Genomic DNA, 56,343 nt, shown 5'->3' with positions numbered 1-56,343 from the left:
GCCGGTGATCCAGGCGGCGTCGGAGGAGGCCAGGAAGGCGACGGCCGCGGCGATGTCCTCGGGGGTGCCCACGCGGCCGAGGGGGTAGGCGCGGGTGCCCAGGGCCGCGAGTTCCCTCTCCCTGCCCGACCAGGAGGGGGTGGCGACGGTTCCGGGGTTGATCTGGTTGACGCGGACGCCGAGGGGGGCCGCTTCGGCGGCCAGGGTGCGGGTGTAGGAGGCCAGGGCGGCCTTGGCCGCGCTGTAGGCGTGGTCGCCGAAGGAGGCTTCCGCGTTCACCGAGCCGATGGTGACGATCGCGCCCTCGGTCGTGGTGAGGCGCGGGAGGGCGGCCCGCGCGCAGTGGACCGCGCCCAGGAGGGTGCCGTGGAGCTGTCGCCGCCAGTTCTCGTCGGGGTCGTCGACGAAGGGGACGAAGGCGTTGTTGACGAGGACGTGGAGGGCGGGGAGCCCGCCGATCAGCCGGTCGATCGCCGCGCGGTCGGTGATGTCGAGGTGGTGCGGGGTCGCGTGCGGGAGGCCGGCCGCCACCGTGCGGGCGGCCTCCTCGTCGAGGTCCGTGACCAGGACCCGCGCGCCTTCCGCGGCCAGGCGGCGGGCCGTGGCCGCGCCGATGCCGCTGCCCGCGCCGGTGATCAGGGCCGTCTGTCCTTCGAAGCGGTTCATGTGCCCCATCAGAGCAGGGACTTGACCGCCCTCACCAGGGCCTGGGCGCGCGGGTCCGAGGTGACCGTCTTGCGCATGCCGTTGGTGACGTAGGCGAAGGCGGTGCCCGACTCGGGGTCGGCGAAGGCGAGGGAGCCGCCCCGGCCGGGGTGGCCGAAGGAGGTGGGGCCGAGGAGGGGGGAGCCCGGGCCGTGGAGCATGTGGCCGAGGCCGAAGCGGGTGCCCACCAGGAGGACCCGGTCCGGGCCGGCCGATTCCTCGGTGCGGGCCAGGGCGAGGGTCGCGGGGGCGAAGAGGCGGGGGGTGCCGTCGGCGAGGGGGCCGAGGGTGGCGGCGTAGAAGCGGGAGAGGGAGCGGGCGGTGGCGACTCCGGCCGAGCCGGGGAGTTCGGCGGCGCGGTAGGCCGGGTCGTTCTCGTCGGGCCTGGGGGTGATGACCTCGAAGGCGCGGCGGGTGAGCGAGGCGGGGTCCGCCCAGGCCTCCGTGACCGTGCGCTTGGCGCGGAGGCGGAGGGCGCCGGTGTCCTCGGGGGCCTCCACCGGGGCCAGGCGGCCGACGCGGTGCGCTTCCGCGGCCGGGAGGCCTATCCAGAGGTCCAGGCCGAGCGGGGCCGCCAGTTCCTCCGCCACCCAGCGGCCGATCGTGCGGCCGGTGACGCGGTGGACCAGGCCGGAGAGGAGCCAGCTGAAGGTGTGGGCGTGGTAGCCGTGGGCGGTGCCGGGCTCCCAGGCGGGGGCCTGGGCGGCGATCGCGGCGGTGGAGGCCTCCAGGTCCGTGGCCTCGGCGAGGGTGAGCGGACGGTCGAGGACGGGGACGCCCGCCTGGTGGGCGAGGAGCCGGCGGACCGTCACGCGGTCCTTGCCGGCGGCCTTGAACTCGGGCCAGTACGTGGCCACCGGGGCGTCCAGGTCGATCCGGCCGCGCTGGTGGAGGAGGAGCGGGACGGCGGCGGCGACGCCCTTCGTCACCGAGCGGACGATCTGGGCCGTGGACTCGGTCCAGGGATCGGAGCCGTCGGCGTCCCGCGTGCCCGCCCAGAGGTCGACGACCTTCGCTCCGTCGTGGTGGACGGCGACCGCCGCGCCCTTCTCGCCGCGCTGCTCGAAGTTGCGCAGGAACGCGTCCCTGACCGGTTCCCAGCCCGGCGCCACCGTGCCCTGGACGTCCACCTGACCCACTCATCCTTTCGTATGAACGGCACCCATGGTCTCAGGCGACGGAGCCCGGAACGAAACCGAAGGGAAGTTCGAGCCGGTGGCGGGCCATGAGCTCCTCGTCGGAGAGGATCTCCCGGGTCGGACCGTCCGCCGCGATCACGCCCTCGCTGAGGACGAGCGACCGCGGACAGAGCTCCAGGGCGTACGGCAGGTCGTGGGTGACCATGAGGACGGTGACGTCGAGCGCGCGCAGCACGTCGGCGAGCTCGCGGCGGGAGGCCGGGTCCAGGTTGGACGACGGCTCGTCGAGGACGAGGATCTCGGGCTCGGTGGCGAGCACGGTCGCGACGGCGACCCTGCGCCGCTGGCCGAAGGAGAGGTGGTGCGGGGGCCGGTCGGCGTACTCCGCCATCCCGACCCGCGTCAGCGCCCGCTCCACGACCGCGTCGAGCGCGGCGCCGCGCAGCCCGGCGGCGGCGGGGCCGAAGGCGACGTCCTCGCGGACGGTCGGCATGAAGAGCTGGTCGTCGGGGTCCTGGAAGACGATGCCGACCTTCCGCCGGATCTCCGCCATGTGCTTCTTGCCGACGGGCAGCCCGGCGACCGTCACGCTGCCCGCGCCGGCGGCGAGGATGCCGTTGAGGTGGAGGACGAGCGTGGTCTTGCCGGCGCCGTTGGGGCCGAGGAGGGCCACCCGCTCGCCCCGCCCGATGGTCAGGTTCACGCCGAAGAGCGCCTGGTGGCCGTCGGGGTAGGCGTAGGCGAGGCCGCGCACGTCGAGGGAGGGGGCGGTGGTCATGGTGGTCATCCCAGGAGGGCGAGGAGGCAGATCGGGAGGGCGGCGAGCGGCAGCGCGAGGGCGGCCGCCCACTGGGCGCGGGCGGCGGGCCGCTCGTCGAGGACCGGCATGGTGCCGGTGTAGCCGCGGCTGACCATGGCGAGGTGGACGCGTTCGCCGCGCTCGTACGAGCGGATGAAGAGCGCGCCCGCGGACTTCGCGAGGACGCCCCAGTGGCGTACGCCGGACGCCTCGAAGCCCCGGGAGCGGCGGGCGATGGACATCCGGCGCATCTCGTCGGCGATGACGTCCCCGTACCGGATCATGAAGGAGGCGATCTGGACGAGCAGCGACGGCAGACCGAGCCGCTGGAGGCCGAGGACGAGGGAGCGCAGCTCGGTGGTGGCGGCGAGGAGCACGGAGGCGGCGACGCCCAGGGTGCCCTTGGCGAGGATGTTCCAGGCGCCCCACAGGCCGGGGACGCTCAGGGAGATGCCGAGGACCTCCGTCTGCTCGCCCGGGACCACGAAGGGCATGAGCAGGGCGAAGGCGACGAAGGGGATCTCGATCGCGAGCCTGCGGAGGAGAAAGCCGGCCGGTACGCGGGCGAGCGCGGCGACCGCGCCGAGCAGGGCCGCGTAGACGGCGAAGGCCCAGACGGCCTCGCGGGGGGTGGTGACGACCACCAGGACGAAGCCGAGGACGGCGACGAGTTTGGTGTGCGGGGGCAGGCCGTGGACCGGCGAGTCCCCCCGCCGGTACAGCTTGTGCGCGTGCCCCGCTCCCATGTCAGACCCGGGCCCCGGTGTCGGCGGGCTGCCTGCGGCGGCGGGCGGCCCAGAAGAGGCCGGTGCCCGCGGCGAGGGTGACGCCGACGCCGATCACGCCGGCGAGGCCGCCGGAGAGGCGGGCGGACTCGACGCCCTCGACGCCGTAGTCGGCGAGCGGGGAGCCGGCGGCGGCGTGGTCCTCGGCCTTGGCGTCGATGCCCTTGTCGGCGGCGACCTTCTCCAGGCCGTCGGGGCTGGCGGAGGCGTAGAAGGAGACGACGCCGGCGAGGACGAGGGCGGTGACGACCCCGCCGATCCACACCTTCCTCGGCGAGCCGGAGGCGGCGGCGACGGGCTCCTCGGCCTCGGCCGGCGCCGCGTCGACCAGCTCGCCGTCGACCCGGAGCTTCAGCGGGGCGGTGAGGCCGCGGGCGCCGTGGACGAGGTCGGGGCGGACGGCGAGGACGGCGCCGACGGTGAGGGCGGTGATGACGGCCTCGCCGATGCCGATGAGGACGTGGACGCCGAGCATCGCGGTGAGGACCTTGCCGATCGGCACGTCCGTGGTGCCGCCGACGGCGTAGATCAGGGTGAAGGCGGCGGCCGAGGCCGGTACGGAGACGAGCGCGGCGACGAAGGCCGCGGCGGTGACGCCGCCCCGGGTGCGGGGCAGCACGAGCCGCAGGCCGCGGAAGAGGGCGTACGCGACGACGACGGTCACCACGCCCATGACGGTGATGTTGACGCCGAGGGCGGTGAGGCCGCCGTCGGCGAAGAGCACGCCCTGCATGAGCAGGACGACGGCGATGCACAGGACGCCTGTCCACGGTCCGACGAGGATCGCGGCGAGCGCACCGCCGAGGAGGTGGCCGCTGGTTCCCGCGGCGACCGGGAAGTTGAGCATCTGGACGGCGAAGACGAAGGCCGCGACCAGGCCCGCGAGGGGGGCGACCTTCTCGTCGAGTTCCTTGCGCGCGCCGCGCAGGGACACGGCGACCGCGGCGGCGGCGACGACGCCGGCGGCGGCCGACACGGGGGCGTTGATGAATCCGTCAGGTACGTGCACGTACCGAATGATGAGCGCAGCTGCAAAAGACTTGCAAGAGCGCCCGGATCACAAGACGGCGGATGTGAGGCCGGACACGTCAGGAGTGACGGGAGCGCCGCCGGGGAAAGAAACCGACATTACGCAGCAAATGACGCCCTCCCCCGCCCCGCACGCGACCACGACCTGAGGAGCCACCCGATGCGCGCCGTCGAGGACCACGCACGAGGCCGCCTGATCAGCGACGCACCCGTCGCCCGGGCCGTCCCCGTCGCCCTCCGCTACGACCCCGGCTTCTCCCCCGCGACCGTCCGCTTCGTCCTCCCCGGCGGGATCGAGTGGTCCTTCCCCCGCGCCCTCCTGGAGGACGGGCTGCGGGAGCCCGCGCACCGCGGCGACATCGCGGTCTGGCCGTGCGGCCGGGTGCAGACGGTGGTCGAGTTCCACGGCGAGGACGAGGTCGCGGTGGTCCAGTTCGACAACGCCGCGCTGAGGCGGTTCCTGGAGCACACGTACGCCGCCGGCGCGTCGTCTCTCACGACACGCTGACGGCGTACGGCCGCGTCGGCTCCCCGTCCCCACAGGTCCCGGCGCGGTCCGGGGCGCGCCCCCCGCTCAGGGGCGGCCCCGGGGTTCTCGGGGTGTCACGCCTTCACGAGGTCCGGCCTCGGGGCTCCGCCCTCGGCGTCCCGCCCGGCCAGGCCCTCGCCCTCCACGTCCACGTTGGGCAGCGCCCGGTCCAGCCACCTCGGCAGCCACCAGGCCTTGTGGCCGAGGAGCGCGAGGACGGCCGGGACGATGGCCATGCGGACGACGAAGGCGTCGAAGAGGACGGCGACGGCGAGGCCGAAGCCGATCATCTTGATCATCTGGTCGCTCATGCCGATGAAACCGGAGAAGACCGCGATCATGATCACCGCGGCGGCGGTGACCACCCGGGCGCTGTGCCGGAAGCCGGTCACGATCGCCTCGCCGGGCCGCTCGCCGTGGACGTACGCCTCGCGCATCCGGGTCACGAGGAAGACCTCGTAGTCCATCGCCAGGCCGAAGACGACGCCCACCATGAAGATCGGCATCATCGACATGATCGGGCCGGTCTGCTCGACGCCGAACAGGCTGCCCAGCCAGCCCCACTGGAAGACCGCGACGACGGCGCCGAGGGCGGCGACGACCGAGAGCAGGAAGCCGAGGGCGGCCTTGAGCGGCACCAGGATCGAGCGGAAGACCACGGTCAGCAGGAGGAAGGCGAGGCCGACGACGAGTGCCAGGTAGGGCACGAGGGCGTCGTTCATCTTCTGCGAGAAGTCGATGTTCATCGCGGTGGCGCCGGTGACGAGGACGTCGTCGCCGGTGGCGTCGCGGATGTCGTGGACGAGGGTCTCGGTGGCGCCGGAGGACGGGCGGTCCTTCGGGATCACCGTGATCATGGCGGCGTCGCCGGCCTTGTTGGGGGTGGCGGGGGTGACGGCGGCGATGCCGTCGAGGCGCTCGATGGTGTCGACCGTCTTGTCGGCGGTGGCCTTGTCGCCGTCGACGACGACGAGCAGCGGGCCGTTGAAGCCGGGGCCGAAGCCGTCGGAGAGCAGGTCGTAGGCGCGGCGCTCGGTCGCGGAGACCGGCTTCACGCCGTCGTCGGGCAGGCCCATCTCCAGGGAGGCGGCCGGGATCGCGATGGCGCCGAGGCCGAGGACGCCGGCCAGCAGGACGAAGAGCGGGCGGCGGATGACGAAGCGGGCCCAGCGGGTGCCGGCGTTCGGCTTGGCGGCCTTCTCCGGGGACTCGGCGGCGCCCTTGCGCTGCTTGCGGCCGATCACCTTGTCGCCGGCGAAGCCGAGCAGCGCCGGGATCAGGGTGAGGGCGATCAGGACGGCGATGACGACGGTGCCCGCGGCGGCGAAGCCCATCTTCGTCAGCATCGGGATGTTGACGACGGCGAGGCCGACGAGGGCGATGACGACGGTGAGTCCGGCGAAGACGACCGCCGATCCGGCGGTGCCGGTGGCGCGGCCGGCGGCCTCCTCCTTGCTCCGCCCGTCGGCCAGTTCGGCGCGGTAGCGGGAGACGATGAAGAGGGCGTAGTCGATGCCGACGGCGAGGCCGATCATCATCGCGAGGGTGGAGGTGGTGGAGCCGAGGTCCAGGACGTTGGCGAGCGCGGTGATCGTGGAGACGCCGATGCCGACGCCGATGATCGCGGTGAGCAGCGGCAGTCCGGCCGCGACGAGCGAGCCGAAGGTGATGACGAGGACGATGCCGGCGATGACCACGCCGACGATCTCGCCCGCGCCGGTCTCGGGCATGGTCTGGAGGGCGTCGCCGCCGAGCTCGACCGTCAGGCCCTTGCCCTGGGCCGCGTGACCGGCCTGCTGGAGGGCTTCACGGGTCTCGTCGGTCAGCTCCATCCCGTTGACCTTGTAGGCGACGGAGACGTAGGCGGTGGAGCCGTCCCGGGAGACGGCCTGCGCCGTGTACGGGTCGGTCACGGAGACGATCTGGTCCGAGCCGGACTTCAGCGCGGCGACGGTCTCCTCGACGACGGCCTTGGGGGCCGCGTCGGTCATCTTGCCGCCGTCGGGGGCCTTGAAGACGACCCGGGCGGTGGCGCCGTCGGCGCCGGCTCCGGGGAAGCGCTCTTCGAGCAGGTCGAAGGCGCGCTGGGCCTCGGTGCCGGGGATGGAGAAGGAGCTGGAGGTCGCGGCGGGCGCGGTGGCGGCGCCGACTCCGGCGAGCGCGAGGAGCGCCACCCAGAGGAGGGCGACGAGCCGTCGGCGCCGGAAGGCGGTGCGGCCCAGCTTGTACAGGAAGGTGGCCACGGGTGCGTACTCCCATTGTGGGGCGGGACAGGGCATGGGGAGCCGGCCCGACGGCGTGAGCGGTGCGCAGTCAGGTGGAGCAGGGACGAACGGTGGTGCGGGTCAGACGCCGAGTGAGGGGAGCACGACGGCGTCGACGTAGGCGAGCAGGAAGGCGCGGTCGACCGGCTGGTCGTCGACCAGCGGGCGGGCGACGAACGCCCCGATCAGCATGTGGGGGACGAGCTTGAGCGCCGGGTTGTCCGGATCGATCTCGCCGCGCCGGACCGCTCGGGCGAGGACCTCGTCGAAGCCGTTCAGCTCGGGTTCGATGAGCAGCTCGCGCAGGGCCCGGTGCAGGTCCGGGTTGTCGTGGACGGCATGGGCCAGACCCCGCATCAGCGCGGTGTCCTTCTCCATCTGGCAGTCGTCGGTCAGTTCCATGAGGGCCTGGAAGTCGCCGCGCAGCGAGCCGGTGTCGATCTCGGTGAGACTGACCGGCTTGTTGTGGCGCAGGGCCCGGGCGACCAGCTCCGGCTTGCTCCCCCACTGGCGGTAGAGGGTGGCCTTGCTGGAGTGGGTGCGGGCGGCGACGGCGTCCATGGTGAGGGCGTCGTAGCCGACGTCGCGGAGGAGGTCGAGGACGGCCGCGTACAGCTCGGACTCCCGCTCGGGCGTGAGTCTGCTGCGGGCCATGCCGTACCTCCGGACCGAACGAAACGGTTTCGTACTCTTCGTACGGTACGAAGGTACCCCGCCACCCAGCGAAACGAAACCGTTTCGTACGTGTCCTGGGACACACGCCTCCGGCCACGGGTCCCGCCGTACGGGTTGCCGCACCCCCTCCGCGCGGAAAGCATGAACGGGTGAGTGACGACGTGGCCTACCTCCGCTTCCCGCACCTCCACGACGACCTGCTGTGCTTCACGGCCGAGGACGACCTCTGGATCGCCCCGCTCGTGCCCGAGGGGCGGAGACCCGGCCGCGCCTGGCGGCTCACGGTCGACCGCACCCGGGCCGGACACCCCCGCTTCTCCCCCGACGGGCGCCACATCGCCTACACGAACTGGCGCAGCCTCGACCCCGAGATCCACCTCGTGCCCGTCGACGGCGGCCACGCCCGCCAGCTGACCCACTGGGGCTCCACCGACACCCGCGTCTGCGGCTGGTCGCCCCCGGACAAGGACGGGCGCTCCGACATCCTCGCCGTCTCCTCGCACGGCCAGCCCTTCTCGTACTTCTCCTGGGCCTACACGGTCGCCACCGACGGCACGCCCGGCAGCAAGCTGCCCTGGGGCCCCGTCTCCGACATCGCCGTCCGGGACGTCGACGGCGAGCGCCGCACCCTCCTCCTCACCGGCACCCCGCCGCACGCGCCGGCCGCCTGGAAGCGGTACCGGGGCGGCGCCACCGGCCGCCTCTGGCTCCACGGCGAACGGCTCCTGCCCGACATCGGCGGCCACCTCGCCGACCCGATGTTCGTCGCCGCGCCGCCCGGCGAGGAGGGGTACCGGGTCGCCTTCCTCTCCGACCACGAGGGCATCGGCAACCTCTACTCCTGCCGCCCCGACGGCACGGACCTGCGCCGCCACACCGACCACGCCGACTTCTACGCCCGGCACGCCTCCTCCGACGGCCGCCGGGTCGTCTACCAGTGCGCCGGAGAACTGTGGATCGCCGACGACCTGAGCGCCGGCGCCGAACCGCGCCGCCTGGAGATCCGGCTCGGCGGGCAGCGGGCCGGCCGCCGCCCCTACCAGCTGCCCGCCTCCCAGCACGTCGACGCGCTCTCCGTCGACGAGACCGGCCGGGCCAGCGCCGTCGGCGTACGCGGCAGCCTGTACTGGCTCACCCACCGGGACGGGCCCGCCCGCGCCATCACCGACACCCCCGGCGTCCGCGTCCGGCTCCCCGAGATGCTCGGCAGCGGCGGCCAGATCGCCTATGTCACCGACGCCGAGGGCGAGGACGCCGTCGAGATCGCCTACCTCCCCCGGACCACCGGCGACCGGCCCGCGCGCCGACTCGCCGCCGGGGAGCTCGGCCGGGTCGAGGAACTCGTCGCCGACCCCGACGGCGAACGGCTCGCCATCGCCTCCCACGACGGCCGGCTGCTCCTCGTCGACGCCACCGAGGACTCCAACGGCGAGGTCACCGAGCTCATCCGCTCCGTCAACGGCCCCGTCCGCGACCTCGCCTTCTCCCCCGACGGCGCCTGGCTCACCTGGTCCCACCCCGGCATCGGCCGCTCCCTGCGCTCCATCAAGCTGGTCCGCATCTCCGGCCCGGGCCCGCGCACGGTCATCGACGTCACCAACGGCCGCTTCGAGGACGAGAACCCGGTCTTCACCAGCGACGGCCGCTACCTCGCCTTCCTCTCCTGGCGCGGCTTCGACCCGGTGTACGACGTCCACACCGGCGACCTGTCGTTCCCGCTCGGCTGCCGCCCCTACCTGGTCCCGCTCTCCTCCGCGACCCCCTCGCCCTTCGCGCTGCTGCCCGACGGCCGCCCGGCGGCCGGCGGCCTCGACCCGGCCGACGACGGCGCCGACAGCGGCGACGGCACGGTCACCGTGGAGATCGAGGGCCTGCCCGACCGGGTCACCCCCTTCCCCGTCGCCGCCTCCAAGTACTCGGCGCTCGCCCCGGTCTCCGGCGGCGGGCTCGTCTGGCTGCGCTGGCCCATCTCCGGCGCCCTCGGCGAGACCTTCGCCAACCCCGCCGACACCTCGGGCCGCCCCACCCTGGAGCACTTCTCCGTCGTCAAGGCCCGCCGCAGCGAACTCGCCCGCGACCTCGACTGGTTCGCCGTCAGCGGCGACGGCTCCCGGCTCGTCGTCTTCGACGAGGGCGAGCTGCGGGCCGTCCCCGCCACCGAACCCGGCGACGGCGACTCCACGGTCTACCTCGACCTGCGCCGCATCCTCCACGACGTCGACCCCGGCGCCGAGTGGCGCCAGTCCTACGAGGAGGCCGGGCGGATCGTCCGCGCCTACTTCTGGGAGCCGGGGATGGGCGGCGTCGACTGGCCGGCGATCCTCGACCAGTACCGGCCCCTCCTCGAACGGGTCGCCTCCCCCGACGAGTTCGCCGACCTGCTCCGCGAGGTCATGGGCGAACTCGGCACCTCCCACGCCTACGTCACCCCCGCCCGGCGCAACGAGGGCCCGCCGCACTACCAGCGCCCCCAGGGGCTCCTCGGCGCCAACCTCGTGCCCCGCGACGGCGGCTGGGTGGTGAAGCGGATCCTGCCCGGCGAGTCCTCCGACTCCAAGGCGCGCTCCCCGCTCGCCGGCACCGGCATCCGCGAGGGCGCCGCCCTCACCCACGTCGACGGCCGGCCCGTCGACCCCGTCACCGGCCCCTACCCGCTGCTCGCCGGCACCGGCGGCACCACCGTCGAGCTCACCTTCACCCCGGCCGGCGGCGAGGGCCGCTCCCGACGGGTCGCCGTCGTCCCGCTGATCGACGAACGCCCGCTCCGCTACCAGGACTGGGTCGCCAAGCGCCGGGCCGTGGTCCGCGAGCTGAGCGGCGGCCGCTGCGGCTACCTCCACATCCCCGACATGGGCGGCTCCGGCTGGGCCCAGTTCAACCGCGACCTGCGGATGGAGGTCTCCCGCCCGGCCCTCATCGTCGACGTGCGGGGCAACGCCGGCGGCCACATCAGCGAACTGGTCGTGGAGACCCTCACCCGGAAGATCATCGGCTGGGACCTCACCCGCAACGCCCAGCCCGTCAGTTACGCCTCCAACGCCCCGCGCGGCCCGGTCGTCGCCCTCGCCGACGAGGCCACCTCCTCCGACGGCGACATGATCACCGCCGCCTTCAAGCTCCTCGGCCTCGGCCCCGTCGTCGGCCAGCGCACCTGGGGCGGGGTCGTCGGCATGACCGGCCGCCACAAGCTCGGCGACGGCACCCAGATCACCGTCCCCATGAACGCGGCCTGGTTCACCGAGTGGGGCTGGTCCGTGGAGAACCACGGCGTCGAACCCGACCTGGCCGTCCTGCGCACCCCGCTCGACTGGGCCGAGGGCCGACACGCCCAGCTCGACGACGCCGTCCACCGGGCCCTCGCCCTGCTCGAATCGGAGCCCGCCGCGAGCCCGCCCGGCTACGAGTCCGTGCCGGACCGCTCCCGCCCGAAACTGCCGCCGAGATCCAGCTCGTAGGCGATCCCGGACTCCCCACTGTCCATGGCCACGCTCCCCACCGCACCGAAACCGACCCGGGCGAGCACCGCCCGGGACGCGAGGTTGTCCGGCGACGCCCCGGCGTACAGCCGGCGCAGCCCGTACTCCTCCACGGCGAGCCGGCACACCTCCAGGACGCCCCGGGTGGCGAGCCCCCGCCCGGTGGCCGACTCCGCGATCCGGTAGCCGAGCTCGGCCGCGCCGTCGGCCACGTCGACCAGGTTGACCCGGCCGACGATCGCGCCGCCCTCGGCGACCAGGACGTGGAAGTGGACGGTCCCCTCCTCCTGCTCGTCGAGCAGCGCCCGGTGCCGGGTGTCGAACTCCGTGAAGTACGCGTCCCCCCGGTCGGCGACGGTGGCGGCGAAGTAGGCCCTGTTCTCCCGCTCGAAGACGAGCAGGGCGGGCGCGTGGTCGGGGCGCAGGCGTTCGAGTGCGACGGACATGAGGGGAGCGTACGAAGATCCGCGCGCGGGCGCGCGGGAGTTACGCGCGGAAGTGGCCCGCGCACGCGGAAGGCGCACCCGGCGTCCCGGGTGCGCCTTCCGTCACAGGACGGGCGTCAGGCTCCGTGGTCCTCGCGCATACCGCGCTCGCGCGCTTCGCGCTGTTCGCGCTCCTTCGCCTCCTGCGAGCCCTCGCGCCCCTTCTTGGCGCGCTCCGAGGCCTCGTCCTTGGCGTTGCCCATGGCCTGCTTGGCGCGGTCCTGGAGCTCCTGCGCCTTGTCCTGGAACTGGTCCTTGATGCCCATGAAGTTCACTCCTAGTAAGGGTGTGAGGGGACGGGGCGGCTTGCCCCTGGGCCTCGACCAGCCTTGCACGAGCGAACACTCCACGCATTTCGATCAGTTACGGTCCGTACGGGCGGGGCTCACGCCCGCTCCGTGCGGGCCTGTTCGTCGGCCACGCCACCCGCGCCCACCAGGCCCTTCGACACCGAGGACAGCCGGGGCTCGAACCGCTTCATCTCGCGCTGTCCGACTCCGGCGATCACGCCGGGCAGGTAGCCGCGGACGGACTGCATCCCGCGCAGCCACCACTGCGCGTACACGTGGGCGGAGCGGCGCTCGATGCCGGCGACGATCCGGTCGACGGCCGGGCCGAGGGGGTACGTGCGGTTCGACGGCCACGGCAGCCGCTGCCGCAGCTCCTTCATGACGTCGTCCTGGTCGGCGCCGCGCACCATGTCGGTGTCGGTCCAGGAGAGGTAGCCGACACCGACCCGCACGCCCTTGTGGGCGACCTCGGCGCGCAGGCTGTGCGCGAAGGCCTCGACGCCGGACTTGGAGGCGCAGTAGGCGGTCATCATCGGGGCCGGGGTCATCGCGGCGAGCGAGGCGATCTGGAGGAAGTACCCCCGGGACTCCATGAGGACCGGGAGGAAGGCGCGGCCGGTGACCGCCCCGCCGATGAGGTTGACCTCGATGACCCGCCGCCAGGCGACCGGGTCGGAGTCGACGAACGGACCGCCCGCCGCGACACCGGCGTTGGCGACGACGATGTCGACCTTCCCGAAGCGCTCCTTGACCTCGGCGGCGACCCGGGCCATGGCCTCGTGGTCGGTGACGTCCGCCTCCCACCAGTCGGCCTCGGTGTGCAGCCGCCCGGCGACCTCCTTGAGGAGCTCGGGCTCCAGGCCGACGAGGGCGATCTTCGCGCCGCGCGCGGAGAGCTTGCGGGCGAGCAGCTCGCCCACGCCGCGGGCGCCGCCGGTGACGACCGCGACCTGCCCTTCCAGACTGACCCTGCTCATACCCCTGCCTCCTTGCTGGTCGGACGCGCTCCGAGATAGGTGAGCGTCAGTTCGCGGATCTGCGCGGTGACGGCCTCCGGGGCCTCGACCGGCGTCATGTGGCCCATGCCGGCCAGTTCGGTGAGTCCGGTGCAGTGCGGCAGCGCCTCGGCCATGGCCCGGGAGTGGACCGGCGGCGTGAGCCGGTCGGCGGTGCCGACGAGGACGGCGGCCGGTACGCGCAGGTCGCGCAGGCCCGCCTCCAGGTCGAGGTGGGCGAGCACCTGCGACCAGCCGTGGCGGGACGGGCGCGGGCAGGCGTGCACGATCCGGGCACAGGCGTCGACCCTCCCGGGTGACGAGCCGGGTCCCATGGTCGCGTACCTGAGGACCTTCTTCGAGATCCCGGTGACCGGTCCGAGCGGCGCCTTCGAGCCGAGGACGGCGCCGGTGAGCCGGGTCCGCAGCCCGCCGGGCCCGAGGGGCACGACCGTGGACTCGGCGGTGAGCCGGGACGGGCCGGTCGAGCAGAGCAGGACGGCGGCGGCGTGCTGGACGAAACCGGGGCGGCCGGCCGCGGCCATGATCGTCATTCCGCCCATGGAGTGGCCGGCGACGACGGCCCGCTCGCCGGGCCCGAGGGTGGCGGCGAGCACCGCCTCCAGGTCGTCGGCGAGCGCGGTGGTCGAGTAGCCGCCGGCGGCGGGGACGGGTGAGCGCCCGTGGCCGCGCTGGTCGTAGGCGACGACCCGGTGGTCGACGGCGAGGTCCCGGATCTGCTCGGCCCAGAAGGCCGTCGAGCAGGTCCAGCCGTGGGCGAGGACGACGACGGGCGCGCCCTCGGGGCCGTGCACCTCGGTGTGCAACTCGGCGCCGTCGGCGGAGCGGACGGTCAGGGTGCGGGGGTTCACGAGGCGGCCTCCTTCTTGCGGTCGGCGCGGCGGGCGGTGGGCTCGGCGCCCTTGACGGCGGCCTTCACCGGCTTGGGGGCGCGGACGACCTCGTACTCGGAGAGGTCGACCCGGCGGGTCTCGCGGCGGAACTCCCCGGTGGTGCCCGGCCAGAGGGTGGTGTTGCGGCCGTTGGCGTCGAGGTACCAGCTCTCGCAGCCGCCGGCCTTCCAGACGGTCCGCTCCATGCGGTTCTGGACCTTGCGGTTCCAGGCGTTGACGGCGGAGGGGCGGGCGGCGAGGGCGGCCCGGCCGCCCAGGACGTTCAGCTGGCGGAGGTAGTCGGCCATGTAGTTCAGCTGGGACTCGATCATGAGGATCATGGAGGAGTTCCCGAGGCCGGTGTTGGGCCCGATGATCGTCATCCAGTTGGGGAAGCCGGCGGCGGTGGCGCCGCGCAGCGACTCCATGCCGTCCTTCCAGGCCTCGGCGAGCGAGCGGCCGTCGGCGCCGATGACGCGCGGGGCGATCGGCATGTCGGTGACGTGGAAACCGGTGCCGAAGACGATCGCGTCGACCTCGGTCTCGGTGCCGTCGGAGCCGACGACGACATTGCCGCGGACCTCCTTCAGGCCGCCGGCGACGACGTCGACGTTGGGCTGGGCGAGGGCCGGGTAGTAGGCGTTGGAGAGCAGGATCCGCTTGCAGCCGATGCGGTACGAGGGCGTGAGCCTGGCCCGCAGCGCCGGGTCCTTGACGGCCCTGGCGATGTTCGCCTTCGCCAGCTTCTCGACCAGGCCCAGTTCGCCGGGGTGCCTGGTGAAGGCGCCGACCTGGAGTTCGCGGATGCCCCACAGGATGCCGCGGCGCAGGGTGGCGGTGGCGGGCAGCTTGCGGTGCAGCCAGCGCTCGGGGCCGCTGATGGGGCGGTCCAGGCGGGGCATGACCCACGGGGGCGTGCGCTGGAAGAGGGTCAGCCGGGCGACCTCGGGCTGGATGGAGGGCACGATCTGGATGGCGGAGGCGCCGGTGCCGACCATGGCGACCCGCTTGCCCCGGAGGTCGTAGTCGTGGTCCCAGCGGGCCGAGTGGAAGACCTTGCCGGTGAAGCCGTCGAGCCCCGGGATGTCCGGGATCTTCGGGTCGGAGAGCGGCCCGGTGGCGGAGACGACGACGTCGGCGCTGAAGGAGCCGGCACTGGTCTCGATCCGCCACCGCAGCTCGTCGGCGTCCCACTCCATGCGCAGCACCTCGTGGTTCAGGCGCAGGTGCGGGCGGAGCCCGAAGGTGTCGGCGACGTGCTCCAGGTAGGCCCGGATGTGGCGCTGCCCGGAGAAGGTCCGGGGCCAGTCGGGGTTGGGCGCGAAGGAGAACGAGTAGAGGTGGGAGGGCACGTCGCAGGCGCACCCGGGGTAGCTGTTGTCCCGCCAGGTCCCGCCCACGGAGTCGGCCCGCTCCAGGATGACGAAGTCGGTGATTCCCTCGCGGCGCAGCCGGACGGCGGCTCCGAGTCCGCCGAACCCCGATCCGATCACCGCCACCCGAACGTGCTCGTGCTTCGCCATGCCGCCTCCCGTGCGCCCGGCCAAGATTCCGCCAGCAATCACTGGCACAGTCGGGACTGTAGAGCAGCTCCATACCGAGCGGTAGGGGTCGGACGAGGGAAAGTTACCGGCGGTACAACATAGGCTGGCGGGTGTGGCAGAACGATCAGGGAACCCACCCCACGAGTACCGGATGACGGATCTGGCCGAGGCGGCCGGCATCACCGTCCGCACGCTCCGCTTCTACCGCGAGCGCGGCCTGATCCCGCCGCCGCGCCGCGAGGGCCGGATCGCCTGGTACGACGAGCGCCACCTGGCCCGCCTCCGCACCATCGCCGCCCTGCTCGAACGCGGCCACACCCTCACCGGCATCGCCGACCTCACCACGGCCTTCGAATCGGGCCGGGACGTCGGCGAGGTCCTCGAACTCGGCACCCCCACCGAGGAGGAGCCGGTCCGGCTCACCCCCGGGGAGCTCGCCGACCACTTCGACGGCGAGGTCACCCCGGAGAACCTGGCGGCCGCCCTGGACCTCGGCTACCTGGCGACGGACGGCGAGGAGATCGTCCACGTCAGCCGCCGCCTCCTCGACGTCTCGGCGGCCCTGGTCCGCGAGGGCGTCCCCCTCGCGGAGGTCCTCAAGGCGGGCGCCGTCGTCCGCGAGCACGCCGACGCCCTCGCCGCCCTCTTCGCCGACGCCCTGGGCCCCCACGTGAAGGACGGCGACCTCCGGCACCTGCGCCCGCTCGCCAAGAGCGTCGTGGAGGCCGAGCTCTCCATGGCCCTCGACCGCCGCCTGCGCGACACGGGGGCCTGACGGCCTACAGGTCGTACACCGCGGTCACCGGAGCGTGGTCGCTCCACCGCTCCGCGTGGGTGGCCGCCCGCTCCACGTACGCCTTGACGGCCTTCGCCGCCAGGCCCGGGGTGGCCATGTGGTAGTCGATGCGCCAGCCGCTGTCGTTGTCGAAGGCGCGGCCGCGGTAGGACCACCAGGAGTAGGGGCCCTCCTGCTCGGGGTGGAGGGCGCGGACGACGTCGACGTACCCGCCGTCGGTCTCCTCCAGGACGCGGCCGAGCCACTCGCGCTCCTCGGGGAGGAAGCCGGCGCTCTTGCGGTTGGCCTTCCAGTTCCTGAGGTCGGCCTCCCGGTGCGCGATGTTCCAGTCGCCGCAGACGACGACCTCGCGGCCGTCGGCGGCGGCGCGGACCCGCAGCTCCTTGAGGTAGGGCAGGAACTCGCCCATGAAGCGGTACTTCTCGTCCTGCTTCTCGGTCCCGGCCTCGCCGGAGGGGAGGTAGAGGCTGGCGACGGTGACGCCGGGCAGGTCGGCCTCGATGTAGCGGCCGGAGCCGTCGAACTCGGCCGACCCGAAGCCGACGCGGACCGCGTCGGGCTCGCGCCGCAGGTAGAGCGAGACGCCGGCGCGTCCCTTGGCGGCGGCGGGGGCGTGGGCGGTGAACCAGCCCTCGGGGGTCCGGACCTCCTCGGGCAGCTGCGCCTCCTCGGCGCGCACCTCCTGGAGCAGGACGGCGTCGGCGGAGGTCTCCGCCAGCCACTCGACGAAGCCCTTCTTGGCGGCGGCACGAAGACCGTTGACGTTCGCGCTGGTGACAGTGAACATCCCGGGAGAATACCGACACCCGCCGCTCGCATACACGTACGATCGACGCCATGCGCATCGAGCCGATCCCCTACGACCACCCCGATTCCGTGAAACTGCAGGACGAGGTGCTGGCCGAGTACGTCGTCCGCTACGGCGACAGTGAGGGCGACGCCACACCGCTCGACCCCTCGATGTTCGTCCCGCCGCGGGGCCTGTACCTCCTCGCGTACGACCCCGAGGGCCGCCCGGTCGCCAGCGGCGCCTGGCGCCGCCAGGACGAGAACGACGAGGGGTACGCGGACGGGGACGCCGAGCTGAAGCGCATGTACGTCATACCCGAGGCCCGCGGCCTGGGCCTGGCCCGCCGCATCCTGGCCCTCCTGGAGGACGACGCCCGCGCCGCCGGCCGCACCCGCGTGGTCCTGGAGACGGGCACCGCCCAGCCCGAGGCCATCGCCCTCTACACCTCCAGCGGCTACGAGCCCACCGCCGCCAAGTTCGGCCACTACCGCCACCACGACAACAGCCGCTGCTTCGCCAAGCCGCTGGACTGACCCCCCGGAGGCCCCGGAAAAGCGACTTGAACGTGTTCAAGTCGGCGTCTACAGTCGTGCCCGGCAACGACGAACGCCCGAGGGGGGCCTCTCAACTTGCGCAAGCGCACGTTTCTCAGCGCCGGAGTGGCGGCGACACTGCTCGCCACCGGCGGAATCATCGGCGGGGCGGGGACGGCCCTGGCGGCCGGCGACCCGACGTACTACTTCGAGCCGGTGGACGCGAAGGTCCTCCAGCCCGGCGAGGGCTGGGCCGAACTGTCCTCGCCCGGGGGCGGCGGCATGGAGACCGGGCAGCCGGACGGCACCTTCGTCTACGCCCTCAGCAAGAAGCCGCTGACGGACGCGGCCTGGACCGGCGGCGGCGCCCCGGCCGGCCTCACGGTCGACCCGACGGACTCCTGCACGCCGAAGGCCGGCAAGGCCGGCGTCTACCTCTGCGACGTGACGGAGGACGGCTACCTCTTCCCCGCGCCCGAGGTCAGGGCGACCGCCACCGCGGCCGACAACACGACCGCCTACTACGCGCTGGTCTACGTGCCGCGCGGCGCCAGCGTCGACGCCGGCATCAAGCAGGCGCAGACCGCCGCCACCCAGCCGATCGGCGACCGCCGGGCGCACTCCACGATCACCGTGAAGACCCGCGCCCACGTGGCCCGGAACACCATGAAGCCGACCGTGCCGACCCTCCCGGGCGGCGGCACGGTGCAGCACACCGTGAAGCTGCACGCGGTCGACACGGGCCGGCTCGACATCAACCTGGCCGAGGCGCCCGGCGAGCGGCGCTGGGACGACGGCGAGCTGAAGGTCGACGTCACGGGCGTGGACGCGGGCGGCGCCGAGGGCGCCGTGTGCGACCACTCGCTCGGCGAGATCGGCTGGGGCGGCATCTGGTGCGAGATCAGCGCGCCGGGCGACTACACGATCACCTACGGCCTGCGGTCCGACGTGACGACGCCCGCCTGGAAGCTGCGCGCCACCACCGTCTACGAGGTGTACGACTTCGGCACCGGCAACCCGGAGGCGACGGCCGACTTCGGCATCGCCAGCCCGATCCCGGTCATCCCGCGCTACCAGCTCATCGGGCGCACCCCGGGCGGCGACCTCTACTTCAACGTCGGCTCCGGCCGCAGCCCGCGGATCTTCTCGTACAGCGACCTGTCCGGCGCCACGAGCGAATGGGCCGGCTACTCGGCCGCCACCCGCCTCGGCCCGCTGACGGTGCAGAGCACCGGCGCCGGCGCGGTGGGCCGGGACCGGAACGGCGTCCTCTGGTCGTACGCGGCCTCCGGCGACGGCGGCCTCTTCGACGACCGCCGCAAGGTCGGCGGCGGCTGGCAGGTGTACGACGCGCTGGTCGGCGCCGGCGACCTGACCGGCGACGGCAAGGCCGACCTGCTCGCCCGGGACGCCTCGGGCACGCTGTGGCTCTACCGGGGCACCGGCAACCGCACCGCGCCGTTCGCCACCCGGGCCCGCGTCGGCGGCGGCTGGCAGATCCACGCCGTCCTCACCGGCGGCACCGACCTCACCCGTGACGGCAAGGCCGACCTGCTCGCCCGCGACAAGGCCGGCGTCCTGTGGCTCTACCCGGGCAGGGGCAACGGCACCTTCGGCGCCCGCGTCCAGGTCGGCGGCGGCTGGCAGGGCTACACCTCCCTGGTCTCGCCCGGCGACCTGAACTCGGACGGCAAGGCCGACCTGGTGGCCCGCGACGCCGCCGGCACGCTCTGGTACTACCAGGGCTCCGGCACCGCGACCCGCCCGTTCGCGACCCGCGTCAAGGTCGGCGGCGGCTGGAACAGGTACAACCTGCTCTTCTGATCCGCCACCGGACCGCCGGTACGCCCTTCCGAAGGCCGCCGGGAGCTCGCCGCACGCGAGCCCCCGGCGGCCTTCCGCCGCCGGTCAGGCGCGCGGTCCGCCCGGGGTCTCGGCGAGGACGCGCCGGATGTCGGCGGCGAGGTCGAGGTTGGCGGACGCCCGCGCCTCCTCGGCGAGGACGCGCAGCCGGTCGAGCCCGGCCTGCTCCCGGCCCTCGGCGACCAGCAGCCGGCCGTCCAGGACGTCGAGCCGGACCCGGCCCCGGTAGGTCATCCGCGGGTCGGCCCCGCCCCGGCCCCCACCCTCGCCGCCGTCCCCGCGCAGCCGGTCGAGCAGCGTGCGCGCGTCGGCGAACCGGCCCTCCTCGAAGGCGAGTTCGGCCCTGATGGAGACGACCTCCCGCTCCAGGGCCGGGAGGCCGAGGAAGGCGAGGCCGCTCTCGGCCTGCTCCAGGTACCGCTCGGCCGCGTCCGGTTCGGGCGGCGTCTTCTGGACGTGCAGATGGGCGGCGGCGATCCGCAGCCGCGTCCACAGACCGAGGTCGCCCGTGCTGGGGAAGCCCGCGAGGGCCTGGTCGAGGAGGAGCTGGGCGCCCTCGAAGTCGCCCTGGCGGACCCGTACCGCCGCCCCGGTCCACAGGGCCTCCGCCCACAGGGAGTCGCGGCGGTCGGCGGTCAGCTCGGTGAGCTCGTCGGCGTGGGCGCGGGCCTCGGCGAGGCGGCCCGCCTCGGACTCCACGGAGACCAGCGCGAGCAGGCCGGCGGCGACGTCGGGCACGGCGAGGCCGTGCTCCCGGGCCAGCCGGTGGGCGTCGGCGGCCACGTCGACGGCCGGGCCGGTGTCGCCGAGGGTGCGCAGGCAGCGGGCGAGCCGGGCGAGGCCGCGGACGCGCAGCGCGGGCTGGCCGAGCCGTTCGCCGAGCGCGACGAGCTCCTCCAGGCGTTCCCGCTCCCGCTCCCGCCGGTGGTGGCGGCGGTGCCAGTGGGCCACCTGCCAGAGGGCCTGCCAGCGCAGCGGCGGGTCCTGGTCGCCGCCGGCCTCGGCGGCCAGGGCCCGCTCCAGCGCCTCCAGGGTCTCGTCGGACTCCAGGGAGGCGGCGAGGGCGAGGGCCTGGCTCAGCGAGTCGCCGCCGGCCCCCTCGTCGAAGACCGAGAGGTCGGCGCCGAGCTGCGCGGCGAGGTGTTCCACGGCGCGCGGGGTGGGGTTCCGGGCCCCGGACTCCAGCCGGGAGAGGTAGCCGGTGGACATGCCGTCCCCGGCGAGCGCGGCCTGCGACAGACCCCGTTCGGTACGCAGCCGCCTGAGCCGGCGCCCGAAGTAAGGCTGCTCCAGCACGTGATCAACCCCAGGGTGTCGAGATGGTCCGCCCGTGGACGACGAAGATCCCGCCCGATCTTTCGATCGGACGGGATCTCGTCATCCGCTGGTGGACCTGAGGGGATTCGAACCCCTGACCCCCTCGATGCGAACGAGGTGCGCTACCGGACTGCGCCACAGGCCCCTGCGACGTGTGAAACATTAGCATCCCGGTCGGCGAGAAGAAAAATCGCTTCCGCCGCAGGTCAGATGAGGCCCCGCGCGGGGCCCCTCATTCGTTGGCGGCGCGGGGGCGCTCGTCGTCCGCGCGGTCGGCGTACTGGTCGAAGAGCGGGGTGCGGCCGTGGTCCCGGCCGCGGCGCGGCGGAGCCGGGCGGCGGCGCGGGGCCGGCGAGGCGGCCGGGGGCTGCTCGGCGGCGGTGGAGGAGCGGGCCGCGCTCCAGGTCTCCGGGTCGGTGACGTCCACGCCGTTGGAGGCGCGCGGCGCGACCGGCGCGGTGACGTACGTCGGCAGCGGCACGGGCACCGGGTCCCAGCTGTCGCCGCGGGCCGGGCCGCGCTCACGCTGCTGGTCCACCCACTCGGCGTGGTCGGTCTGCTCGACCAGCGCGCGCCGGTCGGCCTCCTGCGGGGAGACCGGCGGCGCGGGCGACGGCTCGGGCTCGGGTGCCGGCGCGGCGGCCCGGCGGGTCTCGCGGAGCCGGGCGGCGGCGGCCTCGGCGCGGCGCCGGTCCATCACGTAGACGAAGCGGCGGCGCTCCTGTCCGCGCAGATGGACGATGTAGGCGCTGAGCAGCACGGCGGGCACGCCGGGCGCCCACAGGAAGGCGACACCGCCGACGGCGGCGACGACGGCGCCGAGGGTGAAGGCGGAGAACAGCACGATCGTGGTGCGGCGGCGGCGCGCCAGGGCCTTGCCCCGGCGGGCCCGCTCGGCGGCACCCGCCGCTCCCGCGCTCGCTCCGGCACCGCCCGCGGCCGGCCGGGCCGCCGGGGCGGGTGCCGCCTCCGGCTCGCGCTCGGACCGGCGCTCGGGCTCGCGCTCCGGGCGTCGTTCGGGGGCGGGCTCGGGGAGTTCGAGGCGCGCCTCGGTCCTGTCCGGAGGCGCGGAGAAGGCCCGGACGTCGACCGAGCTCAACTGCTCGGTCGCCGCGTCCGGGTCCACGTCGGTCGCCGCCTCCAGGGCCGTACGGTCCCGCTCGCGGAGCTCCTTGGCGTACCGGCGCTCCATGCCCGCCCGTCCGGACAGCAGCCGGATGGCGGTGCTGAAGCGTTCCGTCGGACGGGCTTCGTTCAGCTCGTCCTGCCTGCGGAGCCACATCGGCACCAGGTAGGCGGCCCAGGCCCCGACGATGACTGCGTAGATGAGGCCGCTGCTGCTCACGCCTCACACGGTAGAGGGGTTCGCGACGGGGCATCGGCCAATTGGCCCGGTGTGTCGCACGATCTGGCTGATATCACTGAACTTTTTTGTGATTGTTCGGATCGATCGGTGTTCATATGCCGCTGGAATTCGAACAGTTATATGAATAGCGCGATTATGCGGCGTCCCTGCGCCGCGTCCGGTGCCAGCGGGCGAGCAGTCCCTCCGGAATCTCCTCCGCCGTCAGCGCGAACACCAGATGGTCCCGCCAGGCACCGTCGATGTGCAGATAGCGCGGCCTCAATCCCTCTTCCCTGAAGCCGAGTTTCTCCACCACCCGCCGCGAGGGGCCGTTCTCCGGCCGGATGCACACCTCCATCCGGTGCAGCCCCACCGCCCGGAAGCAGTGGTCGGTGGCGAGCGCGACCGCCGTCGGCATCACCCCGCGCCCGGCCACCTCGCTGTCCACCCAGTAGCCCACGTGCCCGGAGCACATCGACCCCCAGGTGATCCCCGCGACCGTCAGCTGCCCGGCCATCCGGCCCCGGTACTCGATGACGAACGGCAGCATCCGCCCCGCGTTCGCCTCCGACCTCAGATGGCGCACCATCTGACGGTACGTGGGACGCCGCGCGGGCGGCATGCCCGGCGCGGACGGCGGCACCGTCGCCTCCCAGGGGCGCAGCCACTCGCGGTTGCGGCGGTTCACCTCCCGCCACTCCCGCTGGTCGCGCATCCTTATCGGGCGGAGCACCACGTCTCCGTCGGCGAGGACGGCCGGCCAGGCCGTGGTCATGACGCCGGGCCCGCTTCCGCCGGTCTCGGGTGGTCGCCGCCGCGGATCTGGTCCACGGCGTGCCGCAGCAGCGGCTCCAGGACGGCGAGCCCGTCCCGTACCCCGCCGGTCGATCCCGGCAGGTTCACGATCAGCGTCCCGCCCGCGACGCCGGCGAGCCCCCGGGAGAGCGCCGCCGTCGGCACCTTCTCCCGGCCGTACGCCCGGATCGCCTCCGGGATCCCCGGGATCTGCCGCTCCAGGACGCGGGCGGTGACCTCGGGCGTCTCGTCGGTCGGGGAGATGCCGGTACCGCCGGTGGTGAGGATGACGTCGTACCCGGCGGCGATCCCGGCGCGCAGGGCCGCCTCGACGGGCGCCCCGTCGGGCACGACCCGCGGTCCGTCGACCGCGAAGCCCATGCCCCGCAGCCCCTCGGCGATCAGCGGCCCGCCCTTGTCCTCGTAGACCCCGGCGGAGGCCCGGTTGGAGGCGGTGACGACGAGCGCCGCGTACGGAGCGGTGAGCGGGCCGCCGTGGGCCTCGTGCGCGCCCGCGACCCGGCCGCCGCGCGTCACGCGTCGTCCCGGGTCCAGTGGCCCGACTTGCCGCCGGTCTTCTCCTCGACCCGCACGTCGGAGATGACCGCGCCCTTGTCGACCGCCTTGATCATGTCCACCACCGTCAGCGCGGCCACCGAGACGGCGGTCAGCGCCTCCATCTCGACACCGGTGCGGTCGGTGGTCTTCACGGTCGCCAGGATCTCCACGGCGTCGTCCGCCACGGTGAGGTCCAGCGTCACCCCGGAGACGGCCAGCGGGTGGCAGAGCGGGATGAGGTCGGGGGTCTTCTTGGCGCCCATGATCCCGGCGATGCGGGCGGTGGCCAGGGCGTCGCCCTTCGGCACGCCCTCGCCGCGCAGCAGCTCGATCACGCGCGGCGAGACGAGCACCCGCCCGCTGGCGCGCGCCGTGCGGGCCGTGACGTCCTTCGCCGAAACGTCGACCATGCGGGCGGCGCCCGCCTCGTCGATGTGGGTGAGGCCTTGCTGCGTGCTCATCGCCGTGACACTCCCGGTCGCTGTGTGGGACGACACACCGTACCCCCGCGGGCTCCCCCTCAGCCGAGGAGGACCACGTCCAGCTCCTCGCCGGGGGCGGCCGTGTCGCGGTCCTCCGGGACGACGAGCAGGCAGTCCGCGTGGGCGAGGGCCGCGACCAGATGGGAGCCGGCGCCGCCCACGGGGGTGACGGTGGCGGACTCGGCGTCGTACGTCCCCCGGAGGTACTGGCGGCGGCCGGACGGGGAGGAGAGCGGGGCGTCGGCCTTCAGCGTGGCGCGGACGACCGGCCGGTGGAGCTCCTCCAGGCCCATCAGAGCGCGGATCGCCGGGCGGACGAAGAGCTCGAAGGAGACGTACGAGGAGACCGGGTTGCCCGGCAGGGCGAGGAGCGGGATCTGCTCGGCGCCGACCGCGCCGAAGCCCTGCGGCTTGCCCGGCTGCATGGCGAGCTTGCGGAAGTCGACCTGCCCGTCGGCGGTCAGGGCCTCCTTCACCACGTCGTAGGCGCCGACGCTGACGCCGCCCGTGGTGACGACGAGGTCGGCCCGGATGAGCTGGTCCTCGATGGTGGCGCGGAGCGACTCGGCCTCGTCGGCGACCGCGCCGACCCGGTAGGCGAGCGCGCCGGCGTCCCGGGCGGCGGCGGCGAGCGCGAAGCTGTTGGAGTCGTGGATCTGTCCGGGACCCAGCTCCTCGCCGGGCTGGACGAGTTCGCTGCCGGTGGAGAGGACCACCACGCGGGGGCGCGGGCGGACGGTGACCGTGCCCCGGCCGATCGCGGCGAGCAGGCCGAGCTGCGGCGGCCCGAGGACCGTGCCGGCGGCGAGGGCGAGCTCACCCGCGCGCACGTCGCTGCCGGCCCTGCGGACGTGGGCGCCGGGCTCCGCCGCCCGGTGCACCCGCACCTCTCCGGCGGCGCCCTCCGGGGCGCTGCTCGCGGCCCGCATGCCGGTCGCGGCGCCCTCGCCCGCGCCGCCGTCGGTCCACTCGACCGGGACGACGGCCTCCGCGCCGGGCGGCAGCGGGGCGCCGGTCATGATCCGGGCGGCCTGTCCGGGGCCGATCTCCGGCAGGCCGTCCGCGCCCGCGGCGACGTCGCCGACGACGGTGAGGACCGCGGGGTACTCCCCGGTCGCGCCCGCGACGTCGGCGACCCGGACCGCGTACCCGTCCATGGAGCTGTTGTCGAACGGCGGCAGCGCCGCCGGCACCGTCACGTCCTCGACCAGGACGCAGCCCTGGGCGTCGAGCAGCTGGAGCTCGATCGGGTCCAGGGGGCGGACGGTCGCCAGGATGTCGGCCAGGTGTTCGTCGACCGACCACAGGCGCGTCCCGGAACGGTCCGGTCCCGCGCAGGGGTCGCCCGGCCCGTGACCGTGTCCGTGGCCGCCCTCGTGGCCGGAGCCGTGGTCCTGGGACGGTGCCGTGTCGCTGCTCACGTGCTACATCTCCTCGTTGACATATCTCCGGAGCCAGTCCCGGAAGTCCGGTCCCAGATCTTCACGTTCGCACGCGAGTCTGACAATGGCACGCAGATAGTCACCGCGGTCGCCGGTGTCATAGCGGCGGCCCTTGAAGACCACGCCGTGCACCGGGCCGCCGGCCTTCTCGCCGCTCGCCAGCCTCTGGAGGGCGTCGGTCAGCTGGATCTCGCCGCCCCGGCCGGGCGCGGTCTCCCGCAGCGCGTCGAAGACGGCCGGGTCGAGCACGTAGCGGCCGATGACGGCGTAGTTGCTGGGCGCCTCGGCCGGCTCCGGCTTCTCCACCAGGCCGGTCACCCGCACCACGTCGCCGTCGACGGTCGTCTCGACCGCCGCGCAGCCGTACAGGTGGATCTGGGAGGGCTCGACCTCCATCAGCGCGATGACGCTGCCGCCCTGGCGCTCCTGGACCTCGACCATCCGGGCGAGCAGCGGGTCGCGCGGGTCGATCAGGTCGTCGCCGAGGAGGACCGCGAAGGGCTGGTCGCCGACGTGCGGGGCCGCGCAGAGCACCGCGTGGCCGAGGCCGCGGGGGGCGCCCTGGCGCACGTAGTGCATGGTGGCGAGGTCGTTGGACTCCTGGACCTTGGAGAGGCGTTCGCCGTCGCCCTTGCGGCTCAGCGCCTCCTCCAGCTCGTAGTTCCGGTCGAAGTGGTCCTCCAGCGGACGCTTGTTCCGGCCGGTGACCATGAGCACGTCGGAGAGCCCGGCGGCGACCGCCTCCTCGACGACGTACTGGATCGCCGGTTTGTCGACGACCGGGAGCATCTCCTTGGGGGTCGCCTTCGTCGCCGGCAGGAAGCGGGTGCCGAGGCCCGCGGCCGGGATGACAGCCTTGCTGATCCGGCCGAGCCGTGGGAACGACTGATTCATGCAGGCACCTTAACCGCTAGGGAATGAGAGAAAGATGTGCTTCCAATTAACTTTCTCCCTATAACAACTGTTACGAGAGTTTCCTGAGGATCCACTGTGCAGAAAGAGAATCCCGACTTGTCCGAAAAGGCCCTGTTGCGGCAGAGATTGCTCGCCGGTCGCTCCGCGCTCTCCCCCGAGACGCTCGCGCGGACCGCCGACGCGCTGGCCGGACACGGCCTCGAACTGCCCGAGCTGGCCGACGCCGCCACCGTCGCCGCGTACGTCTCCGTCGGCCGCGAACCCGGCACCCGCGCGCTGCTCGACGCCCTCCACGCGCGCGGGGTGCGGGTCCTGCTGCCGGTCCTGCTGCCCGACAACGACCTGGACTGGGCGGCGTACGAGGGGGCCGGGGCGCTCGCGAAGGCCGGCCGCGGCCTGCTCGAACCGACCGGCCCGCGGCTCGGCCCGGACGCCGTGCGCACGGCCGACGCGGTGCTGCTGCCGGGACTCGCCGTGGACGCCCGCGGCATGCGGCTCGGCCGGGGCGGCGGCTCGTACGACCGGGTCCTCGCCCGGCTCGCCCGGGCCGGGAAGGACCCCGCCCTGGTCGTGCTCCTCTACGCGGACGAGGTGGTCGCGCGGGTCCCGGAGGAACCGCACGACCACCCCGTGCACGCGGTGGTCACCCCGGAGGGGGCGACCCGTTTCGGCCGTTCCTGATCACGGCTTGAGCGTCAGCGTGTCCTTCGCCGCCGCGTCGACCGCCGCCTTGCCGTAGGCCCAGTCGTACAGCTCGCCCGTGGCCCAGGCGTCCGTCTGGTCCGTGTAGTTGTCGTGGAAGGCGTGGCCGGAGGCGCCGGTCAGGTTGATCCACCGGGACTTGTCCCAGTCGCCGACGTTGACGACCATCCGCATCGACGGCACCCAGATGACCTCGTAGCCGCCGGCGGCGTTCCAGCCGGTCGCGTCGACGGCGGCCTCGCCGCCGCCGAGGTTCCACGGGCCGCGGTTGAGCAGTTGCTGGACCACGCCGGGCCCGGCGGTGCCGAGGGTCTGGTTCTTCAGGGTCAGCTGGTGCAGCCGGCCCCAGCTCCAGGTGGAGACGTCCTTGCCGAGCTTGGCGGTCAGCTCCCAGCGGGCGTCCTTCATGGCCCGGGCGAGCAGCTGGTCGCGGGTCTCGGTGGCCGGGTCGATGCGGGTGGCGGGGGTCTTCCACCACTCGCTCTTCTCCTGCTTGAGGAGCGGGCGGACCACCTCGTACCAGCGGTCGCCGCCGTCCGGCTGGGCCGAGTCGTGGTCGCGCTCGCCGCACTCGCGGACCAGCTTGTTCTGCTCGTCGACCGGCCCGGTGGCGTCGACCGGGCGGACGTTGAGGCAGTCGCCCTCGGCGCGCACCTCCTTGGGCAGCTTGTCGCCGAAGGAGAGCTTGAGGACGTTGCGCCAGACCGCGTTGAAGTACGCGGCGGCGGCCGAGTCGGGCTCCTGGGTGTAGTCCCAGCCCTCCAGGAGCTTCTGCGCCTCGCGGACGTACGGGTCGGAGATGTCGATCTTCAACAGCAGCGGGTTGAGCAGGGTGGCGATCTCGCTGCGGTTGTCGGTCTGCATGGTCCGCATGTCGTCCGGCGAGATCTTGCCGCCGTCCTTGGTCTTCGACTCGATGAGGTCGTTGATCCGCTGGCTGCGGGAGCCGTAGCCCCAGTCCTTGGTGAGCAGGTCGGGGTACTGCTCCGGGGAGATCACGGCCTGGTTGGCGGTGACGATGTAGCCGCGGTCCGGGTTGTACTCGTACGGCAGCTGCTCGAAGGGGATGTACCCCTTCCAGCGGTAGCGGGAGTCCCAGCCGGGGGCGGGCAGGGTGCCCTCACCGGTGGCGCGGCGCGGGATCTTGCCCGGGGACTGGTAGCCGATGTTGCCCTTGGTGTCGGCGTAGACGAGGTTCTGCGAGGGCACCTCGAAGTTCCTCGCGGCGGCCCGGAACTGCTTGAAGTCCTTGGCGCGGTTGATCGCGAAGATCGCGTCCATGGACTTGCCGGGCTGGAGGGCGGTCCACTGGAGGGAGACGCCGTAGCCGGTGGAGCGGTCGGGGGCGGAGTTGCCGACGGGGGCCTTCTGGCCGACCTTCTCCAGTTCGGAGGAGCGGTCGGAGACCAGCGGGCCGTGCTCGGTGGAGCGGACGGTGATGGGCCGGTCGCGGCCGCCGGCGACCTTGATGATCTCCTCGCGGGTGTCGAACGGCTTGACCTTGCCGTCGACGAGGTAGCCCTCGGGGCTGACCTTCTCCAGGTAGAGGTCGGTGACGTCGGCGCCGAGGTTGGTGAGGCCCCAGGCGATGGTGTCGTTGTGGCCGATGATCACGCCGGGCATGCCGGAGAAGGTGTACCCGGCGACGTCGTAGCGGCAGGTCGCCGAGACCGAGCGGCAGTGCAGACCCATCTGGTACCAGAGGGACGGCAGCATCGGCGCGAGGTGCGGGTCGTTGGCGAGCAGCGGCTTGCCGGAGGTGGTGAGGTCCCCGGAGACGACCCAGGAGTTGGAGCCGATGCCGTTGCCGTTGGGGCCGAGCAGGGCCGGGACGGAGTCGAGGACCTCGGAGAGGCCGGAGAGCGCGGCGAGCTGGGCGCTCGCGCCGCCCGCGCCCGTCCCCGTGCCGTCGGCGTCCTCCTCCTTGCCGGCCTTCGGGTCGAACTTCTTCGTCACCGGGTCGATCGCGCCGCGGTCGAGGATCGGCTGGTGGAGCGCGTACGGGTACTCCGGGTAGAGCTGCTTGATCTGGGCCGGGGTGAGCCGGCTGGTGAGCAGCGAGCGGTCGATCTCGTCCTGCATGTTGCCGCGCAGGTCCCAGGCCATGGCCTTGAGCCAGGCCACCGAGTCGACCGGCGTCCACGGCTCGATCGCGTAGTCGTTGGTGAGGGCCAGGGCCGCGTACTCGACGGAGACGTCCTTCGGCTGCCGGTCCTTCAGGTAGGCGTTGACGCCCTCCGCGTACGCCTGGAGGTACTTCTTCGTCTCCGGCGTCAGGACCTTGTCGTACTCCTGCTGCGCGACCTGGCGCCAGCCGAGGGTGCGCAGGAAGGCGTCGGTGTCGACCTGGCCCTCGCCGAACATCTCGGAGAGGCGGCCGGCGGTGAGGTGCCGGCGGACGTCCATCTCGTAGAAGCGGTCCTGCGCCTGGACGTAGCCCTGCGCGCGGAAGAGGTCGGTCTCGTTGTCCGCGTAGATCTGCGGGATGCCGTTGGCGTCCCGTTTCACCTCGACGTCGCCGGAGAGGGAGTCGATCCGGACCTCGCCGGTGGTCTGCGGGAACGAGGCCCGGACGGTGCCGACCCCCCACCAGCCGCCGAAGGCGACGGCCCCGACCAGCGCGAGGACCAGGAGCAGGACGATCAGGCGGGCGCGCCTGCCTTTCTTCTTGGCGGGGGGCGCGGTCGTGTTGGAGGGCATCGCTGTCCTTCGAGGGGCAGGGTGGTCCTGGAGTACGGGAGCAACCTTAGGCGCAGCGCCTGAGCGCCCTGGACTCGGTGTCAGGGAGGAACCGCACTGATGACCGCATCGAGGACGGCGGACCGCAAAGAAGGCGTCAAGAAAGCGTTAAAGATTAGGTAAGGTAACGAAGTACCGGCCGCTGGAGGAACGATCCGGCGCGTACCAGGGGAAGGAACGGCGCACTGACTGTCCACCAGCTCAACGAACTCCTGCTGATCAGCTCGCTGGTACTGCTGATCGCGGTCGCCGCCGTGCGCATCTCGTCCCGGAGCGGGCTCCCCAGCCTTCTGCTGTACCTCGGCATCGGCGTCGCCATCGGGCAGGACGGCATCGGCAACGTCGCCTTCGACAACGCCGAGCTCACCCAGGTCATCGGCTACGCGGCCCTCGTCGTCATCCTCGCCGAGGGCGGTCTCGGCACGAAGTGGAAGGAGATCAAGCCGGCGCTGCCGGCCGCGGTCGTCCTCTCCACCCTCGGCGTCGCCGTCTCCGTCGGCATCACCGCCGCCGGCGCCCACTACCTCGTCGGCCTGGAATGGCGGCAGGCGCTGATCATCGGCGCCGTCGTCTCCTCCACCGACGCCGCGGCCGTCTTCTCCGTGCTGCGCAAGGTGCCGCTGCCGTCCCGGGTCACCGGTGTGCTGGAGGCCGAGTCCGGCTTCAACGACGCCCCCGTCGTCATCCTCGTCGTCGCCTTCTCCTCCGCGGGCCCCGTCGACGACTGGTACGTCCTCGTCGGCAAGATCGCCCTGGAGCTCGCCATCGGCGCCGCCGTCGGCCTCGCGGTCGGCTTCGTCGGCTCGTACGGACTCAAGCACGTCGCCCTGCCCGCCTCCGGCCTCTACCCGATCGCCGTCATGGCCATCGCCGTCACCGCCTACGCGGCCGGCGCGATCGCCCACGGCTCCGGCTTCCTCGCCGTCTACCTGGCCTCGATGGTCCTCGGCAACGCCAAGCTGCCGCACGCCCCCGCCAACCGCGGCTTCGCCGAGGGACTCGGCTGGATCGCCCAGATCGGCATGTTCGTCCTGCTCGGCCTGCTCGTCACCCCGCACGAGCTCGTCAACGACTTCTGGCCGGCGGTCGTCATCGGCCTCGTCCTCACCATGGTCGCCCGCCCCATGGAGGTCCTGGTCAGCCTGCTGCCCTTCCGCATCCCCTGGCAGGAGCAGGCCCTCATGTCCTGGGCCGGCCTGCGCGGAGCCGTCCCCATCATCCTCGCCACCATCCCGATGGTGGGGCAGATCGACGGCAGCGAGCGGATCTTCAACATCGTCTTCGTGCTGGTCGTCGTCTACACCCTCGTCCAGGGCCCGACCCTGCCCTACCTGGCGAAGGCGCTGAAGCTCGGCGACTCCGCCGGCGCCGCCGACCTCGGCGTCGAGTCCGCGCCGCTGGAGCGGCTCCGCGGCCACCTGCTCTCCGTCGCCATCCCGCCCGGCTCCAGGATGCACGGCGTCGAGGTCGCCGAGCTGCGCCTCCCGGCCGGCGCCGCCGTCACCCTCGTCGTACGGGACGACGCCAGCTTCGTACCGGGGCCGGCGACCGTGCTGCGCAAGGGCGACGAGCTCCTCGTCGTCGCCACCGATCCGGTACGCGACGCCACCGAGCGCCGGCTGCGCGCGGTCGGCCAGGGCGGCAAGCTCGCCGGCTGGCTCGGCACCGGGGACGGCCGCAAGGCGGTCACGACGACCGCGACCCGGTTCCACCGCCCGGCGTCCGTCACCGGCAAGGCGGAGGACATAGGAAAGTCGGGAACGGGAACGCCGGGAGCGTCGGGAACACCGGGAACATCGGGAGCGTCGGGAACACCGGGGAAGCCCCGGAAGACCGACGGGACGGGGAAGAGCGGGAAGCCGGGGAAGACGGGGAGCCAGGAGCCGACGGATCCTTAATCGGCGGCATTATTTCGAGGTCGGAAGCGTTCCTCCCTGTGGAATCACAGGCAGGAGAGCACTCCTCCCTGTACCATGAAGGCACACTTGATCGAACCAACTCTGCCTGACGCAGAGCTGGCGCGACCGTATGGCGGCCGCGGCGCCCCCTCCCGCAGTGGGGCCCTCCCGGTATCTACCGCAGTTCCGCGCAAGAGGACAGCTCTCGGCGAGACCGGCACCACCGTGCCCGCGCGCTACCAGGCGGCAGAAAGGCCAGGACCGTGGCGTCCACGGTCGTCTCCGAGAAGCGGCCCGGCTACGGGCAGCTGCTGCGCACCCCCGGTGCGCTGTCGTTCCTGATCCCCGGGTTCGCCGCCCGGCAGCCCTTCGCGATGCTGACCATCGGCATCGTCCTGCTCGTCCAGCACACCACCGGTTCCTACGGCAGCGCCGGCGCCGTCGCCGCCGTCACCGGTGTCTCCATGGCGCTCTTCGCCCCGCAGAGCGGCAAGCTCGCCGACCGGTTCGGCCAGCGGGCCGTCCTCCTCCCGGGCGTCCTCGTCCACTCCGCGTCCGTCTCGCTGCTCGTCGTGCTCGCACTGGCCGGCGCCCCGATGTGGGCGCTCTTCCTCGCCGCCGTGCCCGCCGGCGCCTCCGTCCCGCAGGTCGGCCCCATGGTCCGGGCCCGCTGGGCGGCCAAGCTGGACGGCACCCCGCTGATGCCGACCGCCGCGGCCTTCGAGTCCGTCACCGACGAGTTCACCTTCGTCGTCGGCCCGGTCCTCGCCACCGCCCTGTGCACCGGCGTCCACCCGGCCGCCGGACTCGTCACCGAAGCCGCCCTCACCCTCTTCGGCGGCCTCTTCTTCGCCGCCCAGCGCGCCACCCAGCCGCCGCACGGCCTGCTCGCCGCCGCCGGCCGCGACGGCTCCGAGCCGCACCGCTCGGCGCTCTCCGTCCCCGGCGTCCGCGTCCTGATCGTCGCCTTCCTCGGCATCGGCGCCGTCTTCGGCGGCATGCAGGTCTCGCTCACCGCCTTCAGCGAGGAGATCGGCAACCCCGGCGCCAACGGCCTGCTGTACGGGGTCTTCGCCGCCGGCAACATGCTCGCCGGCATCGCCATGGGCGCCGTCGCCTGGAAGATCGGCCCCCGCCGCCGCCTGATCCTGGGCTACGCGGGCCTCACCGTCGCCGCGTCCCTGCTGTGGACCACGCACTCGGTGCCGCTGCTCGGCGCCCTCGGCCTCGTCGTCGGCCTGTGCATCGCCCCGGCCCTGATCACCGGCTACACCATCGTCGAGACCCTGATCCCGGCCTCCGCCCGGACCGAGGCCTTCACCTGGCTCACCGGCGCCGTCGCCCTCGGCCAGGCCCTGGCCGTCACGGTCGCCGGCCGCCTCGCCGACGCCCACGGCTCCGGTGCCGGATTCCTCGTCCCCGCCGCGGGCACCGCGCTCGCCTTCGTCACGCTGATCGGCCTGCGCTCGCGGCTCGCGCCGCGCGAGACGAGCCGGGTCGCGGCACGTGGTATCGGTCACCGCGTGCCGGTGGCGGTGGACTGAACCGACGGAATACGTCACTATGGATCGTCGTTAGCACTCGATGAGTGTGAGTGCCAGGAGGAAGACTAGTGCCGACCTACCAGTACCAGTGCACCGAGTGCGGCGAGGGCCTTGAGGCGGTCCAGAAGTTCACGGACGACGCGCTGACCGAGTGCCCCGCCTGCCACGGCCGCCTCAAGAAGGTGTTCTCGGCCGTCGGCATCGTCTTCAAGGGCTCCGGCTTCTACCGGAACGACAGCCGCGGCTCCTCGTCCAGCAGCTCCCCGGCCACGAAGAGCTCGACGTCCTCGACGACGTCCACCTCGTCGTCCGCCTCGGACGCGAAGCCGGCCTCGTCGACGAGCACGTCGTCCGCGTCGTCCACGTCCGGCTCGTCGTCCTCGACGCCGGCCGCCTGAGGCCACCCCGCACGCAGCACCGCCGAGGCCCCGGCCCCCTACGAGGGGGCCGGGGCCTCGGCATGTGCCGGACGGCTGCGCATGTGCCGGACGGCTGCGTAGGGTGACCGGCATGGTGACCACCGCAGCCGGCGAAGCAGCCCACGACCCCGCCCCCGAGACGGCCCGCGCGAACTCCCGCGAGACCGCCCGCAGCGCGGCCCAGGACACGGCCGACGACACGGCCCGCGCCACGGCCCGTGACGCGTACGCCGAGATCGGCGTGATCGGGGGATCCGGCTTCTACTCCTTCCTCGACGACGTCCGCGAGGTCACCGTCACCACCCCCTACGGCGACCCCAGCGACTCCCTCTTCCTCGGCGAGGTCGCCGGCCGCCGGGTCGCCTTCCTCCCCCGCCACGGTCGCGACCACCGCATCCCCCCGCACCGGATCGACTACCGCGCCAACCTCTGGGCCCTCCGCTCCGTCGGCGTCCGCCAGGTCCTCGGTCCCTGCGCCGTCGGCGGACTGCGCCCCGAGTACGGCCCCGGCACCCTCCTCGTCCCCGACCAGCTGATCGACCGGACGAAGAACCGCGCCCAGACCTACTTCGACGGCGAGCCCCGCCCCGACGGCGCCGTCCCCCGCGTCGTCCACGTCTCCTTCGCCGACCCCTACTGCCCCGACGGACGGCTCGCCGCGCTCAAGGCCGCCCGTGGCCGGGACTGGCAGGCCGTGGACGGCGGCACCCTCGTCGTCGTCGAGGGCCCCCGCTTCTCCACCCGCGCCGAGTCCCGCTGGCACGCCGCCAACGGCTGGTCCGTCGTCGGCATGACCGGCCACCCCGAAGCCGTCCTCGCCCGCGAACTCGGCCTCTGCTACACCTCCCTCACCCTCGTCACCGACCTCGACGCCGGCACCGAGACCGGCGAGGGCGTCTCCCACACCGAGGTCCTGCGCGTCTTCGGCGCCAACATCGGCCGGCTCCGCGAGGTCCTCTTCGACACCATCGCCGCCCTCCCGGCCACGGCGGACCGCGACTGCCTCTGCACTCATGCCCACGATGGCTGGGACCTCGGCATCGAACTGCCGTAGAAGCCGGTAAACCCCCCGCAGGTGTGGGCGAGTCGTCCACAGGCGGGGGGTTCTCCACAGGCCCGAGCGGGATCGCGGGGCGGGCGTCACCGTGGCCGCATGAACACGACCCAGGCATCCACGACCCGCACGTCCACGACCCACCCGATCACGGCCCGCACGTCCACCACCCACGCGCACACGGCCGTCGGTTCCGCCCCCGGCCCCGTGCCCGGGCCCTGCGAGGTACCGGACTTCCCGCCGCTGCGCGTACGCGGCGGAAGGCTCCGGCCCCGGCTGCGCCGCGCGCCCGGCGCGCTCCTCCTCCTCGCGGCCGCGGCGCTCTCACTGGCCACCGCCGCCACCGCCCCGCCCGGGCCACCGGGCCGGCACGACCCCGGGGCCCGCCCCCTCGCCGCCCCCGCGGCCCGCTCCCCCGCTCCCGTCCGGCTCGTGTCCGCACCGGTGCGGATCGCCGACGCGGAGGCCGTACGACTCCTGCGCGCCGGCGACCGGGTGGACGTGATCGCCGCACCGGTCGTCGACTCCCCGCTGGGGAACGGCGCCGACGCGGTGCGGGTGGTGGCGCGGGCCGCCCGGGTGGCCGAAGTCCCACGCCCGGGCGAGACTCGTTCGGACGGAGGGGCGTTGATCGTCCTGTCCGTGCCCCGGGCGACCGCGACAGCGCTGGCGGGAGCCGGTGTCACCTCCCAACTGGCGGTGACACTGTGCTGATTCGCACTGACTCGCTGTCAAGTCACCGTCCCGTGTGTACGGATTGGACTGCCTTGCGCCCTGCACGGCCTAATGGCTGCGCAGACAGCAGCACACCCGTAGAAAGGCACCTCGGTGGCCGAGAAGAAGGAAAGCGTGATGGCGGGCTTCAAGGCCTTCCTGATGCGCGGAAACGTGATCGACCTCGCGGTGGCGGTCGTCATCGGTGCCGCGTTCACCAACATCGTGAACTCGGTGGTCAGGGGAGTCATCAACCCGCTGGTGGGCGCCTTCGGCACCAAGGACCTGGAGAGCTACCGGTCCTGCCTCAAGGGCCCCTGCGTGGTGGACGAGTCCGGCAACGTGGTCTCCGGCATCCCGATCATGTGGGGAACGGTCCTCAGCGCGATCCTCGCCTTCATCATCACCGCGGCCGTCGTCTACTTCCTGATGGTCCTGCCGATGGCCAAGGTCCTCGCCAAGCGCGCCGCGCACGACAAGGCGAAGGAGGGCGTGGACGAGGTCCTGGAGGTCAGCGAGCTGGAGGTGCTCAAGGAGATCCGCGACCACCTGGTCGCGCAGCGCGGACCCGGCAGCGAGAAGGGGACGCACCCCACCTCCTGACCGGAGGGACGCTCCGGTGTCAGAGGTGGTGCGGCGGCTTCTCGTCGAGGAAGCGCGCGAGGTCGGCGGCACCGCCGCCGGCCGGAGGCCGCTCGCCCCACCCACGGTCCGTGTCGTCCGCGGACTGCACATCGAGCGGATCGTCGAAGACGATCACCGGCTTCGGGGCTTTCTGGGAATTCGGCCGAATGCCGTTCGGCTTCGCGTCTCGCGGTCCGTGGGCGGGGGCGGTGCTCATGTCTTCAGAGTACGCCCGCTCCCCGGCCCCGGACCCGGCCGACCGACGACCCCCCGATCAGCGGTCCCCCCGTCACCGGTCCTTCGGATCCAGCGCCCACAGGCCGAGGACCACCAGGAACGACAGGACGAGGAAGCCCGCCCCCCACCACGCGGTGCCGGTGTCGCCGGACATCCACTCGTCCACCACGATGGTCAGCCCCCAGAGCTGGCCGATCACCACCGTGAGCGCCAGCGCCAGCCGCGCCGACAGCTTCGAGGAGCGCTCCGGCTCCTGCTCCGTGCCCGCCCCCGGGCCCGGCCCCGTGTGCCGGATCCGGGGGTCGCCGTAACCGCTCGTGGGCCGGATCTGCGGATACCGCTCGTGCACCGGCCGGTTCAGCCGGGGCTGCGCACTGCCCGGGGTGTAGTCGGGGCGCTCCGGGAGCGGGTTCTCGGTCGTCATGCGCGCTCGCTCCTCTCGGTACCGGGCGGGGTGGCGGAGGCGTCGGCCAGGAGGGCGGCGCAGGCCGGGCTGCCGGCGCCGCGCTGACGGCAGTAGCCCTCCTGGAGGCTCTCGCCGGAACGGGCGGTGCCGATGGCCCAGACGCTGCCGTCGACCTGCTCGACCAGGATCACCTTCGGGAGGCCGCGCGGCGGCGGGCCGGCCGTGACCTCTCCCGTACGGGCGTCGAAGACTCCCTCGTGGCAGGGGCAGTACAGCTCGCCCTCGGTGCCCCGGTCCTTGCGCCACAGGACCGCGCAGGCGAGGTGGGTGCAGACGGCGGAGTAGCCGGCGAGGGTGCCGTCCTCCATCCGGACGGCGATCGCCCGGTCCTCGTCCCCCGGGTAGCGGAAGGCGAGGGACTCGCCGGGCGGGATCACGTCGGCGACCTTCTTCACCTCGGGGGTGCCGTCGGCGTCGCCGTGCCGGTGCAGGATGCCGGAGGCGACGGCGACGCCGCCGACCGCGAGGCCGCCGGAGACGGTGGCGACGATCCGCAGGTAGTCGCGGCGGGTGGTGAGGGAGTCGGCGGCGATCCGGTCGCGGAGCGCCTCCTGCGCCGCGTCGGCACCGGCGTCGGGCGCGGGCGGCTGCGGATCCGTGACGCTCATCGCACGCCCTCCCGTCGCCCGCCGCCACCCTTGTCCGAGTTCGCTTCGCTCACGTCCACTCCGTTGATCTCCACGACGGGCAGACCGCCCGGGACGGGCCACTGGACCTTGTCGGCGGGGACGACCATCGCCACGCCGGTGGTGACGGTGGTGCTGCCGAAGGTGAAGGAGTCGGCGACCTGGACGCCGGGGCGCTCGGCGCGCAGCTCGTCGAGGGTGCCGTAGAAGAGGGCGCCGGTGGGGCAGACGGTCGCGCACATGGGGGCGAGGCCGTAGGCGGTGCGGTCGTAGCAGAGGTTGCACTTCATCTGGAGCTTCGCCTGGAGGTCGATCTTCGGGACGCCGAAGGGGCAGGCGTTGACGCAGTTGGCGCAGCCGATGCAGCGGGTGGTGTCGGCCTGCTGCACGACGCCGTCGGCGGTCACGAGGATCGCGTCGGCGGGGCAGACCTCGGCGCAGGGCGCGACGGGGTCCTCGCAGTGCATGCAGACGGTGGGAAGGGAGGCGACGGAGTGACCTTCGTCGGGGTAGTCGAGGTGGATCATCGACTTGCCGCGGTGCGAGTCGCATTCGCGGCAGGCGGAGACACAGGCCTGGCAGCCGATGCAGCGGCCCGGGTCGATGAAGATCGTGCGGCCCATCATGTGCGGTCAGCTCCTCTCCGCGGTGCCACGGCCCTGCGGGGACGTGGGAGGCAGGGGGTCGGTGCGGGAGACCTGGGTCTCGGGGTAGGCGAGCTGCCCGGGGGCGGTCGGCGGCGCGGGGACCTCGTCGACGCGTTCGGCGGCCTCGATGCGGGCGGCGCAGACCTTGTACTCGGGGATCTTCGAGCGGGGATCGAGGGCGTCGATGGTGAGGGCGTTCGCGGCGGTGGGGACCGGCCAGTGGTAGGGGACGAAGACGGTGTCGGGGCGGATGGCCTCGGTGACCAGGGCGGGGAAGACCTCGCTGCCGCGGCGGGTGACGACCCGGACGGGGTCGCCGTTGCGGAAGCCGTGCGAGGGGTGGACCTCGACCCAGGGGCGGGGCGTCTGCTCGACGAGGGCGCCGAGCCGGCGGGTCTGGTTGCCGGAGAGGAAGTGGGCGACGGTGCGGCCGGTGGTGAGCGAGAGGGGGTACTCCTCGCTGTACGGGTCCATCGGCGGGTGCCACTCGACGACCTGCAGGTGGATCGTGCCGTCGGGGTGGTAGCTGCGGCCGTCCTCGAAGAGGCGGGGGGTGCCGGGGTGCTCGGTGGTCGGGCAGGGCCAGGCGATGCCGCCGGTCTCCTCCAGCCGCTCGTAGGTGATGCCGTAGTAGTCGTTGACGGTGCCGGCGGAGGCGATCCGCAGCTCCTCGAAGACGGAGCGGGAGTCCGGGAAGGCGAACTTGTCGCCGGCGCCGAGCCGCTTGGCGAGCTCGCACATGACCCAGGTGTCGGTGCGGACCCCGGCCGGGGGCTCCTGGGCCTTGTTGTGCTTGACGACGCGGGCCTCGGCGTTGGCCATGACGCCCTCGTCCTCGGCCCAGACGGTGACGGGGAAGACGACGTGGGCGTTGGCGGCGGTCTCGGAGAGGAAGAAGTCGAACTGGGCGTGGAACTGGAGGGTGTCGTACCCCTCCTTGACCGTGGCGTAGTTCGGGAGGGAGACGAAGGGGTTGTTGCAGATGCCGATGAGGCCGCGGATCTCGGCGCGCTGCATCTGCCAGACCATCTCCATCATGGAGGTGCCGGCGGCGGGGAGCTCGGACTCCTCGATGCCCCAGATCTCGCAGATCTGACGGCGGTGCTCGGGGTTGGAGATGGAGCGGCCGCCGGGGAGGAGGTCGGACTTCTGTCCGTGCTCGCGGCCCCCCTGGCCGTTGCCCTGGCCGGTGATGGTGCCGTAGCCGGCGCCGGGCTTGCCGATGTTCCCGGTGGCGACGCAGAGGTTGATGATGGTGAGGCAGTTCTCGACGCCCTGCGAGTGGTGCTCGACACCGCGGGCGTGCCAGGCCATGGCCTTGCCCGCGCCGGCGAACATCCGGGCGACCTGGACGATCTGCTCCTCGGGGACGCCGCAGATCTGCGCGGAGCGGGACGGCGGGTACTCGGCGACGGTGGCCTTGACCTCGGCCCAGCCGGTGGTGTGGGCGGCGAGGTACACCTCGTCGGTCAGCCCCTCGGCGACGATCACGTTCAGCACCGCGTTGAAGAAGGCCGAGTCGGTGCCGGGCTTCAGCGCGACGTGGACGTCGGCGGTGCGGGCGATGGCGGTCTGCCGGGGGTCGACCACGATGAGGGAGGCGCCGCGGTCGCGGGCCCCCCACAGGTACTGGGTCATCACCGGGAAGCACTCGCCGACGTTGGAGCCGGCGATGAGGAGGCAGTCGGTGAGGAGGATGTCGGAGAAGGGGTTCCCGGCCCGGTCGATGCCGAAGGCGAGCTTGTTGGCGCCGGCGGCGGAGACCATGCAGAGGCGCCCGTTGTAGTCGACGTGCTTGGTCTTCAGCGCGACCCGCGCGAACTTCCCGACGAGGTAGGTCTTCTCCGAGTAGAGGCTCGCTCCGCCGAGCAGCCCGAAGGCGTCGTTCCCGTACTCGCCCTGGATGCGGCGGATCTCGGCGACGGTGTGGTCGAGCGCCTCCTCCCAGCTGACCTCGCGGAACTCCTCGTCGCGGTTGCGGCGCATGAGCGGGGAGGTGAGCCGGTCGGGGTGGTTGACCTGCTGGTAGGCGTTGATGCCCTTGGGGCAGAGCCGCATCCGGTTGATGTCGTGGTTCCGGGGCTCCACCCCGAAGACCTTGCCCGCGCGGTCGACCCGCAGGTACATCCCGCACTGCACCCCGCAGAAGCAGCAGTGCGTCGGGACGAGCGTCTCCTCGTTCTGGTCGGCGTGCCACCGGTCGGCGGGGATCCCTCCGGCGTCGCGGAAGTTCCGCGTCCCGGGCGGGGCGACGGAGGGATCGAGCGGCACTGCCCGGGTGGGGTCGGTCGCGGTCACTTACTTGAAGCCTTTCTTGACGTGGGTGAGGTAGGCGTTGCCGCGCAGGACGCGCTTGCAGCGGGGGCAGTACTCGGCCCATTCGTCGAAGTCGAGCTTCAGGTCCTTCATGGTGCCGCGCAGGTTCTCGACGTAGTCGGGGGTGTCGATGGGCTCGTGGCAGCGGCGGCAGGTCTGGAGCTCCTCGTCCTTGCGGCGGGAGGTGTACTTGAAGAGCTGCATGCCGACGGCGGCGGGGCGCTGGACGATGTGGAAGAACTTCCCGAAGGGGATGTAGATCAGGGTGAAGACGACCGAGACCATGTGGAGGATCGCCAGGAACTCGTAGCCGCCGCCGTGCAGGAAGATCGAGGAGAAGGTGAGCAGCAGGCCGGTGACCGAGATGACGACGAGGGCGATCAGCGGGATCAGGTCGTAGGCGAAGCGCTGTCCGGTGATGGCGCCCCGGTCCTTCATGCGCCGCCACAGGAAGTAGGAGGCGCCGGCGATGACGAGGACGGCGGCGATGTCCAGGCCGTGGAACATGAGCCAGCCGAGGATGTTGAGCGAGTCGAAGCCGAGGACCTTGAAGCCCCAGATCCGCATCTCGTAGCCGGGGCCGTCGCCGGTGCCGGAGGTGAAGGTGAACCAGCCCCAGGTGAGGGGGAAGGTGATGAGCGCGGCGAGGATGCAGCCCCAGAAGAGGAGCTGGTGGGCGGCCCAGCGGGCGTGCGAGCGGGCGCCGAGGAACTTCTGGAAGCCGAGGTAGGTGGCGATCATCTTCGGCAGGGCGGTGGGCGCCTTGCGGAAGTTGGCGGCGGAGAAGAAGGAGCGCCAGCCCTGGCGGAAGAGGCGCCGGGCGCCGGGGGCGGAGATCCAGACCGTGTAGCGGTAGGCGACGCCGAAGGCGAGGAAGACGGTGGCGACGGCGTAGGGCAGCAGGGCCGAGTCGAAGTCGCGGAGCAGCCGGCTGCCGAGGACGATCGCGAGGATCAGCAGGGCGGAGACGGCGGTGCCGGCGAGGACGGCGCGGCGGCGGACGGCGGCGGGGGTCTGGGGCGCGCGGCCGTCCGGGACCGGAGCGGTCGCCTCCGGCTCGGGAGTGGTGGGCTCGGCGGTCTGCGGTGGCTCGGTCACGGGGCCACGGTAGGACGTATGTACCCTTTGGGCCCGCTATGCCCGGCGTAAGGGTGAACGTGTCGCGGGGCTCCGAGGGGGTCAGACGGCGTTCAGGCCGTGCCCCTGGAAGACCTCGCGGACGGCCGTGACCTCCTCGGGGGTGGGCGAGGGGGTGTCGTGGAGGGTGAAGGGCATGTCGAGGGCCTGCCACTTGGCCTCGCCCAGCTTGTGGAAGGGGAGGACGTCGACGCGGGAGACGTTGCCGAGGCCGCCGGCGAAGGCGGCGACGCCCTCGACGTTGGCGGGGTCGTCCGTGAGCCCGGGGACGAGGACGAAGCGGACGTGCACGTCCTGGCCGAGGTCCGCGAGGCGGCGGGCGAAGTCCAGGGTGGGCTTCAGCGGCCGGCCGGTGACCTTCCGGTACGTCTCCGGGTCCCAGGACTTGATGTCGAGGAGGACGAGGTCGGCGTCGCGCAGCAGGGCGTCGGTGGCGCGGACGCCGAGGAAGCCGGAGGTGTCGAGGGCGGTGTGCAGGCCCAGCTCGTGCTTCATGCGGTGCAGCAGCTCCCCGGTGAAGACGGGCTGGAGGAGCGGTTCGCCGCCGGAGAGGGTCGCGCCGCCGCCGGAGGCGGAGATGAAGCGGACGTACTTGGACGCCTCGGCGATCACGTCGTCGGCGGAGGTCCGCTTGCCGTTGCGCATCTTCCACGTGTCGGGGTTGTGGCAGTAGAGGCAGGTCAGCGGGCAGCCGGAGAGGAAGGTGACGAAGCGGGTGCCGGGCCCGTCGACACCGGTGGAGAGGTCCCAGGAGTGCACCGAACCCTCGGAAGGGCGGTGGGTGGCGGCGGCGGCCGGCGTGGCGGCCCGGACCGGGGTGACGGGACGGGCCGGGGCGGCGGGGCGGGCCGGGATGCCCGGGCCGAGGAGTGTGGCCATGGCGAGACCTCCTGAGGGAGGAAGGGGTGGGTGGGGGCGGGAGGGGTGGGGCGGGGAGGGGGAGGGGGGAGGGGCCCCCTCCCCCCCTCCTTTTCTTGTTTCTTGTTTCTTGTTCCGTCGCGGGTCCCGCGAAGGGCGCTCCGTCTACAGCGCCCCGTGGAACGTCCGGTTGAGGACGTCGAGCTGCTGTTCGCGGGTGAGGCGGACGAAGTTCACGGCGTAGCCGGAGACGCGGATAGTGAGCTGCGGGTACTCCTCCGGGTGCTCCATGGCGTCCATGAGCACGTCGCGGTTGAGGACGTTGACGTTCATGTGGAAGCCGTCGCTCGCCATGTAGCCGTCGAGCACGCCGGCGAGGTTCCTGATGCGCTCCTCGGGGGTGCGGCCCAGGCCGTCGGGGGTGACGGTGTTGGTGAGCGAGATGCCGTCCTCGGCGTCCTCGTACGGCAGCTTGGCGACCGACAGGGCGGAGGCGACGTAGCCGTGGGTGTCGCGGCCGTTCATCGGGTTGGCGCCCGGGGAGAACGGCTCGCCGGCGCGGCGGCCGTCGGGGGTGTTGCCGGTCTTCTTGCCGTAGACGACGTTCGAGGTGATCGTCAGGACGGACTGGGTGTGCTCGGCGTTCCGGTAGGTGGGGTGCTTGCGCACCTTCCTCATGAACTCCTCGACCAGCCGGACGGCGATCTCGTCGACCCGCTCGTCGTTGTTGCCGTAGGCCGGGTAGTCGCCGTCGATCAGGTAGTCGGTGGCGAGGCCGGTCTCGTCGCGTACGGGGCGGACCGTGGCGTACTTGACGGCGGCGAGGGAGTCGGCGGCGACGGAGAGGCCGGCGATGCCGCAGGCCATGGTGCGGCGCACGTCGCGGTCGTGGAGCGCCATCTCGATCCGCTCGTACGCGTACTTGTCGTGCATGTAGTGGATGACGTTGAGCGCGTGGACGTAGACGTTCGCGAGCCACTCCATCTGCTCGTCGAACTTGGCCATCACCTCGTCGTAGTCGAGGACCTCGGAGGTCAGCGCGCCGGTGGCGGGGCCGACCTGGGCTCCGGACTTCTCGTCGCGGCCGCCGTTGATCGCGTACAGGAGGGTCTTGGCGAGGTTCACGCGGGCGCCGAAGAACTGCATCTGCTTGCCGACGGGCATCGCCGAGACGCAGCAGGCGATGGCGGTGTCGTCGCCGAAGCGGGGGCGCATCAGCTCGTCGGACTCGTACTGCACGGACGAGGTGTCGATGGAGACCTTGGCGCAGAACTCCTTGAAGCCCTGCGGCAGCCGCGGCGACCAGAAGACGGTCATGTTCGGCTCGGGGGCGGGGCCGAGGTTGTAGAGGGTCTGGAGGTAGCGGAAGGAGGTCCTGGTGACGAGCGGGCGGCCGTCCTCGCCCATGCCGGCGATGGACTCGGTGACCCAGGTCGGGTCGCCGGAGAACAGCTCGTCGTACTCGGGGGTGCGCAGGAAGCGGACGATGCGGAGCTTGATGATGAAGTCGTCGACGAGCTCCTGGGCCTGTTCCTCGGTGAGGAGGCCGGCCTCGATGTCGCGCTGGAGGTAGACGTCGACGAAGGTGGAGGTGCGGCCCAGCGACATGGCGGCGCCGTTCTGCTCCTTCACGGCGGCCAGGTAGGCGAAGTACAGCCACTGGATCGCCTCGTGGCCGGTGGTGGCGGGGCCGGAGACGTCGTGGCCGTACGAGGCGGCCATGGCCTTCAGCTCGCCGAGGGCGCGCATCTGCTCGGAGAGCTCCTCGCGGAGCCGGATGGTCTCCTCCAGGGAGCGGTTCCCGGCCGGGAGGGTGTCGAGCTCGGCCTTCTCCTCCTTCTTGACCGCGATGAGCCGGTCGACGCCGTAGAGGGCGACGCGGCGGTAGTCGCCGATGATGCGGCCGCGGCCGTAGGCGTCGGGGAGGCCGGTGACGATGCCGGCCTTGCGGGCGGCGCGGATCTCCGGGGTGTAGGCGTCGAAGACGCCGGCGTTGTGGGTCTTGCGGTACTCCGTGAAGACCTGCTCCAGCTCCTCGGAGACCGGGTAGCCGTAGGTCTCCAGGGCGCCGGCGACCATCCGCCAGCCGCCGTAGGGCATGATCGCCCGCTTCAGCGGGGCGTCGGTCTGGAGGCCGACGACGAGCTCCTTGTCGCGGTCGATGTAGCCGGGGGCGTGGGCGGTGATGGTGGAGGGGGTGTCGTACGAGACGTCGTAGACGCCCTTGGCGCGCTCCTCCGGGAACTTGTCCGTGATCGCCTTCCACACGGCGGTGGTCCGCTCGGTGGGTCCGGCGAGGAAGGTGTCGCCGCCCTCGTACGGGGTGTAGTTCTGCTGGATGAAGTCGCGGACGTCGATGGCGTCGCGCCAGAGTCCGCCCTTGAAGCCCTTCCAGGCCCGCTCGGTCGCCGTGGTCTCCGCAGGGGTCGCAGTCACTTCCCGCACCGCCTTCTTCGCATCATTCGGTCGCGTCGTTGCTTGCTTTCATTCCACTCCTTTTGATCGATCATTTCGGTCGGCGTTGGTCACCAGTGGCGGGTCCTAGGTCCCCTGCCGCCCGGGTCCTTTTCCGGGCACGCGGAAAGGTCCCGCCGTGGCGGGACCTTTCGCGAGGGTGGCCGGGGGGGCTCAGCTGGGGGCCTCGGCGCCCTTGCGGGCGTAGAACCACCAGGTCACGACCATGCAGCTGACGTAGAAGGCGACGAAGCCCCACATCGCGCTGGTGACGGCGACCGAGCCGAACAGCGCCGGGATGAAGAAGAAGCCGAAGGCGGCGATGGCGGAGGTGAAGCCGGTGACCGCGCCCGATTCCATCTCGGCCTGCTTGAGGGCCCTGGCGTATTCGGGGGTGCCCTCGGTGAGGCCCTTCAGGTGGGTGCCGCGGAAGATGACCGGAATCTGGCGGAAGGTCGAGCCGTTGCCGATGCCGGAGAAGAAGAACGCGGCGAGGAAGCAGAGGAAGAAGCCGGAGAAGTCGCCGCCGTCACCGCCCGAGGGCAGGAAGGTGATCACGCCGACGATCGAGACGGCCATGCCCACGAAGGAGAGGATGGTGACCCGGGCGCCGCCCCACTTGTCGGCGATCCAGCCGCCGGCCCAGCGGGCGAGCGCGCCCACGGCCGGGCCCATCCAGGCGTAGGTGGCGACCGAGTAGTCCGGGAAGGTGGTCTTGATCAGCATCGGCAGGGCGGCGGCGAAGCCGATGAAGGAGCCGAAGGTGCCGACGTACAGCCAGGTCATCAGCCAGTTGTGCTTGCGCCTGAAGATGATCTTCTGCTGCTTGAACGGGGTGGAGGCGACCTTCAGGTCGTTCTGTCCGAACCACGCGACGGCGGCCAGGACCAGCACGACGGGGACCCAGACGAAGGCGGCGTTCTGGAGGTAGACGGGGGTGCCGTCGGCCTTGTGCTGGGCGGAGCCGATCGCGATCGTCGACCAGGTGATGACGATCGGGGTGAGCAGCTGGACGACGGAGACGCCGAGGTTGCCGAGGCCGCCGTTGATGCCGGTCGCGCTGCCCTTCTTCGCCTTGGGGAAGAAGAAGCCGATGTTGGCGAGGGAGGAGGCGAAGTTCGCGCCGCCGATGCCGCAGAGGGCGGCGATGACGACCATCACGGTGTACGGGGTGGTCGGGTCCTGGATCGCGATGCCGAGCCAGATCAGCGGCACGACCAGGACGATCGTCGACAGGGCGGTGAACCGCCGCTGGCCGATCATCGGGCCGAGGAAGGTGTAGAGGATCCGGGCCGTGCCGCCGGTCAGGCCGGGGATGGCCGTCAGCCAGAAGAGCTGCGAGGTCGAGAAGCCGAAGCCGACGTCCTTCAGGTTGGTCGCCGTGACCGACCAGACCTGCCAGACGACGAAGGCGACGAGGAGGGCCGGGACCGCGATCCACAGGTTCCGGTGGGCGACCTTCCCGCCGATCGACTTCCAGAAGAGCTCGTTCTCCGGCTCCCAGTCGGTGATCGTCCCGCCGGGGCGGTACTGCTCCGTGTCGTACGAGGCGGGTGACCCGCCCGTGGTTCTGCTGTCCTGGACTACGGAACTCATGGCGCTTCCCTGACTTCCCTGACGTCTACGAGCCCTTTCGAGGCCTCTTCCTTGCCTTTCCAGGCTCCGCTTCGGAGCAGGGGGCCATCAGTGCCGATGGTCGCGAGCGGGGACGGGCCTAGGTCGGCTTCCCGGGCGGCCTTAGGTCCCGGCGGGGGCGGGCCTGACGGGCCGTCGGTCGGCCCGGCGGGAAAAGGGGGGTGCCCCCGGGCCCGTGCGACGCCCCTTGGAAGGGGTGTGGGGACGTCGGGGGTACGGGCCGGGGGCAGTTCGGGGGTACGCGTACGGGTACGGGTACGGGTTCGGGGGCGGGTACGTATCCGGGTACGCATCCGGGTCCTGGTACGCCTCTGGAAACGGGGCCGGGCCGGGCTCGGGTACGTCAGTCGCGGTCCGCGGGCGGCACCGGCACCGGCAGCACCGCCAGTGAGACCTCCGGGTCGTCCAGGCTCGCGCCGGTCCGCAGGTCGAACTCCTGCTTGTGCATCGGGGAGGCCACCACCGGCACGCCGTCGCGGCTGCCCATGATGCCGTCGGCGATGACGTCGGCGCCCGAGTACGGGTCCCGGTTGCCCACCGCGTACACCGCGCCCGCCGCGTCCTTGAACAGCGCCGCCTCCGTGCCGTCCGGCAGCACCGCCGCCCGGCCGCGCCCCGGCTCCAGGAACTCCGCTCCCGGCACGTGCCGTTCGAAGCGGGCCAGCGCCTCCGGGTCCGCCAGGACCGCCGCCCACTCGTCGCGGTACGCGGCCACGTGCCGCTCCATCTGCGCCTCCAGCTCGGCGCCGAGGGAGAGCGAGTCCTCGATCAGGACCTCCCTGAGGTGCGCGATCCCGGCGTCGGAGCCGCCGAGCCGCTCCAGCCAGGCGGAGGTGCGCTCCAGGCGTTCGCCGGTCCGGAGGTAGTACATGAGGAAGCGGTCGATCAGCGCGAAGAGTCCGGCCGCGGACAGGTCGGAGGCGAGCAGGTCGGCGTGGCGCGGGGTCGCGCCGCCGTTGCCGCAGACGTAGAGGTTCCAGCCGCCGGCGGTGGCGATGACGCCGATGTCCTTTCCGCGGGCCTCCGCGCACTCGCGCAGGCAGCCCGAGACGCCGCCCTTGATCTTGTGCGGGGCGCGCAGGCCCCGGTAGCGGAGTTCCAGGTCGATCGCGAGCTGGACCGAGTCGCCCTGTCCGAAGCGGCAGAACCTGGCGCCCACGCAGGACTTCACGGTCCGCAGCGACTTGCCGTAGGCCTGTCCGGACTCGAAGCCGGCCGCGACGAGCCGGCGCCAGATCGTGGGCAGGTCCTCCTTGCGCGCGCCGAAGAGGTCGATGCGCTGGCCACCGGTGATCTTGCTGTAGAGGCCGTGGTCACGGGCCACCTCGCCGATGACGATGAGCTGTTCGGCGGTGATCTCGCCGCCGGGGACGCGCGGGACGACGGAGTAGGTGCCGTCCTTCTGGAGGTTGGCGAGGAAGAGGTCGTTGGAGTCCTGGAGCGTGGCCTGCTCGCCTTCCAGGACGTGTCGCAGGCCGAGTTCGGGGGCGAGGGCGCCGAGGACGTTGGCGACGACGGGCTTGCAGACGGCGCAGCCGGACGTCACGGAGCCCGCGCCGCCCGCGCCGCTTGCACCGCTTGCACCACCCTCGCCGCCTGCGCCGCCCGCTCCCCCGGCGCCGTACCGCTCCATCAGCTCGGTGAAGGAGCGGATGTGCTCGGTGCGGACGAGTTCGTACAGTTCGGGCCGGGTCAGGTCGGGGAAGTGCTCGCAGAGGCCGCGCCGCTTCTCGACGCCGGCGGCGTCGAGGACGGCCTGGAGGGTGTGGACGCAGCCGCCGCAGCCGGTGCCGGCCCTGGTGTGGCGCTTGACGCCCCCGATGTCGGTGAGCCCGTGCTCGGCGATCGCTGCGCTCACGGCGCCCTTGGTGACGTTGTGGCAGGAGCAGACGACGGCGTCGTCGGGGAGGGCGTCCGTGCCGGGGAGCGCCGTGCCGCCGGCGGAGGGCGGCAGGATGAACGCCTCGGGCGGGGCGGGCAGCCGGCGTCCGGCGTGGGGCTTCAGGGAGCCGTACGCCTCGGCGTCGCCGACCAGGATGCCGCCGAGGAGCCGCCCGTCGGGGCCGAGGAGCAGTTTCTTGTAGACGCCCTCGCGGCCGTCCGAGAAGACGAGCTCGGTGGCTTCGCCGCCGGCGGCGAAGGGGTCGCCGAAGGAGGCCACGTCGGCGCCCATCAGCTTCAGTTTGGTGGAGGTGTCGGCGCCGGTGAACTCCGTGGTGCCGTCGCCGGCGAGCTGGTCGGCGACGGTCTCGGCCATCTGGTAGCCGGGGGCGACCAGGCCGTAGACGCGGCCGTCGGAGGTCTGGGCGCACTCGCCGATCGCGTACACGTACGGGTCGGTGGTCCGGCAGTGGGCGTCGACGGCGACGCCGCCGCGGTCGCCGACCGCGAGTCCGGCCTCGCGGGCGAGCCGGTCGCGGGGGCGGACGCCGGCGGAGAAGACGACGAGGTCGGCGGGGATCCGCTCGCCGTCCGAGAGCCCGAGGGCGGTGGTCCGGCCGTCGGTGTCGGTCTCGACCTCGGTGGCGCCGACGCCGGTGTGGACGGCGACGCCCATCGACTCGATGGTGGCCCGCAGGGCGGCGGCGCCGCCGTCGTCGACCTGGAGCGGCATCAGCCGGGGGGCGAACTCGACGACGTGCGTGGCGAGTCCGAGGGTGCGCAGCGCCCCCGCGGCCTCCAGTCCGAGCAGTCCGCCGCCGATGACGACGCCGGTCGTGGCGTGCTCGGCGTAGGCGGTGAGGGCGTCCACGTCGTAGAGGGTGCGGTAGGTGAAGCAGCCGGGGGCGTCGGCGCCGGGGATCGGCGGTACGAAGGGGTACGAGCCGGTGGCGAGGACGAGCGCGTCGTAGGCGACGGTGGTGCCGGAGGTGGTGGTGACGGTGCGGGCGGCGGTGTCGACGTGCTCGGCGGGGTCGCCGAGGCGGAGGTCGACGTGGTGGGCGGCGAGGAAGCCGGGGGTGGTGAGGGTGAGCCGGTCCGGGTCGGTGCCGGTGAAGACGGAGGAGAGGTGGACCCGGTCGTAGGCGGGCACGTCCTCCTCGGCGAGGACGGTGACCCGCCATCCCCGCTCGCCCAGCGCGTCGCGCTCGGCCAGTGCCTCCAGGAGGCGGTGGCCGACCATGCCGTGGCCGACGAGGACGAGGGACGGGCGGGAGGACATGGTGACTCCGGGGGTGGGGGCTTCGTCTGCGCCTTGCTCCTCCGACCGTAGGGCGGCCCGGTGCGGCGCCGGGCCCGGAAAGGGCCCGAGTGGAGGGGACTTGCGGCCCGGATCCCCGGGTCGAACGGCGGGGGTGGGCGGGGGCGGCGGGGTCTAGCGTGGAGGCCGGGCCCGGTCGGCGTACGACACCGCCGGACCGGCCCGCCCGCCGAGGGCCCCCGGGGACGGTGCGCCCCCGGGGGCCGTGGCGGCCGGCCCCCGGGAAGGAGCGGCAGGATGCGTGAGCTCGTCCTCGCGGCGCACGGGAGCGCCGTTCCCGGGGCGGCCGCGGCCACGGCCCGGCTGGCGGGGGCGGTGCGGCGGCTGACCGGCGTGCCGGTCACCGTGGCGCACCTCGACCATCAGGTCCCGTCGTTGCCGTGGGTGCTCGCCGGCCGTCCCGGCGCCGTCGTCGTCCCGCTTCTCCTGGGGGACGGGTACCACCGGAGCGTGGACGTCCCGGCGGTCGCCGGGCGGTTCGACTGCCTCGTGACGCCGGGGCTGGGCGGTGAGTCCGCCGTGGCGCTGGCGTTGTGCGAACGGCTGCGGGAGGCCGAGCGGGCGGCGGGGGCGCCGGCGGACGCGGTGGTCGTCGCGGGGGCCGGGTCCTCGCGGGCGGGTGGGAACGGGGGGACTCTGGCGGCGGCGGAGGAGCTGGGGCGGCTGGTTCCGGTGCCGGTGGCCGTCGCGTTCTGTTCGGCGGCGTCGCCTTCGCCCGCGGAGGCGGTGGCACGCGCGCGTGCGGAGGGTTTCCGGCGGGTGGCGGTCGCGGCGCACCTGTTGGCGCCGGGGCGGTTCAGCCGGGCCCTGGAGGGGCTGCCGGGCGCGCACGCGGTGTCGGCGCCGCTGGTGGACCATCCGCGGCTGGCCCGGCTGGTGGCGGCGCGTTACGGGGCGGCGCTCGACCGTCCGGAGGCCGTACCGCTCCGCGTGGCTTGAAAAGCGGGGGCCGCGGCTCTGCTGTGCTGGCTCCATGACACAACCGTTCCTGCCGCTCACCGCGCGCTCCCGTGAGGAGGCGCACCGGACCGCCACGCCTCTGGAGCTCTTCTTCGACCTGTGTTTCGTGGTCGCCGTCGCCCAGGCGGGCGCGTCGCTCGTGCACGCGGTCGCCGAGGGGCACGCGGGCGAGGGCGTCGTGAGTTACGCGATGGTCTTCTTCGCCATCTGGTGGGCCTGGATGAACTTCTCGTGGTTCGCCTCGGCCTACGACAACGACGACGTCCTCTACCGGGTCGTCACGCTCGTCCAGATCGCCGGTGTGCTGATCCTCGCCGCCGGTGTCTCGCGCGCGTTCGAGGAGCACGACTTCCTCGTCGTCTACGTCGGCTACCTGGTGATGCGGGTGGCGCTCGCCACGCAGTGGCTGCGGGCCGCCTACCACGCCTCGTCGGCGGAGGAGCGGACGATGTGCCGGCGGTACGCGGGCGGGGTGCTGACCGTGCAGATCGGCTGGCTGGTGCTGCTGTTCGTGCCGGAGGGTGCGCAGCCGTGGGTGTTCCTGGCGATGGCGCTGGCGGAGATGGCGGTGCCGGTGTACGCGGAGAAGGACGCGCCGAGCACGTGGCATCCGCATCACATCGCGGAGCGGTACGGGCTGTTCACGATCATCGTGCTGGGCGAGTCGGTGGCGGCGGCGACGGTGGCGGTGAAGTCGGGGGTGGTGGAGCACGACGCGCTGAACGAGCTGCTGCCGATCGCGGCGGGCGGGCTGCTGATCGTCTTCGCCGCGTGGTGGATCTACTTCGTGGTGCCGGCGCACGACCGGCTGACGGACAGCCGGCAGGGCTTCCTGTGGGGGTACGGCCACTACGTGATCTTCACGTCGGCGGCGGCGATCGGCGCGGGCCTGGAGATCGCGGTCGAGCAGGCCGTCGGGAAGGCGCACGTCAGCGCGCTGGCGGCGGCCGGTTCGGTGACGATCCCGACGGCGGTCTTCCTGCTCTCCGTGTGGCTGCTGCACGCCCGGTACTTCAAGGTGGGGGTGGCCCAGCAGGCGGTGCTGCCGGGGGCGTCGCTGGCGATCCTGCTGTGTTCGTTCGCGGGCCGCTGGGCGGTGCTCGCGGCGGGTCTGGTGGCGGCGGCGACGGTCGCGGTCGGCGTGACGCTCACCGCACGCGCCCCGGCCACCGGGACGGCCCGCCCCTCCTGAGGTAGGAAGGGGACATGACAGCTGCCTCGCGGTCCTTCCCCGGCGGTCCCGCCGATGACGGTCTCACCGACGTGCCCGGGGTCCGGGTGGGCCACGCGCGCGTGGCGGGGCCGCGGGCACTGTCCGGGACGACGGTCGTGCTCGCCCCGGAGGGCGGGGCGGTGGCCGCCGTGGACGTGCGCGGCGGGGGTCCCGGCACCCGGGAGACGGACGCCCTGGACCCGAGGAACGTGGTGCAGCGGATCGACGCCCTCGTCCTGACGGGCGGCAGCGCCTACGGTCTGGAGGCCGCCGCCGGGGTGATGGCCTGGCTGGAGGAGCGGCACCGCGGGGTGCGGGTGGGGCCCGATCCGGCGCACGTGGTGCCGGTGGTGCCGGCCGCGTGCGTCTTCGACCTGGGCCGTGGCGGCGACTTCGCGGCGCGCCCGGACGCCGCCACCGGTCGGGCGGCGGTGGCGGCCGCCGCGGCGTCCGGGGACCACGCGCGCGTGGCGACGGGCGCGGTCGGCGCGGGCACGGGTGCGGTGGTCGGCGGGCTGCGCGGCGGGGTCGGCACGGCGAGCGTGCGCCTGGACTCGGGGATCACGGTCGGCGCGCTGGTGGTGGTGAACGCGGTGGGCTCGGCGTACGACCCGGAGACGGGGGTCCTGTACGGCAGCCTCTTCGACGGCGGCGGCCTGCCCGTGCCGCCCCCGGCGCCGGTGCGCGCGGCGGCGGCCCGGCGGCTCGCCGAGGCCCGGGCGGCCTCCGTCGCCCCTCCGCTGAACACCACGCTCGCGGTGGTCGCCACGGACGCGGTCCTGACCCGCGCGCAGGCGCAGAAGGTGGCGGGGACGGCGCACGACGGCATCGCCCGGGCGATCCGGCCGGTGCACCTGATGAACGACGGCGACACGGTCTTCGCGCTCGCCACCGGCGTGCGGGAACTGCCCGCGGCGCCGGGGCCGCTCGCCCTGAACGAGATCCTGGCGGCGGGCGCCGACCTGGTGACCCGGGCGATCGTCCGCGCGGTCCTGGCGGCCCCCGGGGGGCAGCGCGGGCCGGGCGGCGACTTCCCCTCGTACGGGGAGCTGTACGGCCCGCCCCAGGGGGCCCGGGAGCCGCACTCCCGTTGACCCGGACGGAAGTTGAGGAGCCCGCGGGTGCGGGAACTTCCGTCGCCGGCCCCTCGTTTTCCGTAACCCCGACCCCGTTGTCGGACCCAGGGACTACGTTAAGCAAGCACCAAGTGACATGCGGCGACGGCCTGGAGACCCTCTTGAACGATCCGCGGGATCACCTCGATCCGTACGAGACGACCGAGACGCACGTCGAGCGGCTCCTCGGCCGGGCGCTCAACTCCTTCGACCTGCCCGACGCGATGGTGGAGCGCCTGGAGTCGGCGCTCGCCCACTCCACCGCGCTGCACTCCTCGCACCACAGCTCGACCCTGAACCGCACCACCTACCGCCACACCTATCTGCTCTCCGACGGCAGCGCCCTCGTCCTGTGGGAGCTCGCGCACAACGCGGGCCGGGACGGCGCCGAGCAGCACGAGCTGTACGCGGAGGAGGCCGAGGCGCGGCTCGCCGCCTCGCGGCTGCCCGCGGGACCGCTGCCGGAGTGGACGGTGGAGCGGGCCGACGGGCGTCCGCTCGACGAGGACGACGACCTGGCGGCGCTCGGAGCGCTGCTCGCCCACCCGATACCGGCCCAGCCCCGGATGTACGTCCCCGACAACTCGGCGGACCACGCCCGCCGCGTCCTGCGCCGCGCGGAGAACGGCGACCGTCCCGGCGAGCGGACCGCCCGCCGGCTGCGGATCGCCTTCGCGCACCACATCACGCAGGTCTTCGGCCGCAACTGCCCCGTGGAGGGCGGCCGGGACGCCGGCTTCACCCTCTACGAGCACCAGTTCCTGCTGCTCGACGGCACCGAGCTGAGCCTCTGGGAGGTCGAGCACACGGCCACCCCCGACGGCCGGCACATGTGCGAGGTGTACGCGTCGGAGGCCGCGGCCCGCGGGGCGATGGAGGCCCGCTCCCGGGTCCGCTGACCCCTCGCCGCCCTCCGGCGGGCCGGCTCAGACCTGGGCCGGCACGCCGAGGGCGCGGACCGCGAACTCCCGGTTGGCCGCGGTCTGCTCGCGGTACGGCGCGGGCAGGTCGGGCAGGGCGAGGAGCCGGTCGCAGGCGGCGAGCGAGGCCGCGTGGTCGCCGACCCAGTAGGCGGTGATCGAGTACTCGAAGAGCAGTCCCCAGCGGTACACCCACGGCTGGACGAAGAGCAGGTCCTCGGTGGGCGCGGGCCGGTCGAGGGCGGTCGTGAGCAGCGCGTGCGCGGTGTGGTGCCGCTCGGCCCTGCGGAGCCGCGAGGCCAGTTCGTACACCGCCTCCAGCCGCTCGGGGCGGGCCTCCCAGGCGCGGACCAGGGCGTCCTGCCCGGTCGGCCAGTCGCCCGCCTCGGCGGCCAGCACCCCGGCCTGGAGCAGCGCGTAGTACACCTCCTCGACCCAGCCGCCCATGGCCGCGCGCCGCTCGTAGAGCCCGATCGCCTCTCCCGTACGGCCCATGTCCCGCATGGTCTGGGCGAGGTAGAAGACCGTCCGCGGATTGCCCGGGTCGCGGACGAGCTCGGCGCCGAGCAGCCGGGCGTCCCGCTCGAACTTGTCGTGCCGCGAGCCGCCGTCGGCGTGGTCCTCGATGAGGAGCGCGTCCAGGTTCCGCTGCTCGTGGTCGCGGTCCGCGGTCAGGTACTCGTGCGTGACGCCCTCGTACCGCCACGGGAGGCTCGCCCGGACCAGCCGTTTGATCCGGTACTCGACCTCGCCCTCGTGGCGCAGCATGTACGCGTCGGCCGTCAGTTCCGGCAGCGGCCCGTCCTGGCGCAGCACGTGGTCGGCGTCGACGAGCAGCAGGTAGTCGGCGCCGCGGGCCCGGGCCCGGGCGATGTTCAGGCTGCGGTTGTGCCCGAAGTCCACCCACGGCTCCTCCACCAGCTCCCCCGGGACCCCGGCGAGGGCCTTCCTGACGAGGTCCTGGGTTCCGTCGGTGGAGCCGGTGTCGGAGATGACCCAGGTGTCCACGAGGTCTCGGACGGAGGCGAGGCACCGCTCGATGACCGAGGACTCGTTCTTGACGATCATGCACAAGCAGAGGGACGGCCGCATGGCAACACCACTTCTCGCGGTTCGGTCGGGGGGCGACGGTAGGCACGGGCCGGTACGGCCATGGCGGCGGCGCGCCGACAGGGGGCTCCGCGTTCCCCGCCGCGTACGCATCCATTCGGCTGGCGCCACTACGCCAGTGCGCTGAGAGTGCTCCGGAGGCCGTCAAGACGGCACGCCAGAGGGCCGATGACCTGATGGGAAGTTCATCCCACGATCCGGATCCACAGCGGGCTCCCCGCGCGGACTCCCCCCACCGGCACTCGCGCCGGCGCCGATGGGCGCCGGCGGAAGAAGGAGCACTCCTATGCGTCCTGACCCCAGGACCCGGCCCCTGCTCGGCCCCCTGCCCCGGCGTCGCGTCTGGCTCGGTGGCGGCGCGCTCGCCTCGGTCGCGCTCGTCCTCACCGGCTTCGCGCCGACCGCTTCGGCGTGGGGCACCCCGCAGGTCCCGGCCGCGGACTTGGCGGTGTCGAACCCGATGACGGACTGCAAGAGCCGGGCCGTCCCGGGCTCCGGGGCGGCCTCCTCCCCTGAGGGGGTCCCGGCGCGGACGGAAGCCGCCGCCGACCCGGCGACGGTGGCGAGCGGCTGTAGGGGCAAGACCGGCCCGACCGGGCCCCGGGGCCCCAAGGGCCCGAAGGGCGACAAGGGCCCGAAGGGCGACAAGGGCAAGACCGGTCCCACGGGTCCCACCGGCCCCCAGGGCCCGAAGGGCGACAAGGGCAAGACCGGAGCCACCGGAGCGACGGGCGCCACGGGTGCCACCGGCGCAACGGGCGCCACGGGTGCCACGGGTGCCACGGGTGCCACGGGTGCCACGGGTGCCACGGGTGCCACCGGCGCGACGGGTGCCACCGGCGCGACGGGGGCCACCGGCGCGACCGGCCCCGTCGGGCCGTGCATCGACGTCGACGCCTACAACCCCGCCGCGAGCCGCGAGGTCAAGGCCGTGCTCAGCGACGGGGTGACCTACGTCGGCATCCGGGACCTCACGCCGACGCTCACGCCGTTCGTCTGGACCGACCTCACCGACCCGATGCTCCACCCCGGGTACCCGCTGACCGCGTGCTCGGTCTCGGTCGCGTCCCAGGCCAACCGCGTCTCCGTCCAGGTGCTGACGCGGGAGGGCGAGGTGTGGGAGACGCTGTGCGCGATCGATCCCGGCACCCCGGACGAACTCGACTGCGTGGGCACCCCCACGGACCAGCTCGGCCCGTGGACCCAGCTCACGACCCCCGGCGCCCTGCCGCTCAACAGGAGCAGCAGGTTCCTCGACTCGCTGAAGAAGTGACCTGAGCCGGTCGAGGGGCGGTGCGCACCGCGGGCG

49 protein-coding genes and 1 tRNA gene (1 of these 50 only partly in view) are annotated in these 56,343 nt (G+C 73.0%); 17 read left to right on the top strand and 33 right to left on the bottom strand.

Annotated features, from left to right (window positions below):
• The 5 genes in view from ACFQ8C_RS00250 to ACFQ8C_RS00230 are tightly spaced (at most 40 nt apart) and all read right to left on the bottom strand, a layout consistent with a single transcriptional unit that may run on beyond the window.
• Window positions 1–666: the 5' portion of an SDR family NAD(P)-dependent oxidoreductase gene (locus ACFQ8C_RS00250; protein ID WP_383450401.1), read on the bottom strand. It extends 75 nt beyond the left edge of the window; the window shows 666 of its 741 coding nt (coding positions 1–666); it begins with the start codon at window positions 664–666; its stop codon lies beyond the left edge, outside the window.
• 8 nt (window positions 667–674) lie between these two features.
• Window positions 675–1,835: a serine hydrolase domain-containing protein gene (locus tag ACFQ8C_RS00245; RefSeq protein ID WP_383450628.1), complete on the bottom strand. Its 1,161-nt coding sequence runs from the start codon at window positions 1,833–1,835 to the stop codon at window positions 675–677.
• 40 nt (window positions 1,836–1,875) lie between these two features.
• Complete coding sequence (locus ACFQ8C_RS00240; protein ID WP_383450399.1) at window positions 1,876–2,631, bottom strand: energy-coupling factor ABC transporter ATP-binding protein; 756 nt, start codon at window positions 2,629–2,631, stop codon at window positions 1,876–1,878.
• Window positions 2,628–3,389 (bottom strand): cobalt ECF transporter T component CbiQ, encoded by a 762-nt coding sequence (gene cbiQ / locus ACFQ8C_RS00235; protein WP_383450396.1) that lies wholly within the window; start codon window positions 3,387–3,389, stop codon window positions 2,628–2,630. The genes ACFQ8C_RS00240 and cbiQ overlap by 4 nt, the downstream gene beginning before the upstream one ends.
• A gap of 1 nt (window position 3,390) precedes the next feature.
• A complete protein-coding gene (locus ACFQ8C_RS00230; RefSeq protein ID WP_383450394.1) occupies window positions 3,391–4,437 on the bottom strand; it encodes an energy-coupling factor ABC transporter permease in 1,047 nt (348 codons plus the stop codon).
• Between the two features lie 180 nt (window positions 4,438–4,617).
• On the opposite strand from ACFQ8C_RS00230, the gene ACFQ8C_RS00225 reads away from it, so the two are divergent.
• On the top strand, window positions 4,618–4,965 hold the full coding sequence (locus ACFQ8C_RS00225; protein WP_383450392.1) for an SsgA family sporulation/cell division regulator: 348 nt from the start codon (window positions 4,618–4,620) through the stop codon (window positions 4,963–4,965).
• A 95-nt stretch (window positions 4,966–5,060) separates the two neighbouring features.
• On the opposite strand, the gene ACFQ8C_RS00220 is transcribed toward ACFQ8C_RS00225, so the two are convergent.
• Both ACFQ8C_RS00220 and ACFQ8C_RS00215 read right to left on the bottom strand, forming a co-directional pair.
• The gene (locus tag ACFQ8C_RS00220) at window positions 5,061–7,229 is read right to left on the bottom strand and encodes an MMPL family transporter (RefSeq protein WP_383450389.1); all 2,169 of its coding nucleotides are present in this window, start codon (window positions 7,227–7,229) and stop codon (window positions 5,061–5,063) included.
• Window positions 7,230–7,331: 102 nt separating this feature from the next.
• The gene (locus ACFQ8C_RS00215; protein ID WP_383450387.1) at window positions 7,332–7,904 is read right to left on the bottom strand and encodes a TetR/AcrR family transcriptional regulator; all 573 of its coding nucleotides are present in this window, start codon (window positions 7,902–7,904) and stop codon (window positions 7,332–7,334) included.
• A 170-nt stretch (window positions 7,905–8,074) separates the two neighbouring features.
• Here ACFQ8C_RS00215 and ACFQ8C_RS00210 point away from each other — a divergent pair, with 170 nt between their 5' ends.
• Complete coding sequence (locus ACFQ8C_RS00210; protein ID WP_383450385.1) at window positions 8,075–11,380, top strand: S41 family peptidase; 3,306 nt, start codon at window positions 8,075–8,077, stop codon at window positions 11,378–11,380.
• Here ACFQ8C_RS00210 and ACFQ8C_RS00205 read toward each other — a convergent pair.
• The 5 genes from ACFQ8C_RS00205 to ACFQ8C_RS00185 form a co-directional block, all read right to left on the bottom strand.
• Window positions 11,323–11,847: a GNAT family N-acetyltransferase gene (locus ACFQ8C_RS00205; protein WP_383450382.1), complete on the bottom strand. Its 525-nt coding sequence runs from the start codon at window positions 11,845–11,847 to the stop codon at window positions 11,323–11,325. The two genes, ACFQ8C_RS00210 and ACFQ8C_RS00205, sit on opposite strands and share 58 nt — an antisense overlap.
• A gap of 116 nt (window positions 11,848–11,963) precedes the next feature.
• Window positions 11,964–12,152, bottom strand: coding sequence for a hypothetical protein (locus ACFQ8C_RS00200; protein ID WP_383450380.1), 189 nt, complete (start codon window positions 12,150–12,152; stop codon window positions 11,964–11,966).
• Window positions 12,153–12,271: 119 nt separating this feature from the next.
• A complete protein-coding gene (locus tag ACFQ8C_RS00195; RefSeq protein WP_383450377.1) occupies window positions 12,272–13,153 on the bottom strand; it encodes an SDR family oxidoreductase in 882 nt (293 codons plus the stop codon).
• Window positions 13,150–14,043: an alpha/beta fold hydrolase gene (locus ACFQ8C_RS00190; RefSeq protein ID WP_383450374.1), complete on the bottom strand. Its 894-nt coding sequence runs from the start codon at window positions 14,041–14,043 to the stop codon at window positions 13,150–13,152. The genes ACFQ8C_RS00195 and ACFQ8C_RS00190 overlap by 4 nt, the downstream gene beginning before the upstream one ends.
• Window positions 14,040–15,587 (bottom strand): flavin-containing monooxygenase, encoded by a 1,548-nt coding sequence (locus tag ACFQ8C_RS00185; RefSeq protein ID WP_383450371.1) that lies wholly within the window; start codon window positions 15,585–15,587, stop codon window positions 14,040–14,042. Before ACFQ8C_RS00185 ends, ACFQ8C_RS00190 begins: the two co-directional genes overlap by 4 nt.
• A 172-nt stretch (window positions 15,588–15,759) precedes the next feature.
• Between ACFQ8C_RS00185 and ACFQ8C_RS00180 the strand changes: the two genes are divergently transcribed.
• Window positions 15,760–16,383 (top strand): MerR family transcriptional regulator, encoded by a 624-nt coding sequence (locus tag ACFQ8C_RS00180; RefSeq protein ID WP_383450626.1) that lies wholly within the window; start codon window positions 15,760–15,762, stop codon window positions 16,381–16,383.
• Window positions 16,384–16,387: 4 nt separating this feature from the next.
• Here the strand turns inward: ACFQ8C_RS00180 and ACFQ8C_RS00175 are convergent, their stop codons facing one another.
• A complete protein-coding gene (locus ACFQ8C_RS00175; RefSeq protein ID WP_383450369.1) occupies window positions 16,388–17,191 on the bottom strand; it encodes an exodeoxyribonuclease III in 804 nt (267 codons plus the stop codon).
• A 50-nt stretch (window positions 17,192–17,241) separates the two neighbouring features.
• On the opposite strand from ACFQ8C_RS00175, the gene ACFQ8C_RS00170 reads away from it, so the two are divergent.
• Together ACFQ8C_RS00170 and ACFQ8C_RS00165 are read left to right on the top strand one after the other, a co-directional pair.
• Complete coding sequence (locus ACFQ8C_RS00170; RefSeq protein ID WP_383450367.1) at window positions 17,242–17,727, top strand: GNAT family N-acetyltransferase; 486 nt, start codon at window positions 17,242–17,244, stop codon at window positions 17,725–17,727.
• 96 nt (window positions 17,728–17,823) lie between these two features.
• Entirely contained in the window at window positions 17,824–19,551 is a 1,728-nt protein-coding gene (locus tag ACFQ8C_RS00165; protein WP_383450364.1) for an FG-GAP repeat domain-containing protein, read from the top strand.
• An 84-nt stretch (window positions 19,552–19,635) separates the two neighbouring features.
• Here the strand turns inward: ACFQ8C_RS00165 and ACFQ8C_RS00160 are convergent, their stop codons facing one another.
• The 8 genes from ACFQ8C_RS00160 to galU form a co-directional block, all read right to left on the bottom strand.
• A complete protein-coding gene (locus ACFQ8C_RS00160; protein WP_383450361.1) occupies window positions 19,636–20,886 on the bottom strand; it encodes a helix-turn-helix domain-containing protein in 1,251 nt (416 codons plus the stop codon).
• A gap of 89 nt (window positions 20,887–20,975) precedes the next feature.
• Window positions 20,976–21,052 (bottom strand) — tRNA-Ala (locus ACFQ8C_RS00155).
• 87 nt (window positions 21,053–21,139) lie between these two features.
• Window positions 21,140–22,252 (bottom strand): gephyrin-like molybdotransferase receptor GlpR, encoded by a 1,113-nt coding sequence (gene glpR / locus ACFQ8C_RS00150; protein WP_383450358.1) that lies wholly within the window; start codon window positions 22,250–22,252, stop codon window positions 21,140–21,142.
• A gap of 154 nt (window positions 22,253–22,406) precedes the next feature.
• Window positions 22,407–23,027: a GNAT family N-acetyltransferase gene (locus ACFQ8C_RS00145; protein WP_383450356.1), complete on the bottom strand. Its 621-nt coding sequence runs from the start codon at window positions 23,025–23,027 to the stop codon at window positions 22,407–22,409.
• Entirely contained in the window at window positions 23,024–23,584 is a 561-nt protein-coding gene (locus tag ACFQ8C_RS00140) for a molybdenum cofactor biosynthesis protein B (RefSeq protein ID WP_383450353.1), read from the bottom strand. The genes ACFQ8C_RS00145 and ACFQ8C_RS00140 overlap by 4 nt, the downstream gene beginning before the upstream one ends.
• Window positions 23,581–24,066 (bottom strand): cyclic pyranopterin monophosphate synthase MoaC, encoded by a 486-nt coding sequence (gene moaC / locus ACFQ8C_RS00135; RefSeq protein ID WP_383450350.1) that lies wholly within the window; start codon window positions 24,064–24,066, stop codon window positions 23,581–23,583. The genes ACFQ8C_RS00140 and moaC overlap by 4 nt, the downstream gene beginning before the upstream one ends.
• A gap of 59 nt (window positions 24,067–24,125) precedes the next feature.
• Complete coding sequence (gene glp / locus ACFQ8C_RS00130; RefSeq protein WP_383450624.1) at window positions 24,126–25,394, bottom strand: gephyrin-like molybdotransferase Glp; 1,269 nt, start codon at window positions 25,392–25,394, stop codon at window positions 24,126–24,128.
• A 117-nt stretch (window positions 25,395–25,511) separates the two neighbouring features.
• Entirely contained in the window at window positions 25,512–26,423 is a 912-nt protein-coding gene (galU, locus tag ACFQ8C_RS00125; RefSeq protein ID WP_383450347.1) for a UTP--glucose-1-phosphate uridylyltransferase GalU, read from the bottom strand.
• Between the two features lie 117 nt (window positions 26,424–26,540).
• On the opposite strand from galU, the gene ACFQ8C_RS00120 reads away from it, so the two are divergent.
• Entirely contained in the window at window positions 26,541–27,125 is a 585-nt protein-coding gene (locus ACFQ8C_RS00120) for a 5-formyltetrahydrofolate cyclo-ligase (protein ID WP_383450345.1), read from the top strand.
• On the opposite strand, the gene ACFQ8C_RS00115 is transcribed toward ACFQ8C_RS00120, so the two are convergent.
• Complete coding sequence (locus ACFQ8C_RS00115; protein WP_383450342.1) at window positions 27,126–29,846, bottom strand: penicillin acylase family protein; 2,721 nt, start codon at window positions 29,844–29,846, stop codon at window positions 27,126–27,128.
• Between the two features lie 257 nt (window positions 29,847–30,103).
• Here ACFQ8C_RS00115 and ACFQ8C_RS00110 point away from each other — a divergent pair, with 257 nt between their 5' ends.
• From ACFQ8C_RS00110 to mscL, 6 genes are all read left to right on the top strand, one after another.
• A complete protein-coding gene (locus ACFQ8C_RS00110; protein ID WP_383450621.1) occupies window positions 30,104–31,783 on the top strand; it encodes a potassium/proton antiporter in 1,680 nt (559 codons plus the stop codon).
• A gap of 263 nt (window positions 31,784–32,046) precedes the next feature.
• Window positions 32,047–33,327, top strand: coding sequence for an MFS transporter (locus ACFQ8C_RS00105; protein ID WP_383450338.1), 1,281 nt, complete (start codon window positions 32,047–32,049; stop codon window positions 33,325–33,327).
• A 68-nt stretch (window positions 33,328–33,395) separates the two neighbouring features.
• On the top strand, window positions 33,396–33,725 hold the full coding sequence (locus ACFQ8C_RS00100) for an FmdB family zinc ribbon protein (protein WP_383450336.1): 330 nt from the start codon (window positions 33,396–33,398) through the stop codon (window positions 33,723–33,725).
• 112 nt (window positions 33,726–33,837) lie between these two features.
• A complete protein-coding gene (locus ACFQ8C_RS00095) occupies window positions 33,838–34,800 on the top strand; it encodes an S-methyl-5'-thioadenosine phosphorylase (protein ID WP_383450334.1) in 963 nt (320 codons plus the stop codon).
• A gap of 99 nt (window positions 34,801–34,899) precedes the next feature.
• The gene (locus ACFQ8C_RS00090; protein WP_383450333.1) at window positions 34,900–35,514 is read left to right on the top strand and encodes a hypothetical protein; all 615 of its coding nucleotides are present in this window, start codon (window positions 34,900–34,902) and stop codon (window positions 35,512–35,514) included.
• Between the two features lie 114 nt (window positions 35,515–35,628).
• Window positions 35,629–36,117 carry a large conductance mechanosensitive channel protein MscL gene (gene mscL / locus ACFQ8C_RS00085; RefSeq protein WP_383450330.1) on the top strand — a complete coding sequence of 163 codons (489 nt, stop codon included), beginning with the start codon at window positions 35,629–35,631 and terminating at the stop codon, window positions 36,115–36,117.
• A 19-nt stretch (window positions 36,118–36,136) separates the two neighbouring features.
• Here mscL and ACFQ8C_RS00080 read toward each other — a convergent pair whose 3' ends face one another.
• The 10 genes from ACFQ8C_RS00080 to ACFQ8C_RS00035 all read right to left on the bottom strand — a co-directional run bounded on the left by ACFQ8C_RS00080 (window position 36,137) and on the right by ACFQ8C_RS00035 (window position 49,677).
• Window positions 36,137–36,355, bottom strand: coding sequence for a hypothetical protein (locus ACFQ8C_RS00080; RefSeq protein WP_383450328.1), 219 nt, complete (start codon window positions 36,353–36,355; stop codon window positions 36,137–36,139).
• Window positions 36,356–36,427: 72 nt separating this feature from the next.
• The gene (locus ACFQ8C_RS00075) at window positions 36,428–36,799 is read right to left on the bottom strand and encodes a DUF6755 family protein (RefSeq protein WP_351101397.1); all 372 of its coding nucleotides are present in this window, start codon (window positions 36,797–36,799) and stop codon (window positions 36,428–36,430) included.
• A complete protein-coding gene (locus tag ACFQ8C_RS00070; RefSeq protein ID WP_383450326.1) occupies window positions 36,796–37,449 on the bottom strand; it encodes a ubiquinol-cytochrome c reductase iron-sulfur subunit in 654 nt (217 codons plus the stop codon). Before ACFQ8C_RS00070 ends, ACFQ8C_RS00075 begins: the two co-directional genes overlap by 4 nt.
• Entirely contained in the window at window positions 37,446–38,093 is a 648-nt protein-coding gene (locus tag ACFQ8C_RS00065) for a 4Fe-4S dicluster domain-containing protein (protein WP_383450324.1), read from the bottom strand. The genes ACFQ8C_RS00070 and ACFQ8C_RS00065 overlap by 4 nt, the downstream gene beginning before the upstream one ends.
• 6 nt (window positions 38,094–38,099) lie before the next feature.
• The gene (locus ACFQ8C_RS00060) at window positions 38,100–40,412 is read right to left on the bottom strand and encodes a molybdopterin oxidoreductase family protein (RefSeq protein WP_383450321.1); all 2,313 of its coding nucleotides are present in this window, start codon (window positions 40,410–40,412) and stop codon (window positions 38,100–38,102) included.
• Entirely contained in the window at window positions 40,413–41,528 is a 1,116-nt protein-coding gene (locus tag ACFQ8C_RS00055) for an MFS transporter (protein ID WP_383450319.1), read from the bottom strand.
• An 81-nt stretch (window positions 41,529–41,609) separates the two neighbouring features.
• A complete protein-coding gene (gene pflA / locus ACFQ8C_RS00050) occupies window positions 41,610–42,446 on the bottom strand; it encodes a pyruvate formate-lyase-activating protein (RefSeq protein ID WP_383450316.1) in 837 nt (278 codons plus the stop codon).
• A gap of 144 nt (window positions 42,447–42,590) precedes the next feature.
• A complete protein-coding gene (gene pflB, locus ACFQ8C_RS00045) occupies window positions 42,591–44,861 on the bottom strand; it encodes a formate C-acetyltransferase (RefSeq protein ID WP_383450313.1) in 2,271 nt (756 codons plus the stop codon).
• A 192-nt stretch (window positions 44,862–45,053) separates the two neighbouring features.
• Complete coding sequence (locus ACFQ8C_RS00040) at window positions 45,054–46,475, bottom strand: NarK family nitrate/nitrite MFS transporter (protein WP_383450311.1); 1,422 nt, start codon at window positions 46,473–46,475, stop codon at window positions 45,054–45,056.
• 382 nt (window positions 46,476–46,857) lie between these two features.
• On the bottom strand, window positions 46,858–49,677 hold the full coding sequence (locus tag ACFQ8C_RS00035) for an FAD-dependent oxidoreductase (protein ID WP_383450308.1): 2,820 nt from the start codon (window positions 49,675–49,677) through the stop codon (window positions 46,858–46,860).
• Window positions 49,678–49,953: 276 nt separating this feature from the next.
• Here ACFQ8C_RS00035 and ACFQ8C_RS00030 point away from each other — a divergent pair, with 276 nt between their 5' ends.
• The 4 genes from ACFQ8C_RS00030 (at window position 49,954) to ACFQ8C_RS00015 (ending at window position 53,903) form a co-directional block, all read left to right on the top strand.
• The gene (locus tag ACFQ8C_RS00030) at window positions 49,954–50,655 is read left to right on the top strand and encodes a sirohydrochlorin chelatase (protein WP_383450306.1); all 702 of its coding nucleotides are present in this window, start codon (window positions 49,954–49,956) and stop codon (window positions 50,653–50,655) included.
• A gap of 34 nt (window positions 50,656–50,689) precedes the next feature.
• Complete coding sequence (locus ACFQ8C_RS00025; protein ID WP_383450303.1) at window positions 50,690–51,868, top strand: low temperature requirement protein A; 1,179 nt, start codon at window positions 50,690–50,692, stop codon at window positions 51,866–51,868.
• 14 nt (window positions 51,869–51,882) lie between these two features.
• Window positions 51,883–52,983 (top strand): P1 family peptidase, encoded by a 1,101-nt coding sequence (locus ACFQ8C_RS00020; RefSeq protein WP_383450301.1) that lies wholly within the window; start codon window positions 51,883–51,885, stop codon window positions 52,981–52,983.
• A gap of 143 nt (window positions 52,984–53,126) precedes the next feature.
• Window positions 53,127–53,903, top strand: a complete 777-nt coding sequence (locus ACFQ8C_RS00015) for a DUF6227 family protein (RefSeq protein WP_383450298.1) — start codon at window positions 53,127–53,129, stop codon at window positions 53,901–53,903.
• Between the two features lie 27 nt (window positions 53,904–53,930).
• Here ACFQ8C_RS00015 and ACFQ8C_RS00010 read toward each other — a convergent pair whose 3' ends face one another.
• Window positions 53,931–54,992 (bottom strand): glycosyltransferase, encoded by a 1,062-nt coding sequence (locus ACFQ8C_RS00010; RefSeq protein WP_383450296.1) that lies wholly within the window; start codon window positions 54,990–54,992, stop codon window positions 53,931–53,933.
• A 328-nt stretch (window positions 54,993–55,320) separates the two neighbouring features.
• On the opposite strand from ACFQ8C_RS00010, the gene ACFQ8C_RS00005 reads away from it, so the two are divergent.
• Window positions 55,321–56,307 (top strand): hypothetical protein, encoded by a 987-nt coding sequence (locus tag ACFQ8C_RS00005; RefSeq protein WP_383450293.1) that lies wholly within the window; start codon window positions 55,321–55,323, stop codon window positions 56,305–56,307.
• The last annotated feature ends 36 nt before the right edge of the window (window positions 56,308–56,343 follow it).

The organism is Streptomyces sp. NPDC056503 (assembly GCF_042794995.1).
Taxonomy (GTDB): Bacteria; Actinomycetota; Actinomycetes; order Streptomycetales; family Streptomycetaceae; genus Streptomyces.
This window is presented reverse-complemented; position numbering and strand designations above follow the sequence as displayed.

Bases quoted from the DNA above. Each gene is read 5' to 3' on its own strand.
- ACFQ8C_RS00090 (WP_383450333.1), top strand. From the start codon at position 34,900: ATGAACACGACCCAGGCATCCACGACCCGCACGTCCACGACCCACCCG.
- ACFQ8C_RS00025 (WP_383450303.1), top strand. From the start codon at position 50,690: ATGACACAACCGTTCCTGCCGCTCACCGCGCGCTCCCGTGAGGAGGCG.
- ACFQ8C_RS00035 (WP_383450308.1), bottom strand. From the start codon at position 49,677: ATGTCCTCCCGCCCGTCCCTCGTCCTCGTCGGCCACGGCATGGTCGGC.
- ACFQ8C_RS00070 (WP_383450326.1), bottom strand. From the start codon at position 37,449: ATGAGCGTCACGGATCCGCAGCCGCCCGCGCCCGACGCCGGTGCCGAC.
- pflA (WP_383450316.1), bottom strand. From the start codon at position 42,446: ATGGCCACACTCCTCGGCCCGGGCATCCCGGCCCGCCCCGCCGCCCCG.
- ACFQ8C_RS00065 (WP_383450324.1), bottom strand. From the start codon at position 38,093: ATGATGGGCCGCACGATCTTCATCGACCCGGGCCGCTGCATCGGCTGC.
- ACFQ8C_RS00005 (WP_383450293.1), top strand. From the start codon at position 55,321: ATGCGTCCTGACCCCAGGACCCGGCCCCTGCTCGGCCCCCTGCCCCGG.
- ACFQ8C_RS00185 (WP_383450371.1), bottom strand. From the start codon at position 15,587: ATGGCGAAGCACGAGCACGTTCGGGTGGCGGTGATCGGATCGGGGTTC.
- galU (WP_383450347.1), bottom strand. From the start codon at position 26,423: ATGAATCAGTCGTTCCCACGGCTCGGCCGGATCAGCAAGGCTGTCATC.
- ACFQ8C_RS00195 (WP_383450377.1), bottom strand. From the start codon at position 13,153: ATGAGCAGGGTCAGTCTGGAAGGGCAGGTCGCGGTCGTCACCGGCGGC.
- ACFQ8C_RS00030 (WP_383450306.1), top strand. From the start codon at position 49,954: ATGCGTGAGCTCGTCCTCGCGGCGCACGGGAGCGCCGTTCCCGGGGCG.
- ACFQ8C_RS00175 (WP_383450369.1), bottom strand. From the start codon at position 17,191: ATGTTCACTGTCACCAGCGCGAACGTCAACGGTCTTCGTGCCGCCGCC.
- ACFQ8C_RS00215 (WP_383450387.1), bottom strand. From the start codon at position 7,904: ATGGCCCGCAGCAGACTCACGCCCGAGCGGGAGTCCGAGCTGTACGCG.
- moaC (WP_383450350.1), bottom strand. From the start codon at position 24,066: ATGAGCACGCAGCAAGGCCTCACCCACATCGACGAGGCGGGCGCCGCC.
- ACFQ8C_RS00040 (WP_383450311.1), bottom strand. From the start codon at position 46,475: ATGAGTTCCGTAGTCCAGGACAGCAGAACCACGGGCGGGTCACCCGCC.
- ACFQ8C_RS00180 (WP_383450626.1), top strand. From the start codon at position 15,760: ATGACGGATCTGGCCGAGGCGGCCGGCATCACCGTCCGCACGCTCCGC.
- ACFQ8C_RS00145 (WP_383450356.1), bottom strand. From the start codon at position 23,027: ATGACCACGGCCTGGCCGGCCGTCCTCGCCGACGGAGACGTGGTGCTC.
- ACFQ8C_RS00095 (WP_383450334.1), top strand. From the start codon at position 33,838: ATGGTGACCACCGCAGCCGGCGAAGCAGCCCACGACCCCGCCCCCGAG.
- ACFQ8C_RS00240 (WP_383450399.1), bottom strand. From the start codon at position 2,631: ATGACCACCATGACCACCGCCCCCTCCCTCGACGTGCGCGGCCTCGCC.
- ACFQ8C_RS00205 (WP_383450382.1), bottom strand. From the start codon at position 11,847: ATGTCCGTCGCACTCGAACGCCTGCGCCCCGACCACGCGCCCGCCCTG.
- ACFQ8C_RS00115 (WP_383450342.1), bottom strand. From the start codon at position 29,846: ATGCCCTCCAACACGACCGCGCCCCCCGCCAAGAAGAAAGGCAGGCGC.
- ACFQ8C_RS00200 (WP_383450380.1), bottom strand. From the start codon at position 12,152: ATGGGCATCAAGGACCAGTTCCAGGACAAGGCGCAGGAGCTCCAGGAC.
- ACFQ8C_RS00075 (WP_351101397.1), bottom strand. From the start codon at position 36,799: ATGACGACCGAGAACCCGCTCCCGGAGCGCCCCGACTACACCCCGGGC.
- ACFQ8C_RS00020 (WP_383450301.1), top strand. From the start codon at position 51,883: ATGACAGCTGCCTCGCGGTCCTTCCCCGGCGGTCCCGCCGATGACGGT.
- ACFQ8C_RS00080 (WP_383450328.1), bottom strand. From the start codon at position 36,355: ATGAGCACCGCCCCCGCCCACGGACCGCGAGACGCGAAGCCGAACGGC.
- ACFQ8C_RS00170 (WP_383450367.1), top strand. From the start codon at position 17,242: ATGCGCATCGAGCCGATCCCCTACGACCACCCCGATTCCGTGAAACTG.
- ACFQ8C_RS00010 (WP_383450296.1), bottom strand. From the start codon at position 54,992: ATGATCGTCAAGAACGAGTCCTCGGTCATCGAGCGGTGCCTCGCCTCC.
- ACFQ8C_RS00225 (WP_383450392.1), top strand. From the start codon at position 4,618: ATGCGCGCCGTCGAGGACCACGCACGAGGCCGCCTGATCAGCGACGCA.
- cbiQ (WP_383450396.1), bottom strand. From the start codon at position 3,389: ATGGGAGCGGGGCACGCGCACAAGCTGTACCGGCGGGGGGACTCGCCG.